Annotated in this window: 42 protein-coding genes and 2 pseudogenes (1 of these 44 running past the window's edge); 12 read left to right on the top strand and 32 right to left on the bottom strand. The window is 69.2% G+C overall.

Going from position 1 to position 57,671, the window contains the following annotated elements; genetic code table 11:
* From AC5P09_RS35425 to AC5P09_RS35415, 3 genes are all read right to left on the bottom strand, one after another.
* Positions 1 to 296 carry the 5' portion of an aminotransferase class V-fold PLP-dependent enzyme gene (locus AC5P09_RS35425; RefSeq protein ID WP_493877815.1) on the bottom strand. The gene continues 757 nt to the left of window position 1, outside the view, so the window shows 296 of its 1,053 coding nt (coding positions 1–296); the start codon lies at positions 294 to 296; its stop codon lies beyond the left edge, outside the window.
* Positions 297 to 395: 99 nt separating this feature from the next.
* Complete coding sequence (locus AC5P09_RS35420) at positions 396 to 1,112, bottom strand: DsbA family oxidoreductase (RefSeq protein ID WP_493877814.1); 717 nt, start codon at positions 1,110 to 1,112, stop codon at positions 396 to 398.
* A 78-nt stretch (positions 1,113 to 1,190) separates the two neighbouring features.
* Positions 1,191 to 2,192, bottom strand: coding sequence for a GlxA family transcriptional regulator (locus tag AC5P09_RS35415; protein ID WP_493877813.1), 1,002 nt, complete (start codon positions 2,190 to 2,192; stop codon positions 1,191 to 1,193).
* A 71-nt stretch (positions 2,193 to 2,263) separates the two neighbouring features.
* On the opposite strand from AC5P09_RS35415, the gene AC5P09_RS35410 reads away from it, so the two are divergent.
* Positions 2,264 to 3,658 carry an MFS transporter gene (locus AC5P09_RS35410; RefSeq protein ID WP_493877812.1) on the top strand — a complete coding sequence of 465 codons (1,395 nt, stop codon included), beginning with the start codon at positions 2,264 to 2,266 and terminating at the stop codon, positions 3,656 to 3,658.
* On the opposite strand, the pseudogene AC5P09_RS35405 reads toward AC5P09_RS35410, so the two are convergent.
* Both AC5P09_RS35405 and AC5P09_RS35400 read right to left on the bottom strand, forming a co-directional pair.
* A pseudogene (locus AC5P09_RS35405) lies at positions 3,624 to 4,095 on the bottom strand (DUF1349 domain-containing protein). The gene AC5P09_RS35410 and the pseudogene AC5P09_RS35405 overlap by 35 nt on opposite strands.
* 362 nt (positions 4,096 to 4,457) lie before the next feature.
* A complete protein-coding gene (locus tag AC5P09_RS35400) occupies positions 4,458 to 5,987 on the bottom strand; it encodes an aldehyde dehydrogenase (NADP(+)) (RefSeq protein ID WP_493877811.1) in 1,530 nt (509 codons plus the stop codon).
* 158 nt (positions 5,988 to 6,145) lie between these two features.
* Between AC5P09_RS35400 and AC5P09_RS35395 the strand changes: the two genes are divergently transcribed.
* The 3 genes from AC5P09_RS35395 (at position 6,146) to AC5P09_RS35385 (ending at position 8,947) form a co-directional block, all read left to right on the top strand.
* On the top strand, positions 6,146 to 6,919 hold the full coding sequence (locus AC5P09_RS35395; protein WP_266441732.1) for an IclR family transcriptional regulator: 774 nt from the start codon (positions 6,146 to 6,148) through the stop codon (positions 6,917 to 6,919).
* Between the two features lie 3 nt (positions 6,920 to 6,922).
* Positions 6,923 to 7,396 carry a GNAT family N-acetyltransferase gene (locus AC5P09_RS35390; protein ID WP_493877810.1) on the top strand — a complete coding sequence of 158 codons (474 nt, stop codon included), beginning with the start codon at positions 6,923 to 6,925 and terminating at the stop codon, positions 7,394 to 7,396.
* A gap of 105 nt (positions 7,397 to 7,501) precedes the next feature.
* Positions 7,502 to 8,947, top strand: a complete 1,446-nt coding sequence (locus tag AC5P09_RS35385; protein WP_493877809.1) for a peptidoglycan D,D-transpeptidase FtsI family protein — start codon at positions 7,502 to 7,504, stop codon at positions 8,945 to 8,947.
* A gap of 67 nt (positions 8,948 to 9,014) precedes the next feature.
* On the opposite strand, the gene AC5P09_RS35380 is transcribed toward AC5P09_RS35385, so the two are convergent.
* Positions 9,015 to 10,472, bottom strand: a complete 1,458-nt coding sequence (locus AC5P09_RS35380) for an NCS2 family permease (protein WP_493877808.1) — start codon at positions 10,470 to 10,472, stop codon at positions 9,015 to 9,017.
* A 263-nt stretch (positions 10,473 to 10,735) separates the two neighbouring features.
* On the opposite strand from AC5P09_RS35380, the gene AC5P09_RS35375 reads away from it, so the two are divergent.
* The 4 genes from AC5P09_RS35375 to AC5P09_RS35360 all read left to right on the top strand — a co-directional run bounded on the left by AC5P09_RS35375 (position 10,736) and on the right by AC5P09_RS35360 (position 14,779).
* The gene (locus tag AC5P09_RS35375; protein WP_493877807.1) at positions 10,736 to 11,302 is read left to right on the top strand and encodes a SigE family RNA polymerase sigma factor; all 567 of its coding nucleotides are present in this window, start codon (positions 10,736 to 10,738) and stop codon (positions 11,300 to 11,302) included.
* Positions 11,299 to 12,141, top strand: coding sequence for a hypothetical protein (locus AC5P09_RS35370; RefSeq protein WP_493877806.1), 843 nt, complete (start codon positions 11,299 to 11,301; stop codon positions 12,139 to 12,141). Before AC5P09_RS35375 ends, AC5P09_RS35370 begins: the two co-directional genes overlap by 4 nt.
* Before the next feature lie 84 nt (positions 12,142 to 12,225).
* The gene (locus tag AC5P09_RS35365) at positions 12,226 to 13,056 is read left to right on the top strand and encodes a pectate lyase (RefSeq protein ID WP_493877805.1); all 831 of its coding nucleotides are present in this window, start codon (positions 12,226 to 12,228) and stop codon (positions 13,054 to 13,056) included.
* A 31-nt stretch (positions 13,057 to 13,087) separates the two neighbouring features.
* On the top strand, positions 13,088 to 14,779 hold the full coding sequence (locus AC5P09_RS35360) for a rhamnogalacturonan lyase B N-terminal domain-containing protein (RefSeq protein WP_493877804.1): 1,692 nt from the start codon (positions 13,088 to 13,090) through the stop codon (positions 14,777 to 14,779).
* Positions 14,780 to 14,904: 125 nt separating this feature from the next.
* Here the strand turns inward: AC5P09_RS35360 and AC5P09_RS35355 are convergent, their stop codons facing one another.
* On the bottom strand, positions 14,905 to 16,059 hold the full coding sequence (locus AC5P09_RS35355; RefSeq protein WP_493877803.1) for a right-handed parallel beta-helix repeat-containing protein: 1,155 nt from the start codon (positions 16,057 to 16,059) through the stop codon (positions 14,905 to 14,907).
* 232 nt (positions 16,060 to 16,291) lie between these two features.
* On the opposite strand from AC5P09_RS35355, the gene AC5P09_RS35350 reads away from it, so the two are divergent.
* A complete protein-coding gene (locus AC5P09_RS35350) occupies positions 16,292 to 18,508 on the top strand; it encodes a glycoside hydrolase family 43 protein (RefSeq protein WP_493877802.1) in 2,217 nt (738 codons plus the stop codon).
* 6 nt (positions 18,509 to 18,514) lie between these two features.
* Here AC5P09_RS35350 and AC5P09_RS35345 read toward each other — a convergent pair whose 3' ends face one another.
* The 23 genes from AC5P09_RS35345 to AC5P09_RS35235 form a co-directional block, all read right to left on the bottom strand.
* The gene (locus AC5P09_RS35345) at positions 18,515 to 19,312 is read right to left on the bottom strand and encodes an HAD family acid phosphatase (RefSeq protein WP_493877801.1); all 798 of its coding nucleotides are present in this window, start codon (positions 19,310 to 19,312) and stop codon (positions 18,515 to 18,517) included.
* Positions 19,313 to 19,412: 100 nt separating this feature from the next.
* Positions 19,413 to 20,528: a right-handed parallel beta-helix repeat-containing protein gene (locus AC5P09_RS35340; RefSeq protein WP_493877800.1), complete on the bottom strand. Its 1,116-nt coding sequence runs from the start codon at positions 20,526 to 20,528 to the stop codon at positions 19,413 to 19,415.
* A gap of 39 nt (positions 20,529 to 20,567) precedes the next feature.
* A complete protein-coding gene (locus tag AC5P09_RS35335) occupies positions 20,568 to 21,722 on the bottom strand; it encodes a dienelactone hydrolase family protein (protein WP_493877799.1) in 1,155 nt (384 codons plus the stop codon).
* Complete coding sequence (locus AC5P09_RS35330) at positions 21,715 to 22,968, bottom strand: pectate lyase family protein (protein WP_493877798.1); 1,254 nt, start codon at positions 22,966 to 22,968, stop codon at positions 21,715 to 21,717. Before AC5P09_RS35330 ends, AC5P09_RS35335 begins: the two co-directional genes overlap by 8 nt.
* A gap of 4 nt (positions 22,969 to 22,972) precedes the next feature.
* Positions 22,973 to 24,004: a pectinesterase family protein gene (locus tag AC5P09_RS35325; protein WP_493877797.1), complete on the bottom strand. Its 1,032-nt coding sequence runs from the start codon at positions 24,002 to 24,004 to the stop codon at positions 22,973 to 22,975.
* Positions 24,004 to 25,188 carry a pectinesterase family protein gene (locus AC5P09_RS35320; RefSeq protein WP_493877796.1) on the bottom strand — a complete coding sequence of 395 codons (1,185 nt, stop codon included), beginning with the start codon at positions 25,186 to 25,188 and terminating at the stop codon, positions 24,004 to 24,006. The genes AC5P09_RS35325 and AC5P09_RS35320 overlap by 1 nt, the downstream gene beginning before the upstream one ends.
* Before the next feature lie 789 nt (positions 25,189 to 25,977).
* Positions 25,978 to 27,291, bottom strand: coding sequence for a pectate lyase family protein (locus AC5P09_RS35315; protein WP_493877795.1), 1,314 nt, complete (start codon positions 27,289 to 27,291; stop codon positions 25,978 to 25,980).
* A gap of 31 nt (positions 27,292 to 27,322) precedes the next feature.
* Positions 27,323 to 28,120 carry a rhamnogalacturonan acetylesterase gene (locus tag AC5P09_RS35310; protein ID WP_493877794.1) on the bottom strand — a complete coding sequence of 266 codons (798 nt, stop codon included), beginning with the start codon at positions 28,118 to 28,120 and terminating at the stop codon, positions 27,323 to 27,325.
* A gap of 173 nt (positions 28,121 to 28,293) precedes the next feature.
* The gene (locus tag AC5P09_RS35305; protein WP_493877793.1) at positions 28,294 to 29,643 is read right to left on the bottom strand and encodes an ABC transporter substrate-binding protein; all 1,350 of its coding nucleotides are present in this window, start codon (positions 29,641 to 29,643) and stop codon (positions 28,294 to 28,296) included.
* A gap of 69 nt (positions 29,644 to 29,712) precedes the next feature.
* Positions 29,713 to 31,698 (bottom strand): pectinesterase family protein, encoded by a 1,986-nt coding sequence (locus AC5P09_RS35300; RefSeq protein WP_493877792.1) that lies wholly within the window; start codon positions 31,696 to 31,698, stop codon positions 29,713 to 29,715.
* A gap of 55 nt (positions 31,699 to 31,753) precedes the next feature.
* Entirely contained in the window at positions 31,754 to 33,352 is a 1,599-nt protein-coding gene (locus AC5P09_RS35295; protein WP_493877791.1) for a glycoside hydrolase family 43 protein, read from the bottom strand.
* On the bottom strand, positions 33,349 to 34,194 hold the full coding sequence (locus AC5P09_RS35290) for a DUF6807 domain-containing protein (RefSeq protein WP_493877790.1): 846 nt from the start codon (positions 34,192 to 34,194) through the stop codon (positions 33,349 to 33,351). Before AC5P09_RS35290 ends, AC5P09_RS35295 begins: the two co-directional genes overlap by 4 nt.
* Positions 34,194 to 35,336: a Gfo/Idh/MocA family protein gene (locus tag AC5P09_RS35285; protein WP_493877789.1), complete on the bottom strand. Its 1,143-nt coding sequence runs from the start codon at positions 35,334 to 35,336 to the stop codon at positions 34,194 to 34,196. The genes AC5P09_RS35290 and AC5P09_RS35285 overlap by 1 nt, the downstream gene beginning before the upstream one ends.
* Positions 35,333 to 36,625 carry a pectate lyase family protein gene (locus AC5P09_RS35280; RefSeq protein WP_493877788.1) on the bottom strand — a complete coding sequence of 431 codons (1,293 nt, stop codon included), beginning with the start codon at positions 36,623 to 36,625 and terminating at the stop codon, positions 35,333 to 35,335. Before AC5P09_RS35280 ends, AC5P09_RS35285 begins: the two co-directional genes overlap by 4 nt.
* On the bottom strand, positions 36,622 to 37,518 hold the full coding sequence (locus AC5P09_RS35275) for a carbohydrate ABC transporter permease (protein WP_493877787.1): 897 nt from the start codon (positions 37,516 to 37,518) through the stop codon (positions 36,622 to 36,624). The genes AC5P09_RS35280 and AC5P09_RS35275 overlap by 4 nt, the downstream gene beginning before the upstream one ends.
* The gene (locus AC5P09_RS35270) at positions 37,515 to 38,450 is read right to left on the bottom strand and encodes a carbohydrate ABC transporter permease (RefSeq protein WP_493877786.1); all 936 of its coding nucleotides are present in this window, start codon (positions 38,448 to 38,450) and stop codon (positions 37,515 to 37,517) included. Before AC5P09_RS35270 ends, AC5P09_RS35275 begins: the two co-directional genes overlap by 4 nt.
* A 93-nt stretch (positions 38,451 to 38,543) precedes the next feature.
* A complete protein-coding gene (araD, locus tag AC5P09_RS35265) occupies positions 38,544 to 40,280 on the bottom strand; it encodes an L-arabinonate dehydratase (RefSeq protein WP_493877785.1) in 1,737 nt (578 codons plus the stop codon).
* A gap of 5 nt (positions 40,281 to 40,285) precedes the next feature.
* Entirely contained in the window at positions 40,286 to 41,194 is a 909-nt protein-coding gene (locus tag AC5P09_RS35260) for a dihydrodipicolinate synthase family protein (RefSeq protein ID WP_493877784.1), read from the bottom strand.
* Positions 41,191 to 41,862, bottom strand: coding sequence for a GntR family transcriptional regulator (locus tag AC5P09_RS35255; RefSeq protein ID WP_493877783.1), 672 nt, complete (start codon positions 41,860 to 41,862; stop codon positions 41,191 to 41,193). Before AC5P09_RS35255 ends, AC5P09_RS35260 begins: the two co-directional genes overlap by 4 nt.
* A 147-nt stretch (positions 41,863 to 42,009) precedes the next feature.
* Positions 42,010 to 42,774 (bottom strand): MBL fold metallo-hydrolase, encoded by a 765-nt coding sequence (locus tag AC5P09_RS35250; protein ID WP_493877782.1) that lies wholly within the window; start codon positions 42,772 to 42,774, stop codon positions 42,010 to 42,012.
* 38 nt (positions 42,775 to 42,812) lie between these two features.
* Positions 42,813 to 43,397: a TIGR03086 family metal-binding protein gene (locus AC5P09_RS35245; protein WP_493877781.1), complete on the bottom strand. Its 585-nt coding sequence runs from the start codon at positions 43,395 to 43,397 to the stop codon at positions 42,813 to 42,815.
* Positions 43,398 to 43,615: 218 nt separating this feature from the next.
* Complete coding sequence (locus AC5P09_RS35240) at positions 43,616 to 44,245, bottom strand: hypothetical protein (protein WP_493877780.1); 630 nt, start codon at positions 44,243 to 44,245, stop codon at positions 43,616 to 43,618.
* A 67-nt stretch (positions 44,246 to 44,312) separates the two neighbouring features.
* Complete coding sequence (locus AC5P09_RS35235; protein WP_493877821.1) at positions 44,313 to 52,061, bottom strand: golvesin C-terminal-like domain-containing protein; 7,749 nt, start codon at positions 52,059 to 52,061, stop codon at positions 44,313 to 44,315.
* Positions 52,062 to 53,393: 1,332 nt separating this feature from the next.
* Here AC5P09_RS35235 and AC5P09_RS35230 point away from each other — a divergent pair.
* Both AC5P09_RS35230 and AC5P09_RS35225 read left to right on the top strand, forming a co-directional pair.
* A complete protein-coding gene (locus tag AC5P09_RS35230; RefSeq protein WP_493877779.1) occupies positions 53,394 to 53,930 on the top strand; it encodes a hypothetical protein in 537 nt (178 codons plus the stop codon).
* Positions 53,931 to 54,135: 205 nt separating this feature from the next.
* Positions 54,136 to 54,466, top strand: a pseudogene (locus AC5P09_RS35225) (MFS transporter); the annotation flags it as partial.
* Here AC5P09_RS35225 and AC5P09_RS35220 read toward each other — a convergent pair.
* Together AC5P09_RS35220 and AC5P09_RS35215 are read right to left on the bottom strand one after the other, a co-directional pair.
* Entirely contained in the window at positions 54,403 to 55,566 is a 1,164-nt protein-coding gene (locus AC5P09_RS35220; RefSeq protein ID WP_493877778.1) for a hypothetical protein, read from the bottom strand. The pseudogene AC5P09_RS35225 and the gene AC5P09_RS35220 sit on opposite strands and share 64 nt — an antisense overlap.
* A gap of 25 nt (positions 55,567 to 55,591) precedes the next feature.
* Positions 55,592 to 56,533, bottom strand: coding sequence for a 5-dehydro-4-deoxyglucarate dehydratase (locus AC5P09_RS35215; RefSeq protein ID WP_493877777.1), 942 nt, complete (start codon positions 56,531 to 56,533; stop codon positions 55,592 to 55,594).
* A 241-nt stretch (positions 56,534 to 56,774) separates the two neighbouring features.
* Here AC5P09_RS35215 and AC5P09_RS35210 point away from each other — a divergent pair, with 241 nt between their 5' ends.
* Positions 56,775 to 57,599 (top strand): NAD-dependent epimerase/dehydratase family protein, encoded by an 825-nt coding sequence (locus tag AC5P09_RS35210; RefSeq protein ID WP_493877776.1) that lies wholly within the window; start codon positions 56,775 to 56,777, stop codon positions 57,597 to 57,599.
* The last annotated feature ends 72 nt before the right edge of the window (positions 57,600 to 57,671 follow it).

Below are 57,671 nucleotides of genomic sequence, written 5' to 3'. Positions count from 1 at the left end.
GCGGTGAGGACTTCGGCGCCCGCGGGCAGCGAGGCGGCGACCAGCCCGGTGTGGGCGGCGACCGAGGAGCCCGCCGCCACCCGTCCGGCCGGGACGCCGGCCAGCCGGGCGAAGGCGGCCCGGGCGGTCTCCACGTCGTCGTACAGCGCGCCCAGCGGCCTGCCGTCGGCCCGCATCAGCGCGGCCTCCTGAAGGGCGGCCACGGTGCGGGCGGGCAGCAGGCCGCTGCTCGCGGTGTTCAGGAAGGTGCGTTTCGGGGCGAACTCGGAACGGATCAGGCTCTCGAAGGTCTCCATGTCTTCACTGTGAGGCCCGGACAACCTGTAGTCCATTGCGAATCTTTACGTGAATCCCCTTAGGGATGCTTATACATCCGTCCCCACCTGCGGGGTTCCTCAGTGCTGCGGCACCGCGCACCCGTCGGGACCGCAGGCGTCCGCGTCCCCCTGGTCGATCAGCTGCAGCGGCGGGCGCTCGCCCCATGCCTGCGTCAGCGCCTGCGCGAAGACCTCGGCGGGCTGGGCGCCGGAGACGCCGTACTTGCGGTCGAGGACGAAGAAGGGCACGCCGCTCGCACCGAGCTCGGCCGCCTCGCGTTCGTCGGCGCGGACCGCGTCGGCGTAGGCGGTGGGGTCGGCGAGCACCCTGCGTACGTCGTCGGCGTCGAGGCCGGCGGCGACGGCCAGCTCGACCAGCCGCTCGTCGCCCTCGGAGTACACGGACCGCTCCTCGGCGAAGTTGGCCTTGTAGAGCCGGGCGAGGAGCTCGTCCTGGCGGCCCTGCTCCTTGGCGAGGTGGAGGAGGCGGTGCATGTCGAAGGTGCTGCCGTGGTCACGGCCGTGGGTGCGGTACTCCAGTCCCTCGGCTGCGGCCTGCGCACCGAGGTTCTCCTCGCCTGCCTGGGCCTGCGCCTCGCTCATGCCGTACTTCTTGGTAAGCATGGTGATCACGGGCTGGATGTCCTGCTTGGCGCGGCCGGGGTCCAGCTCGAAGGACCGGTGCACCACCTCGACCTGCTCACGGTACGGGAAGGCCTCCAGCGCCTTCTCGAAGCGGGCCTTGCCCACGTAGCACCAGGGGCAGGCGATGTCCGACCAGATCTCGACGCGCATGTTCTCGGCTTTCTCCAGGGCGTGCGGGGGCGGAGGTTCCCCTCCTCGGCGAGTGTATGAACGTTCAAGCAGCGCGGTTCATTCCGCGGGCGCGAGGGCGGGTGATACGTACGCGAGTGCTCTCAGGCGGCTGAACTGCGCCCGGTACGCGCTCGGCGTCAGACCGGTGCGCCGGACCAGGTGCGCCCGCAGCGAGTCGGCCGTGCCGAGGCCGCTGGCGTGGGCCACCTGATCCATGGGCAGGCCGGTGGTCTCCAGGAGCTCCTTCGCGCGCTCGATGCGCTGGTGGAGCAGCCACTGGAGGGGGCTGACGCCGCTCTCGGCGTGGAAGCGGCGCGTGAGGGTGCGTACGGAGACTCCCGCATGGCGGGCCAGATCGGTCAGGGTGAGCGGCTTGTCGAGGTTGCGCATGGCCCAGCCGCGGGTGTCGGCGCAGGCGGTACCGCGCTCGGGCGGCAGCGGGGTCTGCGTGAACTGGGTCTGGCCGCCGGGGCGGACGGGGGCGACCAGGGCGAGGCGGGCGACCTGGTTGGCCGCGGCGGCGCCGTAGTCGGTGCGGATGATGTGCAGGCACAGGTCGATACCGGCGGCGTACCCGGAGGACGTCATGATCTGGCCGTCCTGCACGTAGAGGACGTCGCCGGTGACGTCGACCGCCGGGTACCGCTCGCGCAGCTCGTCGGCCTGGTTCCAGTACGTGGTGGCCCGGCGGCCGTCCAGCAGCCCCGCCTCGGCCAGGACGAACGCGCCGCTGCAGATGGACGCGATCCGCTTGCCCGCGGCGGCGGCCTCGCGCACGGCGGCCACCGTGCGCGGGTCGGGCACGTACCGCTGCCCGGTCCCTGCGACGACGGCCATGTCCGCCGCCCGTACCGCCTCCAGCCCGTGCCGTACCTGGAGGTCGAGGCCTCCGGTGGTGGGGACGGGGCCTGGCTCCGGAGCGCAGATGACCACCTCGTAGCCCGGACCGCCGTCGATCTCCACCCGCTCGAAGAGGAGCTCCGGGATGGCCAGGTTGAACATCGAGACGGGCGTCGCCGCGATGACGGCGACACGGCGGGGACCGCGTGGGCGGGCCATGGCCAGAACCTCCGGACGTATGGCGTTCAGGCCACTACTGTAGGCCCCCGGAGATCAGCAGCATGGAGGGCATGTCAACGAATCACCTCACCGGGAGCGACGAACGCACGAGTGACAATGGGGAGTTGATGCCCAAGAAACCCTCCCCTGCCCCTTCTCCCTCTCTCACCCTCGCCGCCGCCCTCCTCGGCTTCGCGCTGATCACCCTGGACGCGTCCGTGGTGAACGTGGCGCTGCCGTCCATCGGCTCCGCCCTCGGCGGCGGGATGTCCGGCCTCCAGTGGGTGGTGGACGCCTACACGCTCGCCTTCGCCGCCCTGATGCTGTCCACCGGCGCCTTCTCGGACCGGGCCGGGGCGAGCCGGGCGTACGCGATCGGCATCACGGTGTTCACGCTGGCCTCCGCGGCCTGCGGTCTCGCGCCGACCCTGCCGACGCTGATCGGTGCGCGCGTGGTGCAGGGCGTGGCGGCGGCCGTGGTGCTGCCGGCCTCGCTGGCGCTGGTGCGGCAGGCGTACGGCGATCCGGCGCGGCGGGCGCGTGCGGTGGCCACGTGGGCGGCGGGCGGTGCCGTGGCGGTGGCGCTGGGCCCGGTGGCGGGCGGTGTGCTGACGACCGCCTGGGACTGGCGGGGCATCTTCTTCATCAACCTGCCGCTGGGCGCGGTGGCCCTCGCCCTGCTGGTGCGCGCACCGCGGTCGGAACGCCGCCCGGCACCCCTCGACCTGCCCGGCCAGCTGACCGCGGTCGTCGCCCTCACGGCACTGACGTTCGCGGTGATCGAGGGCGGGCGGACGGGTCTGGTGGCCCTTGCGGTGGCCGTCGCGGCAGGCGTGGCCTTCGTCCGCGTCGAAGCCCGGCAGCCGCATCCCGTCGTACCGCTCGGCCTGTTCCGCGACCGGGCCGTGTCCGTGGCCGTCGCGGCGGGGGCGGCGTGCAGCGTGGCCTTCTACGGCGTGGTCTTCCTCTTCTCCCTCTTCTTCCAGCAGGTCCAGGGCCGCTCCGCGCTCTACGCCGGCCTGATGTTCCTGCCGATGACCGGACTGATCGCGGTGACGAACGTACTGTCGGGAAAGCTGGCGGACCGGTACGGGCCGCGGGTGCCGATGCTGGCGGGCCAGGGCCTGGCGGCGGCCGGACTGCTCCTTCTCCTGTACGTCGACAGCGCCACGTCTCCCGCCCTGGTGGCCGCGCTGCTCGTCCCCATGGCCCTCGGCTGCGCCCTCACGGTGCCGCCGTTGACGGCCATGATGCTGGACGCGGTGCCGGCCGAGCGGGCCGGCCTGGCGGCGGGGGTGCTCAACGCGGCGCGGCAGGTGGCCGGAGGGCTCGGCATCGCCGTGTTCGGGGCGCTGGTCTCCGGCGGTTTCGAGGCGGGAATGCGGGTGAGCCTCGGCATCGGCGCGGCCCTGCTCGTGGTGACGGGTGCGCTCAGCTTCCGTCTCGCAGGTCGCGCGGCCAGCTAGGCCGGAAATCGATGTGGTCGTACGTCACCACGCAGCCCTCCCCCATCGGCGACTGCGCCATGAACCCGACCAGGGCCGCCCCGGTCTCCTTCTCCTCCCCCAGCGTGAAGAGCCGGACGAATGTCCAGCGCTTCCCGTCCCGCGAGGCGTGAAAGGCGAAGGCGCGGCCGGTCCGGCTCACCCGGAGCCAGAACGGAACTGCCCTCGACCGTCCAGGCATTGGCGTCGTCGGAGTGCCCCCGGGTGACCACCGTGCAGACGGTGGGCACATCCGGGGAGTACTCCAGACACAGCTTGGCCCAGGCCCGCTCACCGACATGGACGTACAACACCGTTCCTGAAGACTGAGCAGGAGTGAGCCCGCTTGGCCGCACGCCCCGAACGGTCTTGGACGCACTGGTCCCCGGCGTACTCAACCCCAGGGCGGCGACACGCATCCTGTGCGTGGTCCGATCCCGGGAGGCCAGTTCCCTGCGCGACCTGGCCAGGTGGGTACGGCCAGTGGCGGCGGGGAGGCCCCGGACCATCACTCTGGTGGAGCGGGGGCCCGCACGCTGGCGCCGTACCCGGCGTCCCAGATCGCACGATCACGTTAACCCGATCGGCCCACAGGGCCGCAAGCCCGCGAGCCGACCATCACACGATCGAGCTAACTCGACCTCGTAGGGAAGTTCAGGAATTTCCACGTCCAGTACCTATTCATCTCAAGGGCAAGTACACGCCCCTCAGGGGCGCGGGGAACTGCGCGACCAGCCCCCACCGGCCCGCAGCCCGCGAACAAACCGCAACCCCTATGGCGCTACCGTTCCAAACGCCCGTTGAACCGACGCGGCAGCCCCAGCGGATTCTCGTCCCGAAGCTCCGCGGGAAGCAGCGCAGCCGGCGCGTTCTGATACGCCACCGGCCGCAGCCACCGCTCGATAGCCGTACCGCCCACAGACGTGGACGTCGACGTCGTGGCCGGGTACGGACCCCCGTGATGCTGGGCCGGAGCCACAGCGACACCCGTGGGCCAGCCATTGACCAGCACACGACCGGCGAGCGGCGTCAGCTCCGCCAGGATCTCCGCGCCACGGCCCTCTCCGGCCGCCTCCTCCGTCGACAGATGAACCGTCGCCGTGAGGTTGCCCGGCAGACGGGACAGCACGGCCTGCGCCTCGGCGTCGTCCTCGTAGCGGGCCACGACCGTGACCGGACCGAAGCACTCCTCCAGCAGAAGGTCGTACGCCCCCTCGCTGGTCAGCTTCTCCGCGGCCACCGTCAGGAAGCCCGCGCTCACCGTGTGCTCACCGCCCGCGCCCGGCGTCACCGGCGTCTCGACGTCGGGGAGTTCGGCCCGCTCGGCGACGCCCGCGACGAAGTTGTCCCGCATGCGGTGGTCGAGGAGCACCCCGGCCTCGGTGTCGCTGACGGCGTCGGTCAGGGACTTCAGCAGACGGTCGCCCGACGCACCGGCCGGCGCCAGCACCAGGCCCGGCTTCACGCAGAACTGGCCGACACCCAGCGTCATGGAACCGGCGAGGCCCGCACCGATCGCCTCGGCCCGTTCGGCCGCGGCCGCCTCCGTGATCACGACGGGGTTCAGCGACCCCAGCTCGCCGTGGAACGGGATCGGCACCGGCCGCGCGGCCGCCGCGTCGAAGAGGGCACGTCCGCCCCGGATGGAACCGGTGAAGCCCGCGGCGGTGACCAGCGGGTGCTTGATCAGCTCGATGCCCGCCTCGAAGCCGTGGACGAGACCGACGACGCCCTCGGGGATGTCGTGCGCTGCCGCCGCCCGGCGAAGGACGGACGCGACCAGCTCGGACAGACCCGGGTGGTCGGGGTGGGCCTTGACGACGACCGGGCAGCCCGCGCCCAGCGCGCTCGCGGTGTCGCCGCCGGCGACCGAGAAGGCGAAGGGGAAGTTGGAGGCCGAGTAGACGGCGACGACACCGAGCGGCACCTTGTACCGGCGCAGGTCCGGGATCGGCGGGGTCGCGGTGTCGTCGGGGTGGTTGATGACGACGTCGAGGAAGGCGCCCTCGTCGACGATGTCCGCGAAGGCCCGCAGCTGGTAGCAGGTGCGGGCGAGTTCGCCGGTCAGCCGGACCGGGCCGAGCGCGGTCTCGGCGTCGGCGGCCTCGACGAGGTGGTCCTTGGACGCCTCGAGGCCGTCGGCGGCGGCGCGCAGGAACGCCGCGCGGACCGCGCGGTCCGCGAGTGCGCTCCGCGCGGCGTGCGCGGCGCGGACGGTGGTGTCCACCTCCTGGGCTGTGGCCTCCACCGCAACCTGCTCACGCTGCTTCCCGGTTCGGGGGTCGACACTCCAGACTGGTGCTGCTGCCACCGCGGGTCCCTCCACATTGATTTGCTGTCGGCCTATTGCCGCTTATTGCCGCAGTATCTAAGGTCATCCACCAGGGTCGTTCGATATGCTGAACGCTGTCTCTGATGATGAATATGCTGTCGGAGACTATTTCCCGTCGAACGAAGGGGTCAAGGGCGATGTCGGCAGCCGAGACAGGCGGCGGGGCACAGGTCAAGTCCGCGGTACGGACCGTTGAGCTGCTGGAGTACTTCGCCGGACGCCCTGGTATGCACTCCCTCGCGGCGGTCCAGGAGGCCGTCGGGTACCCCAAGTCCAGCCTGTACATGCTGCTGCGCACGCTCGTGGAGCTGGGCTGGGTGGAGACGGACGCGACGGGCACGCGGTACGGCATCGGGGTGCGGGCGTTGCTGGTCGGCACCTCGTACATCGACGGCGACGAGGTGGTCGCGGTGGCCCGTCCGACGCTGGACCGGCTGTCGGACGACACGACGGAGACGATCCACCTGGCCCGTCTGGACGGCACGAACGTCGTCTATCTCGCCACCCGCCAGTCGCAGCACTATCTGCGCCCCTTCACCCGGGTCGGCCGCCGGCTGCCCGCGCACTCCACATCGCTGGGCAAGGCGCTGCTGAGCACCTACTCGGACGAGCAGGTCCGCAAGATGCTGCCCGAGACGCTGCCGGCCCTGACCGAGCACACCATCACCGACCGGGAGAAGCTCATCGAGGAGCTGCACCAGGTGCGGGAGCAGGGCTTCGCGGTGGACCGCGAGGAGAACACCCTGGGGCTGCGCTGCTTCGGCGTGGCGATCCCGTACCGCACTCCCGCGCGCGACGCGATCAGCTGCTCGGTGCCGGTGGCGCGGCTGACGCCCGCGCACGAGCAGATGGTGAAGGACGCGCTGTTCGACGCCCGTGACCGGCTCACACTCGCCACCCGGAGGCTCTGAACCATGCAGGTGGCACTCCGCGACGTCCACGACAGCGACCTGCCGGTCTTCTTCCGGCAGTTCAACGACCCCGAGGCCCTGCACATGGCGGCCTTCACCCCGCGGGATCCGGCCGACTGGGACACCTTCGAGGCCCGGTGGAAACAGCAGCGGTCGTCGGCCGACGTGGTGGTGCGGACCGTCCTCGCGGACGGTGACGTGGTGGGCAGCGCGGGGGTCTACGGGGATCCGGGCGAGCGCGAGGTGACGTACTGGATCGACCGCACGTACTGGGGCCGTGGCATCGCCACCGCCGCCCTGAGCGATCTGCTGGCCGAGGTACCGGAGCGCCCGCTGTACGCCCGCGCCGCCGCCGACAACGAGGGGTCCCTGCGGGTCCTCACGAAGTGCGGCTTCCGCCTGACCGCGCACGCCACGGGGTACGCGAACGCCCGCGGCGAGGAGATCGACGAGGTCGTGCTGAAGCTGGAGGGCTGAGGGCGGCCGAGCCGTTCCGCGCGGGGGGCGGGCTTCATGAACTCCCGATGAGAAATCCGGCGGAAGGGAACGTTCCGCTCGCTCCCGCTCGTCCTTCTGAGCGGGATGAACAAAACGATCAGGCGCGCCTCCGTCTTCACGCTGCTCCTGGTGTTCGCTCTGCTGATCAGGGCGACCTGGGTGCAGTTCTACGAGGCCAAGGCGCTCGCAGACGACAAGGACAACCGGCGCAACGCGATCGAGCTGTACAGCGAGCCGCTCGGCGACATCGTCGTGGGCGGAAAGTCGGTCACCGGCTCGGCGCCCACGACCGGCAGCGACCTCAAGTACAAGCGGACATACACGGACGGCAAGCTGTACTCGGCCGTCACGGGCTACAGCTCGCAGGTGTACGGGGCGACGCAGTTGGAGGGCATCTACCAGAACCTGCTCGACGGGACGGACACCCGTCTGAAGACCGTGATGGACACGGTCACCGGCAAGCGGGCCGACCCGGGCAACGTGATCACGACGATCGACCCGGCGGTGCAGAAGGCGGCGTACGACGCGCTCGGTGACAAGAAGGGCGCCGCCGTCGCGATCGACCCGGCCACGGGCAAGATCCTCGCGGTCGTCTCCACGCCGTCGTACGACCCGTCGACGCTCGCCACGGGAACCGGCGACGCGTGGACGCAGCTGACCAAGGACCCCGAGAAGCCGATGACGAACCGGGCGCTGCGCCAGCCGCTGCCGCCGGGCTCGACGTTCAAGCTGGTCGTCGCGGCGGCCGCGCTGGAGGACGGGCTGTACTCCTCGGTGGACGAGAAGACGGACAGCCCTGACCCGTACCAGCTGCCGCTCTCCACGGACGTGCTGTCGAACGAGAACCCGTCGGCGCCCTGTGAGAACGCCTCGATCCGGGTGGCCCTGCAGTACTCCTGCAACAACGTCTTCGCGAAGATGGCCGTCGACCTGGGTCAGGACAAGGTCCGGGCGCAGGCGGACAAGTTCGGGTTCAACGACGCCTCGCAGGACGTGCCCGTGCGGGCGTACGAGAGCGTGTACCCGAAGGACATGGACAAGGCACAGACGGCCCTGACGGGCATCGGCCAGTTCGACGTGACGGCGACGCCGCTGCAGATGGCCATGGTGTCGGCGGCCATCGCCAACGGCGGCAAGCTGGTCACCCCGCACATGGTGTCGCAGATCACCGACAGCGGCGGTGACGTCCTGGAGAACTACGACGACAACACGGACACCAAGGAGATCGTCAGCTCCTCCACCGCCGAGCAGCTGCAGTCGGCGATGCAGACGGTGGTCGAGGACGGTACCGGTACGAACGCCCAGATTTCGGGCGCGACGGTGGGCGGCAAGACCGGTACGGCCCAGCACGGCGAGAACAACAGCCAGACGCCGTACGCCTGGTTCACCTCGTACGCCAAGGCCGACGGCAAGGAGGTCGCCGTGGCGGTGGTCGTGGAGCAGTCGAACGCGGCCCGTTCGGAGGTCAGCGGCAACGGTCTGGCCGCGCCGGTGGCCAAGGCCGTGATGGAAGCGGCACTGAAGAACTAGAAGAACCAGAAGACCGGGGGCAGCCTCGGCGGAGGCTGCCCCGGACCCGGCCGACTTCGCCGCCGCCCTACTTCGCGCCCAGGATCTGCTCGATCGGGTCGATCGCGAAGTAGACCAGGAACAGCGCCGAGGTCGCCCACAGCAGCCAGTGGATCTCCTTGGCCTTGCCGAGGACCGCCTTGATCACCACGTAGGCGAGGAAGCCGGCGCCGATGCCGTTGGTGATGGAGTACGTGAAGGGCATCACGGCGATGGTCAGGAACGCCGGGATGGCGATCTCGTACCTGTCCCAGTCGATGTTCTTGACCTGGGTCATCATCAGGAAGCCGACGGCGACGAGGGCCGGGGCGGCCGCCTGGAGCGGGACGATGGTCAGCAGCGGGGTCAGGAACAGGGCGAGGGTGAACATGCCGCCGGTGACCAGGTTGGAGAAGCCGGTGCGCGAGCCCTCACCGACGCCGGCCGCCGACTCGATGTAGGACGTGGCGGAGGAGGCCGAGGCCGCGCCGCCCGCGACCGCCGCGGCACCGTCGATCAGCAGGACCCGGCCGAGGTTGGGCACCTTGCCCTCCTCGTCGAGCAGGCCGGCCTCGGCGCTGATGCCGACGACCGTGCCCATGGTGTCGAAGAAGTCGGACAGGATCAGCGTGAAGATCAGCAGGACGACGGTGATGACGCCGACGCCGGCCGCGTCGAAGGCGCCGAACAGGCTGAAGTGACCGATCAGCCCGAAGTCGGGGGTGTCGACCAGCTTGTCGGGCCACTCGGGCGTGGTCAGGCCCCAGGACTTGATGTCGGCGGCGGAGTTGATGATCATCGCGACGATCGTCATGGTCACGATGCTGATCAGGATGGCGCCCTTGACCTTGCGGGCGAGCAGTCCGATGGTCAGCAGCACGCCGAGGCAGAAGACGAGAATCGGCCACCCGGTGAGGGTGCCGGTGCCGCCGAGCTGGACCGGGACGGTGGTGTTCGCGATGTCCGGGATGCGGGTGACGAACCCGGCGTCGACGAAGCCGATGAAGGCGATGAACAGGCCGATGCCGACGCTGATCGCCTGCTTGAGGGGTTGCGGGATGGCGTGCATGACCGCCTCGCGCAGCCCGGTCACCACCAGGACGCAGATCAGCAGGCCTTCGAGGACGACGAGGCCCATCGCGTCGTCCCAGCTCATCAGCGGGGCTATCTGGAAGGCGACGACCGCGTTGAGGCCGAGTCCGGCGGCGAGCGCGAGGGGCAGGTTGCCGCCGACGCCCATGATGATCGTCATGACGGCGGCCACCAGGGCGGTGGCGGTGGTGAGTTGGACCGGGTCCAGCTGGTCGCCGAACTTGTCCTTGGCGCTGCCGAGGATGATGGGATTCAGGACAAGGATGTAGGCCATCGTGAAGAACGTGGCGAAGCCGCCGCGTATCTCACGGGCGAAGGTGGAACCCCGCTCGGAGATCTTGAAGAACCGGTCGACGCTGTTCGTCGCCGGTGGCGGGCCGCTCGGCCGGTCGGCCACCTTCTGCGGTCGGGGCATGATTGTTGCTCCTTGTTGCCTGAATGATCTGTGTGCGGATGCTGGCTGGATTGTTCCTGCGTTGAACTGTTTTCAGGTTTTCTCCGTGTTACGGAATCGGAGTCGAGGGACCATACAGCGTTCGAAGGCCCGTACGAACCAGGTAGTCGATCACTGCTACGCTTCCGGATCTCGTCCCGGCGGACGCCGGACGATCACATGTCATTCACATGACACGCACAGGCGCCCGAGGGTGCCCGAGTCGCCGTGAGGAGAGGTCGCCCGTGGGCACAGTCGTCGACGACGCCGCCTCCGTGGAGTTCCACGCCTTCTTCGAGCGTCACTACGCCGAACTGGCCCGCCTCGCCCATCTGCTGACCGGCGAGGCCGACGCCGCCGACGACCTGGCGGCCGACGCGTTGCTGGCGCTGTGGCACCGCTGGGACCGGGTCCGCGCGGCCGACCATCCGGCGGCGTACGCGCGCGGAGTCGTGGCCAACCTGGCCCGCACCCGCATCCGCAGCGCGGTCCGGGAGCGGCGGCGCATCGCGCTGTTCTGGTCGCAGCGCGAGGAGAAGACCGAGAACCCGGACGTCCCCGGTGTGGTGGACGTGCAGGAGGCGCTGCGCAGACTGCCGTTCCGCAAGCGGGCCTGCGTGGTGCTGCGGCACGCCTTCGACCTCTCGGAGAAGGACACGGCGCTCGCCCTCGGGGTCTCGGTCGGTACGGTGAAGAGCCAGACCTCGAAGGGCATGGCGGAGCTGCAGCGGCTGCTCGGCACGCAAGCGGCACCGCTTAGAGTGCATGCGGCGATGGCGCGAACCGGTGACGCCGCGGGAAGGGACCGATGACCATGCAGCGGGACGTGCACGACGAGCTGCGCGCCCGGCTGCACGAGGCGGCCGGAACGCACGAGCCCGACCGCGCGCGCATTCTGGCCAGGGTCGAGCGCGGCATGACCGAGCAGACCCGCTCCGACCACCGGGCGACCCGCCCGCCGGTGTTCGGCTGGGTACGGGTGGTCGCGGCCACGACCGCGGTCGCGGGCGTACTCGGCGTCGGCGGCTACGCGGTGGCGTCCGCGGTGAAGGAGGACACTCCCCCGCAGCGGAACGTCGCGGTCACGGCGACACCGTCCCCGGACGCCACGAGCCGCGCGCCCGCCCCGCCGCCGGACCCGACGCCGAGCGCCCCGAAGGAGACCCGCGAGTCCGGCAAGTCGCCGTCCCGGACCCCGAGTGCGTCCGCCACCGCCGAGGCGCCCACCGCTTCCGGCACCGAGGACGGCCCGCTGTGGTCGGACGGCTCGGTGGACCCGCACAGCAACGAGTTCTGGGGGCAGAGCAACGTCACCCTCAAGACGAGCGAGAAACTCACCGCGCTCACCGTCCGGTTGAAGGTCAGGCAGACCGGCGGGCTCACCTCGGCGGGTGCCTGGCGCTCCGCTCCGGAGGACGACTTCACGACGACGGTCGTCGAGGAGGACGGCTTCCTCGTCTACACCTGGGTGCTCAAGCCCGACCGTTCGGTGTGGCCGGGCGAGTGGGTGTTCGCGGGCCAGTACGACCACGACCGCGGCGGCCGGGACGCGAAGGACGACGACTACGAGATCACCGCCACCACCGGCGGCCAGCAGCGTGCCGTGGCGGGCGACTTCGCCGCCAGTGAAGACGACGAGGGCGACTCGTAGAAAAATTCTGAAGGGGCGGCAACCCTTTCCTCACCCCGTGGCGACCAGGAAGCGCAAAGTTCCTCTCCCACGCAAGGAATGGGCATGACTGCACGAGCCGCACAGCGCGTCCGCCACCGCCGCCGGGTCACCACGAAGCGGGCGGCGATCGCCTCAGCCACCGCGTTAGGCATCACCGGCGCGGCCATCGTCACCACGACGATGCTGTCCTCCGCCGGCGCCGCCTCCGCATGGCCCACCGCCAACGGCAGCAAGGCCGTCTCGTCGACGATCAAGGTGTCCGGCACGTACGACGGCAAGCTCACGAAGTTCTACGGCTCCGGCGCCCTCGGCGGCAGCGGCCAGGAGGAGGGCCAGGACCCGGTCTTCCAGCTCGCCGACGGCGCGGTCCTCAAGAACGTGATCATCGGCACTCCGGCCGCCGACGGCGTGCACTGCCTGGGCAGCTGCACCCTGCAGAACGTGTGGTGGCTGGACGTCGGCGAGGACGCCGCCACCTTCAAGGGCAAGTCGTCCTCGTCCGTGTACACGGTCGACGGCGGCGGCGCGAGGAACGGGTCGGACAAGGTCCTCCAGTTCAACGGCGCCGGCAAGCTCGTCGTCAGCAAGTTCCAGGTCGAGAACTCCGGCAAGCTGGTGCGCTCCTGCGGCAACTGCTCCACGCAGTACAAGCGCACGATCATCATCAACGACGTGGACGTCACCGCGCCGATGAACTCGATCGTCGGCATCAACTCCAACTACGGAGACACCGCCGCCCTGCGCAAGGTGCGCATCCACGGCGACAGCGGCAAGAAGATCAAGACCTGCGTCCGCTTCCAGGGCAACAACACCGGCAAGGAGCCCACCCAGCTCGGTGTCGGCCCGGACGGAACCTCCTGCAAGTTCACGTCATCTGACATCACATATCAGTGAGTGAACATTCACGTATGACGGAGCACACTCCTTGAGCACGCACAAGAAGCACCTCACGCGCAGACGTGTGCTCGGGGCCTCCGCGATCGGCGTCGCCGCCACCGGCGCCGCCGTCGCGGGAGGCACCGGCCTTCTCTCCTCCGCGTCGGCGGCCGCGTTCGGCCACTCGGACGACGGCAAGAACCACGTCGTCGACACCGGCGCCTCCCTGGTCTTCAAGGTCTCCAAGTCGACCGGCGACATCACGTCCCTGGCCTACAAAGGCAAGGAGTACGAGGGCTACGGCGGCAAGCACTCGCACGTCGAGTCGGGGCTCGGCGCCTCCACCGTCACGATCAAGCAGTCCGGGTCGACCATCCTCGTGAAGGTCACGCACGGCGCCGTCACCCAGTGGTACGCGGCCCGCAGGGGCGAGAACAACATCTACCTGTGGACGGACAAGAGGGACGCCTCCTTCACCGCCACCCGGTTCCTCGTCCGCCTCAAGCCCGGGATGTTCCCCAACACCGGCCCGGACACCTGGATCGAGGCCTCCGACCCGACAGACAAGGTCATCGAGGCCGGGGACGTCTGGCAGCGCGCGGACGGCACCACACACTCCAAGCACTACTCGGGCAAGCGGACGATCGACTACGACCACGTCGGCTTCACCACCGGATCGGTCGGCCTGTGGCTGGTCCGCTCCAACCACGAGAAGGCTTCCGGCGGCCCGTTCTACCGCTCCCTGCTGCGCCACTCGAACGACCTCGGCGCCGGGCTCTACGAGATCCTGCACTACAACCAGGCCCAGACGGAGCCGGAGCGCTTCGGCCTCCAGGGCCCGTACGTGCTGGCCTTCACCGACGGCGGCACCCCGGCCTCGTCCCTCTCCCACGCGAACCTCGACTCCTCGTGGGTGGACGGCCTCGGCATCACCGGCTGGGTCGGCAAGGCCGGCCGCGGCCGGGTGGCGGGCGTCGGCCTCAAGGGCATGAACGCCGAGTACGCCTACACCGTTGGCTTCGCCAACGCCGACGCCCAGTACTGGGCCAAGGCCGCGGCCGGCACCGGCGCCTTCTCCTGCAAGGGGATGCTGCCGGGGACGTACACGATGACGGTGTACAAGGGCGAACTCGCCGTGCACACCGGCACGGTGAAGGTGACCGCGGGCGGTACGACCTCCCTGCACACCATCACCGTCACCGGCGACCCGTCCGCCGCCCGGACCCTCTGGCGGCTCGGCGACTGGGACGGCACGCCCGGCGGGTTCAAGAACGCCGAGCTGATGACGTACGCGCATCCGTCCGACGGCCGCGCCGCGAAGTGGACGGGGAACGTCACGATCGGCGGCGGCGGCGAGGCCGCGTCCTTCCCGGCCTACATGTGGAAGGACGTCAACGACGGGATCCTGGTCTACTTCAAGCTGACCGAGGCCCAGGCCGCCGCCGCGCACACGCTGCGGGTCGGGGTGACGGACGCGTTCGCCAACGGGCGGCCGCGGGTGACCGTCAACGACTGGGTCTCGCCGCTTCCCTCGGCCCCCACGCAGCCCTCCACGCGCTCCCTCACCACGGGTTCGTACCGGGGAAACAACCACACCTTCACTTTCAACGTCCCTACCAGTGCGTGGAAGACGGACACCTCGCAGTACAACGTCCTGAAACTCAACATCGTCAGTGGTTCGGGCGGCTCGGCCTACCTCAGCGCCGGCACCTCGTTCGACTGCATGGATCTGCTGGCCTGAGCCCCCCTCGGCCGGCGGTTGCCGACCAGAGCCCCCCTGGGTCGGCACGAGGAACGCCCCGCCGGTGACGACCGGCGGGGCGTTCACGTACCAGGGGCGCGGGCCCGCAGCCCGCGAACCACCGGTCAGTTCATCGACGAACCGATCGCCGTAGACCCCGTGGTCAGAAACGCGGTCGACGGCAACGCCCCGCTCGGCTGCCGGGAGGCATACGCCGTCGTCGCGTCCGTCGACCTGAAGGACGGCGTACTGACCCCACTGTCCCAGTTGTTCGCCGCGGACACCGTCGACGAACCCAGCTTGCACAGCCCGCCCTTGTCGCCCACCGCGAGATTGCGGGCCAGCCGCGCCTTGCCGGTCGCGAAGTAGAACCCGGCCTTGGCATTGGCGTACGCGGTGTTCCGGTTCAACACGATCGCACCGCGGTTGGAGTTCTCCGTGAACCCGTTCGCCGTGTTGTCCCACGCCGCGTTGTTCTTGACGACATGCGCGACCGTGACACCTCCGCCGCCCAGCTTGAACCCGTTGCCGTTGCCCTCGAACACCGAGTCGCCCCAACGGTTCGTGCCGTTGCCGAAGGCCCACGTGCGCTCGATGGTGACGCGCGAGGAGAACTGCCACAGGTCGAGGCCGTCGTCGGAGTTGTTGTACAGCCGCGCGCCCGTGATCCGGTTGCCGGTGCCGGAGCCGAACTTCACGGCGATGCCGTCGGCGTTCTGCCCGTGCCCGGCCGGGTCGAAGTTGCCGTGACTGTCCAGGTTCTGCACGAGGTTGTCGGTCGTGCCGTCGCCGCGCAGGGTGAGGCCGGAGTCACCGTTGTTCGCGGTGACGAGGTTCTTGAAGACACCGCCGACCGAGGAGGTGACGACGAAGCCCTGGGCCGGGGAGTTCTGGAAGGTGAGGTTCTGGACGGTCCAGTAGTCGCCGTGGATCCCGGCGAGCCAGGAGCCGTCGGCCAGCTTGGAACCGTCGATCTTCACCTTCTCACTGCCGTACGCCTGCAGCGTGATCCGCGCCGAACTCGTGCCGTTGGCCGTGGACTTGAGACTGGCCTTCGGAGAGTACGTGCCGGCGCGGACCTGGATGACGGTACCGGCGGACGCGTTCTTGACGGCCGACTCCAGCTGGGCGGTGGTGGAGACGGTGACCGTCGTCGAGGCGGCCTGGGCACCGCCGTTCGAGAGGCCGAGGTAGACGCCGCTCGCGCACGCGGTGACGGCCACCGCCGCGGCGATCGAGAGGGTCCGCGTCCTGCGGTGACGTCCGGTGCCAAGACGCACGGGGCGTTCCTTTCCTAGGCGTTGGGGGACGAAGCGGGCCGGAGGGGCCGCCCCGGCCCGCTTCTGACATCCGGTCGCCGCCCCGGCCGAAAAGGTTGCCGCCCAGCGAAAACGATCGAAACTTTCGCTCCCCTCGGCCCCAACCGCACCGATTGACCAGCTGTCCCCCGCCGGTGACACTCCGAAGGCGAACCGACCCCACAGAAACCCCCACAGTCACACAGGATGTGTCATGCGACCCGCCAGACGCCGCACCGCCCGCACGCTCCTGGTCCCCTTCCTCGCCCTTCTCCTCTCTCTCCTCGCCGCCCCTGCCGGCACCGCGCAATCAGGAGCACCACCCGTGAAGCAGTCCAAGTACGCCGGTTACCTCTTCGCCTACTTCACCGGCGAGGGCACCGCCGACGGCGAGCAGATCCGCTACGCCCTCAGCCGCGGCAACGACCCGCTGCACTGGCGGGAGCTGAACGCGGGCAAGCCGGTCCTGACGTCCACGATCGGCGAGAAGGGGCTGCGGGACCCGTTCGTGATCCGCTCCCCCGAGGGCGACAAGTTCTACATGATCGCCACCGACCTGAGGATGTACCGCAACTCCAGCGGCAGTTGGGACCAGGTCCAGCGGCACGGCAGCAAGTCGATCATGGTGTGGGAGTCCACCGACCTGGTCCACTGGACCGACCAGCGGCTGGTGAAGGTCTCCCCCGACAACGCGGGCAACACCTGGGCGCCGGAGGCCTACTGGGACGACTCGCTGGGCGAGTTCGTCGTCTTCTGGGCGTCGAAGCTGTACGCCGACGACGATCCCGACCACACGGGATCGACGTACAACAAGATGCTCTACGCGACCACCAAGGACTTCCGCACCTTCAGCGAGCCGAAGGTCTGGGACGACCCCGGCTACTCGGTGATCGACTCGACGGTCGTGAAGCACAAGGACACCTACTACCGGTACACCAAGGACGAGCGGGACCCGTCCTCCAGCTCCCCCTGCTCGAAGTTCATCACCGGGGAGAAGTCGACGAGCCTGACGGACACGTCGTACGACTTCGTCTCCGAGTGCATCGGCAGCGGCTCGATCGACCGCGGCGAGGGGCCGACGGTCTTCAAGTCCAACACCGAGAAGAAGTGGTACCTGTTCATCGACGAGTACGGCGGCCGCGGCTACGTCCCCTTCGAGACCACCGACCTCGACTCGGGGAAGTGGACGATGTCCACGAACTACCAGCTGCCCGCGAGCCCGCGGCACGGCACGGTGCTGCCGGTCACGCAAGCCGAGTACGACCGGCTCCTTGCCGCGTACCCGTCGACGCCGACGTCGGTCGTGGACGCGACGGCGACGGGCCAGAAGGGGTACGCGGTCGTGACCGAGGCCGCGTCGAAGGTCGTGCTGCCGATGGAGCCGGGCGCGGATGTGGCACGTCTCGCCCCTCGGATCCACGTGGGTGCGGGCGCGACGCTGAGCCCGAGGTCGGGCACCCGGCGGGACTTCCGCAAGCCGCAGACGTACACCGTGAGAGCCGCCGACGGCACGACCCGCACCTGGACGGTCGAGGCGGTCCGCACCGGCAGCCCGACCCTGCCCGGCCTCAACGCCGACCCCGACGTGCACTATCTGAACGGCGAGTACTGGATCTACCCGACGACGGACGGCTTCCCCGGCTGGGGCGGGACCCGGTTCAAGGCGTACTCGTCGAAGGACCTGGTCCACTGGAAGGACCACGGCGTCATCCTGGACCTCGGCCCCGACGTGGCCTGGGCGGACACGTACGCGTGGGCGCCGGCGATCGCCGAGCGCGACGGGAAGTACTACTTCTACTTCTGCGCCGAGCAGCAGATCGGCGTGGCGGTGGCGGACTCCCCGGCCGGCCCGTTCAAGGACGCGCTCGGCAAACCCCTGGTGGCGAAGGGCGGTTCACTGAGCGGCCAGATGATCGACCCCGCCGTGTTCACGGACGACGACGGTCAGGCGTACCTGTACTGGGGCAACGGGCGCGGGTACGTGGCGCCGCTGAACGACGACATGGTGTCCTTCGACGCCTCGCGGGTGAAGGACATCACCCCGGACAACTTCCGCGAGGGGTCCTTCGTGATCAAGCGGAACGGCACGTACTACTTCATGTGGTCCGAGGACGACACCCGCAGCGAGAACTACCACGTCGCCTACGCGACGGGACCGTCCCCGCTCGGCCCGTGGACCAAGCAGGGGACGATCCTGTCCAAGCGCCCCGAGTACGGCATCCTCGGCACCGGCCACCACTCCGTGGTGAACGTCCCCGGCACCGACGACTGGTACGTCGTCTACCACCGGTTCGCCCTGAACGGCCCCGGCAGGCCGGGCGGCGACGGCATGCACCGCGAGACGACCATCGACCGCATGGAGTTCGCGGCCGACGGGACGATCAAGCCGGTGGTGCCGACGCTGGAGTCGATCAGGCCGGTACGGAAGTAAAGGGCCTCAGCTGACGAAGTACGTCGGGTTCGGCAGCTTGTACGTCCGGTCGGCGTAACCGCCGTCGAGGTCCGAGTACTGGTCGCCGAAGTTGGCGATGATGTCGAACCCGAGGTCCTTCTCGATGTGCGCTCGGGTGCCGGACTTGTACTGCACGGTGGTGCAGGTCCAGGTGCCCGGCGTGGCACAACCGCTCAGGTAGGACGGCGGGTTGGCCGTGTTCTTGAGGAACATGTGGTCGGCGTCGAGGTTGATGTCGGCGCCGACCTTCTTCAGGTTCTCGACGGCGGCCGAGCGCTGGGCCTCACTGAGGCCCGAGTTGTAGAAGACCTCGACGCCCTTCTTCTCGGCGTACCGCACGAGTTCGGGGCTGCCGAAGACGGCCGGACGGTCGGCCTTGCTGACGTAGGCCGCCCAACTGGCCGAGTTGTAGCCGTAGTTGTTGCGCTTCTCGTAGTCGAGGCTGAGCAGCAGGGTGTCGTCGATGTCGAAGACGACCGCGGGCTTCTCGCCCTTGTGCAGCGCCTTGCGGGCCGCCTGGTCGATGTGCTTCCTGGCGGCGGCGTCGATGCGCGCGAGGTCCTTGGCGTACGGGCTGTCCGGGGACGCCTGGTAGACGCCGTTCGCGTCGAGCGTGGTGCCGTAATAGGTGTCGATGTCCTTGACCAGAAGCCCGATGTTGTAGGGCTCGTGCGTCGAGTTGGCCGTGGACTGACCGGCGGTGGCCGCACCGGCGCCGTACAGGACGGCACCGGTGACGGCACAGGCGGCGGCGACGGCAGCGATACGCAGTGGCTTATGCATGACACAGGTTTCTACGCGCGTCACCCCCGTGGGCGCGAGACCCTTTGCCCGATCGAGATCACTTCCACGGGCAAAAATCAGGTCAAGCGCCCCGGGCGGGTCAGTTCATCGTCGCGCCGATGGTGGTCGAGCCCGTCGTCAGGAACGTCGTGGCGGGCAGGGTGCCGCTCGAACTGCGGGCGTTGTACGTGCTGCTCGCGTCCGTCGACCTGAAGGCGGGCGTCGAGATGCCGCTGTCCCAGTTGTTGCCGGAGGAGGCCACCGAGGAGCTCTTGCTCACCGATCCGCCGCCGTTGCTCACGGCGAGGTTCTTGCCGAGCTTGGCCGCGCCGGTGGCGAAGTAGTAGCCCCACTTGGCGTTGGCATAGGCGGTGGTGCGGTTGATGACGATGGCGCCCTTGTTGGAGTTCTCGGTGAAGCCGTTGCCGGCGTTGTCCCAGGCGGCCGAGTTGTTGATGACGTGCGCGACCACCTCGCCGTCGCCGCCCAGCTTGTAGCCGTTGCCGTCACCCGCGAAGGCGGAGTCCGACCAGCGGTTCTTGCCGTTGCCCATGGCCCAGGTGTGCTCGACGGTGACCGGCGAGGAGAAGGACCAGAAGTCCAGGCCGTCGTCGGAGTTGTTGTAGAGGCGGGCGCCGGTGATGAGGTTGCCGGTGCCGGAGCCGAACTTCACGGCGATGCCGTCGGCGTTCTCGCCGTGGGTGGCGGCGTCGTAGTGGCCGTAACTGTCGATGTTCTTCACGGTGTTGTTGACCGTGCCGTCGCCGGTGAGCGTGAAACCGGAGTCGCCGCCGTTGATGGTCTTGATGTTGTTCCAGTTGGTGCCGGTGCACGACTGGCAGACGACCGCGCTGTCCGGGGAGTTCTGGAAGGTCAGGTTGGAGACGTTCCAGTAGTCCGCGGTGAGCTTGAAGATCCAGCCGCCCGCGGGTAGCGAGGACCCGTCGATCTTCACCGTCTCCGAGCCGTACGCGGTGAGCGTGACCGGCGCCGACGAGGTGCCGTTGGCCGTGGACTGGAGCGTGGCCGTCGGGTAGTAGGTGCCGCCGCGGACCTGGATGACGGTGCCGGCGGTGGCGTTCTTGATGGCGTTGGACAGGTCGGTCGAGTTGCTGACCACCACGGTCGCGGCCTGGGCCTGGGTGGGGAGCAGGGCGAGGCCGGCGCCGAGGGCGAGGGCCGTGCCGAGGGTGGTGAGAGCGGTACGACGAGTCATGGAGTGCGGGTCCTTTGACGTCGCTGGGATGGGGAGTGGTTACAGGACGCGGTCCAGCCAGGTGAAGACCTCGTCCTGCATGCGGTCGACGAAGGCATGGCCGAGGTCGGGCCAGGTCTTGAGGTGCAACCGCTCCTCGGCGTGGCGCGAACGCCAGACGGCGCGCAGCTTGTCGTGGGCCGCCCGGACGCCGTCGGCGGGGAAGAGGGTGTCCAGGGCGCCGCTGAAGAAGAGCATCGGCCGGGGTGCGGCGATGCCCGCCACGTCGGGGAAGTCGAGGAACCGGGGAAGCCCGGGGTGGAGCATGTAGTACGACGACTGCCCGCGCAGCGTGTTGTTGCCGGGCACCATCATTTCCCTCAGCCCGGTCATCCAGCACACGCTCGCCGCGGCGGCGATGTCGTCGCTGAGCGCCGCGGTCTGCCAGGCGCGGTAGGCGCCCATGGAGAACCCGACGGCCGCGACCCGGCGTGCGTCCACCCGGTCGAGACCGGCCAGGAAGGCGGCGGCGCGGGCGTCCTCGCGGGCCATGAGTCCGGCGAGGGAGGAGCCGAGGTTGTAGAAGTTGGAGGCGAGGGCCTGCTGCTGCTCGTAGGCGAGAGGGCCGCGGTCGCTCCAGCCGAGCGCGTCCAGGCACAGGACGACGTAGCCGCGCCGGGCCAGTTCGTCGCCGAGGAAGCGTCCGCTGAAGTACTTGTCCGCCCACGCCTGCGCGGAGGCGAGGCGCGTGTCGTCGTACCAGGGCCGGACGAGTTTCTCCTTCCCGATGTCGAACCTGGCTCCGTGGTCGTGGAGGAGGAGAACGGCGGGGAAGGGTCCGGTGCCGTGCGGGGTGAGCAGAGTGCCGCGGACACGCTCGTACGAGGTGAGGGAGAGGTCCACCAACTCTCTTGTGTATCCCTCTCCTTGGGGTCCTTCGGTGAACTCCGGGGCGTACGGCGTCCCGTCCTGCCGGCCGACGAGGAGGTGCTCCTCGACCTTGGCACGGGCGGCGCGGCGCCAGGCCTTGAAGTCGCGGACGGGTGAGGTGCCCCAGGCGAGCGGGAAGCGCAGGTCGTCCTTCAGCGCCGGGTAGAAGTCGGGGAGGTTGCCGCCGACGAGCTCGGCGGCCTGTGCGGGACCGGGTGTACCGCCGAGGAACGCCGCCGCGGTGGCTCCCGCGACGAAGGTCCGGCGACCGAACGGCTCACTCATACTGCCTCCCGGTGCCTGCGTGACGCAGGACGTAGTGCTCGACCGCGGACGGGGACCTGAGGGGCCGGTAGTCGTAGACGTCGGCGGGGTCCCAGCCGACCTCGCCGGTGAGGCCGAGGCCGCTCGCCACGGCGTCGAGGCGGGCCGGGCGGCCGTTGAACCAGGAGCCGGTGTCGCGGAAGTGCTCGCCGCCGTAGTTCGCGACCGCCAGCGCCGGGTTGCCGCGCGGGTACACGAAGACGTTGCGCTCGGAGAAGATCGCGGACTCCAGGCCGGCACCGAGCGCGTACAGGGTGTCGGCGGCCCGGCCCCGGTAGACGTTGTTGACGACGTGCACCTGCCCGAAGCGGACGCGGGGGCCGCGCTGCACGATGTCGGTGAAGAGGTTGCGCACGAAGGTGACCTTGAGATGCCCGCGGTCCCGGTCGCCGCGCCCGTCGCCGGACCCGATGAGGATCGCCTTGTCGTGGTCGATGAACCGGCTGTCGGACACCGTGACGAAGTCGGAGCCGTCCTCGATGTCGAAGAGGCCGTCGTGCCGCTGGACGTGCTCCCCGTGGAAGCCGAGGGGTGCCTTGCGGTCCGGGAAGCGGCCGTCGGTGAAGGTGCAGTGGTCGACCCAGATGTTCTTGCCGGTGATCACGGTCATCGCGTCGAAGCGGGCGTTCCAGCTGCCCTGCGTCCCGTCGCCCGGCGACCAGCTGGTGAAGTGGTCGACGGGCGCTTCCAGGTGCAGGTTCCGGACGATGATGTTCGTGCCGGTGTTGACGGTCAGGAAGACGCCGAGGAGCCGGGCGGTACCGCCCACGCCGACCAGGGTGGTGTTGCTCGGCACGGTCAGCTGGATCTGCGCCTTTTCCCTGTTCGATCCGTTCTGCCTGAGCGTGCGCTGCTGCTTGCAGTAGTCGTATCGGGTGTCGGACCAGACAGCTCCGTCCTCGCCGAAGCAGGACATGTACTTCCCGAGGTCGTACCCGGGCGCGTAGTCCTGCTCGCCGAGCAGCGAACCGTCCGCCGCCTCATGGCCGTCGATGTCCCCGACGACCCGGATCACCTTGGGTGCGGTGGGCTCGCCTTCGTTGGCCAGGGCCTCCTTCAGCTCGGCGCGGGTGTGCACCGTCCAGGTCGTGCCGCCCGCGCCGCCGGTGGTGCCCGTGCCGGTGGAGGCCCAGCCGACAGGTGCGCGGTCGGCGGCGGAGGCCGTCGTCGGCACGAGCAGGAACGCGCAGGCAAGGAGAGCTGTCACGGCCCTACGCACGGGGCCTCCAGTCGCCGAGGTAGGCCGACTTGGTGTGCGTCTCGGCCTCTTCGCCGGTCAGTTGGGGCCGGTTCTCCGGCACCGTGACGGCCGCGCCCGGGCCCGTGTTGCGGTACTCCCGGAACCGCATGGTCTGCCAGGGATAGGCCTCGCGCATGTTGGTGTACGGCGCCACCGCGTCGATCCCCGGACCGATCCGGCTGTCCCTCACGACGAGGGAGGGCCAGGCGGTCGTCTCGTACGACGGCACCCACGGCCGTGCCAGCTTGTACGCCCCGTCCTCGGCGGCTGAGGTGATCCGGGAGCGGACGGCGAGGATGCCGTGCGGGTTGGCGCGGGCGGTGGACGGGGCGAAGACCATGCCCTTCGGGGTGAAGGCCACGTCCCGTCGCAGCGTGCGGAAGTGGCAGTCCTCGAACACCGCGGTCGCCCGGCCGAAGACGAAGTCGACGTCGCCTTCGATGTAGCAGCGGTGGAAGTACTGCCGGTCGAAGACGTCCAGCGCGCTCGTCTCGACGAAGAGGATGTCCTGGTGGGCCAGGAGGCGGACGTTCTCGAAGTGGGTGCGGTCGCCGTACGTGTACGCCGCCACCGCCTGCGTTCCGGTGATCTCGGGGTGGTCGGCGCGCAGCCAGTCGTTGGCGAGGGTGAGGTCGCGGACGGTCAGCCCGGGGGCCGCCGAGGTGAAGGTGGCGGAGCCCGCGGTGCCGTACGTGCCCGAACCGTCCGGCTTCTGCGTGCCGTTCGCGTTGTCGTACACGATGACGACGTCACGCGGATCGCGGGTGGCGCCGCGCAGGGTCAACTCCGCTTTGGTGGCAGGGACGTCGACGACCTCTCGGTAGATGCCCGGGTGCACGACGATCGTCCAGCCCGGGCCGGTCACCGCGTCGACGGCTTCCTGGACGGAGTCGCCGGGGCGGACGTGCAGGACGCGGCGGCCGACGGCGAGGGCGGGACCGGCACCGGCACCGGCCGCCACCAGCCCCCCAGCGATGCCCGTCAGGAGCGTGCGCCTGCGCATCAGCGCTCCCCCTGCCACGGCGTCCAGTCACCGAGGTAGGCCGCACGTGTCGCCGACTCGGCCTGCTCGTCGGTGAGTTGGGGACGATGGGCGGGCACCGTGATCTCCGCGCCCGGTCCTGTGTTGCGGTACTCGGCGAACCGCTGGTTCTGCCAGGGGAAGGCGTCCGACATGTTGGTGTAGGGCGCGACCGCGTCGATGCCCGGGCCGATCCAGGTGTTCCGCACGGTGAGCGACGGGCGGGCGGTCGTGTCCGAGCTGGGCACCCAGGGGCGGGCCAGCTTGTAGTACGCGTCCGGGGCCGCGCTGCTGATCCGGCTGCGGAGCACCAGGTAGCCGAGCGGGTTGGCGCCCGCCGTGGAGGGTGCGAAGACGAAGCCGTACGGGGCGGAGGACAGGTCGGTGCGGTTCAGGGTGCGGAAGTGGCAGTTCTCGTAGACCGCCGTGCCCCGGCCGAAGACGAAGTCGACGTCGCCCTCGACGTAGCAGTGCGCGTAGTACTGGCGGGCGAAGACGGACAAGGCGAAGGAGTCGGCGTACAGGGTGTCCTGGTGGCCGAGGAAACGGCAGTGGTGGAAGGCCGAGCGATCGCCGAGGACCTTGATGGCGACGGCCTGAGTGCCGGTGATCTCGGGGTGGTCGGCGCGCAGCCAGTCGTTGGCGAAGGTGATCCAGCGGGCGGTGAAGCCGTCGGTGCGGATCAGGGTGGTGGCGGAGCCGGTGGTGCCGTAGGTGCCGGAGCCGTCGGGCTTCTTCGTGCCGGCCGCGTTGTCGTAGACGATGACGACGTCGCACGGGTTCTCGCTCGCGCCGATCCAGGTCATCTCGGCGGCAGCCTCGGTGCGCTGCCCGGTGGCGGGGTCGACGACACCGGCGGACACGGTCTCGCGGTACACGCCGGGCGCGATGACCAGGGTGTGTCCGGCGGTGGTGGCGGCCCGCACGGCGGCCTGGACGGTGGTGTGGTCGCCGCGGCCCCGCCGGTCGACGTACAGGGTCTTCGGGGTGAGGCGGGCGGCCGGTGACCCGTACCGGCCGAACGGGCGGGACCGGGCGGTGGCCTCGGCGGGCGCAGGCGCGGCCTCGGCGGGCAGGGCCGCCAGCCCGAGCGCGGCGCCCGCTCCGGCGCTCACCATCAGGAAACCCCTTCTGGACAGGGGGAGTTGGAGGTGGGGCGAGGACATGCGAGGGCTCCTTGGATGTGCGGCTCGGCAGGGTGGTTCGGTGCGGTGCGGTGCGGTGCTTCCTCGCGTGGGGGCGTGCGGGGGCCGGGGCGGGCGCCCCCCTGATCGGGGTGCGGTGCGGTCCCGCCCCGGCCGACCCGGCGGGCGGCCTCGGCGCAGCCGGCCGGCACCAAGACTCCGGCGTACGTCGGCGCACACCGCTACGCCACTCCGCGGTGCGTCGGCGCAGCCGGCCGGCGCCCGCGCGGTGGTCGACCGCGCGGAGGTCGACCGCGCGGAGGTCGACCGCGCGGTGCGGTCCCGGCCCCGCCCGGCGAGTGACCTCGGCCCAGCCGGCCGGCGCTACGACGGTCCGGTGCGCGTCAGCGCAGCCAGCCGGCGCCCCGCGCGGAGGTCGACCGCACGGTGCGGTCCCGCCCCGCCCGGCCCGGCGGGCGGCCTCGTTGCAGCCGGCCGGCGCCAAGACTCCGGCGTACGTCGGCGCAGACCGCTACGCCACTCCGGTGCGCTTCAGCGCAGCCAGCCGACGCCCGCGCGGTGATCGACCACGCGATGCGGTTCCGCCCCGGCCGACCCGGCGGGCGGCCTCGGCGCAGCCGGCCGGCACCAAGACTCCGGCGTACGTCGGCGCAGACCGCTACGCCACTCCGGTGCGCTTCAGCGCAGCCGACCGGCGCCCGCGCGCTGATCGACCGCACGGTGCGGTCCCGGCCCCGCCCGGCCCGGCGGGCGGCCTCGGCGCAGCCGGCCGGCGCTACGACGGTCCGGTGTGCGCCGCTCCGGTGTACGTCAGCGCAGGCGGCCGGCGCCCGCGCGGTGGTCGACGATCCCCGGGACCGCCCTGGGCGAGTCGACCTTGGTGCGCAGGGTCGGCGTCCAGCCGGCGCCGGACCGCAGGGTCTCGGCGGGGATCTCCGCGTTGTGCACGGCGATCAGGTCGGTCAGCTTGCCGTTGACGTGGTTGTTCTCGGCGGTCAGCGGCGAGTCGTTCCACCTCTTCAGGACCTTGCCGACGCCGGCGCCGGCCGGCAGCGAGATCGCGTTGTGGGTGGCGTGGAGCTGTGAGGAGAGGCCGACACCGAAGATGTAGTAGTCGGACTTCTGTTCCTCGGACACCACGTAGTGGTTGTTGTAGACGTCGACCTGTCCGAACCGCACACGCGGGGAGCGCTGGAGGATCCCGTCGAAGAGGTTGTGGTGCATGGTGACCTTGAGCTTGCCGGAGTCGAGGGCGGCGGTGCTGTCGCTGTTGCCGATCAGCATGTTCTTGTCGTGGTCCTGGAAGCGGTTCCAGGACACGGTCACGTGGTTGGAGCCGCGCACGATGTCCGTCAGCCCGTCGTGCTGCTGGAAGACCTTGCCGAAGTAGGACGGCCGCTCGCTGTCGGGGTAGCGCCCGTCGGTGAACGTGTTGTGGTCGATCCACACGTGGTCGGTGCCGTAGACGACCACGGCGTCGTACTCGGAGTTCCAGTTGCCGGTGTTGTTGTCGTCGGTCGGGTCCCACTTCGGGAAGCAGTCGAGCGGGGCCTCGATGGTGAGGTTGCGCAGGATGACGTTGGAGACACCCTTGATCTGGAGGCTGCCGCCGAGGATGCCGGAGTTCCTGCCGACGCCGACGATGGTGGTGTTGCTGGGGATGTTGGCCTTGATGGCCGTGTCCTGGTTGGCGGCGGACGCGACCCGCGCGTCCTCCTGCGGACCGCTGGCCACCTCGTCGTTGCCCCAGACGGCCGGGTCGTAGTCCTTCAGGTACTGCTGGAGGTCGTAGCCGCCGGTGGCGAAGGCCTCGCAGCCCTCCGCGACGGCGTCGATCATCCCCTTCACCTTGATGATCTTGGGTGCGGTGCCGCCGGCCTTCAGGGCGGCCTTGAACTCCGCCCAACTGCTGACGGTGTAGACGTGCTCGGCGTCCGCGGCCGAACCGCCGGTCGTCCCCGCCCCCTCGGAGCCCCAGCCGTCGTTCGCCCCGAGGACCTGGCGGCCGAGGTCACGGGACCCGGCCTGGGCGGTGGTGCCGGTGACACCGAGGACGAGCGCGGTGCAGCCGATCAGTACGACGGCCTTCGTGGTGACATGCCCATGCCATACACGTGTGTTCATGGTGCGGCTCTCTTCTCTGAGGTCGGGGTGGTTACGCGGTGGCCGTCGGCCAGGTGATCCAGGACTCCGGGATCTCCGCGTCGAGCCGACGCACGTCCTGGGGCGCCAGCACCCGGTGGTGCAGCAGCTCGGCGGCGACCAGCCGGGCCACCGCGATCGCGCCCGGCGGGTTGAAGTGCGTGTTGTCCTGCTCGGTCGCGGTCCAGTTGAAGTACTTCTTCGTCTCCTCGACACCGAGCTTCTGCCACAGCGCGAGCGACAGGGCCTGGAGATCGAGCAGCGCCACGCGCTCCTCCTCCGCGAGCGCACGCATCGCCGCCGGATAGTCGCCGTGACTCGGCACGGCGTTGCCGCCCGCGTCGAACCTGCGACGCTCGACGGCCGTGGCGAGCACGGGCCGGGCACCACGGGCCCGGGCACCCTCGATGTACAGGCGCAGATAGTCCTGGTACGTCGTCCAGGGCTCGGTGTAACGCGTGGGGTCCGTGGTCTTCTCGTCGTTGTGCGCGAACTGGACGAGCAGGAAGTCCCCGGGCCGGATCGCGGAGAGAATGACGTCGAGCCGTCCCTCGTCGACGAAGCTCTTCGAACTGCGCCCGTTCACCGCGTGATTGGCGACGGGCCGATCCCTGTGCAGGAAGAACGGAATCGCCATGCCCCACCCGGTCTCCGGGGCGGCGTCCGAGTATTTCTGGGCGGCGGTGGAGTCACCGGCGATATAGAGGGTCCGAGTACGGCGGCCCGAGGCCTGCGCGGTACCGGTCGCGGCAAGAGCGAGAGGAGCGGCGGCCAGGGCCGCGGTGGTGACCTGTCTGCGGGTGAGCGACACGACGATGTGCCTTTCTCGACGGTCTTACGAGATAGCGGTGCCTTCCAAAGTGGGGGGTAACCCCGCGCCCCCGAAGGGGCGCGGGGCTGTGCCCTATATGCGGCAACCGCCGCGTGGGCGCGACCAGCCACAACAAACCCGCAGCCGGCCGTAAAACCGAACCAGCCGAGCTCTTAGCCCTTCTGCTCCGTCCACTCCGCCTGAGCCGTGTTCAACTGCTCCGCCAGCGTGTCCAGGAAGTCCTTCTCACTCATCTTCCCGAGCAGCACCTTCTGGAAGTTCGGCTCGTTGTCCGACTTCGAGATCGTGCCCCAGTCAGGCAGGTAGTACGGCAGCTGAACAATGGTCGTGGAACCGTCACTCAGCGCCTCGGCCGCCAGCTTCGTGGGCTCCGCCTTCGAAACCCACGCATCCTTCGCGGCGTCGTTGTTCGCCGGCACCTGACCGGCCGACTCGTTGAACTTCGAGTTCTCCTCGTGCGAGGTGGCGAACTCGATGAACTTCCAGGCTGCTTCCTTGTTCTTGGAGGTCTTGAACAGTCCGAGCCCGTCAACGGGGTTGGACACCTGGACCCGCTTGCCGGAGGGCCCGATCGGCTGCGGAATACCGCGGAACTTGTCGATGCCGAACGCCTTCACGTGATCCTGGTAGGAGCCCAGGTTGTGGTTCAGCATTCCGATCGTGCCGGAATCCCACTGGGCGACCATCTTGGTGAAGTCGTTGTTGAGGTCGGCGGCCGGAGTGGTCTTCTTGAAGAGGGCCGTGTACTTCTCCAGCGCCGCCACGTTCTTCGGGTCGTTGACCGTGGTCTTCGCCCCGCTCGCGTCCCAGAAGGACGTGATGCCGGACTGCCCGTACATCGCGTCCAGCGCCTGGGCGATGGAACCGGCGCCACCGCGGATGGTGTAGCCGAACTCGTTCTTGCTCGCGGCCGTGAGCTTGTCCGCGGCCTCGTAGAACTTGTCCCAGGTGGTCGGCGCGTCCAGCCCCGCCTGCTCGAACAGGTCGGTGCGGTAGTAGAGGACACCGTTGTTGGCGGAGGTCGGGATCGAGTACAGGGTGCCGTCACCGCCGCCGGCCGCCTTCAGCGACTTGACCATGTCCTCGTTGAGCTTGCCGTTGAGGGAGGACTTGGCGAGACGGTCGTCCAGCGGGTCCAGCGCGTTCTGCGCGGAGATCGCCGCGATCATGGCCGCGCCGACACCGCCGACGTCCGGCAGGCCGCCGCCCTGGATGGCGGTGTCGACCTTGGACTGGTACTCGGTGGAGGCGATCCCGACGTACTCGACGTCGATGTCCGGGTTCGCCTTCTCGAAGTCGGCGATGATCTCCTTCCAGATGTCGGTGCGGACACCGCCGTTGTTGTCCCAGAAGAGGACCTTGCCCTTGCCGCTGCCCTCGGCGCCCTTGTCACCGCCGGCGCCGCCGCCGTCGTCACCACAGGCGGTGGCGGTCAGCGCGAGCACGGAGCCCAGGGCGACGGCCATGGCCGCGCGCCTGCTTCTACGGATGCTGATCTTCATTGGTCGGCTCTCTTCTTCTGGATCCAGCGGAGATGTGAAGTTGTGGGGGTCAGTGGTCACCGTGTGAGGTCAGCGGCGGGCGTGCGGAGCCCAGTTGTCCGTGCCCTTGAGGTAGTTCGCGACGGTGTGCGTCTTCGCGTCGGCGTCGCTCATCTGCGGCCGGTCCGCGGTGACACCCGCTCCCGGCCCGTAGGTCCGGTACTCGGCGAACCGGGCGTCCTTCCACGAGAACCCGCTCATGTCGGTCCACGGCGAGGCCTTGATCGCGGCGGGCAACTCGGTGTCACGGAACAGCACTTGGGCGATGGCGTTCGGTTCCCCGCCCGGGTGCCAGGGCCGGCCGAGGTGGAAGCTGCCGGCGGGGGCGTCACTCACGACCTTCGACTTCGTGATCAGGAACCCGTACGGGTTGCCCGTCCATGTCGAAGCCGCCGTGATGTAGCCGTTGTTGGTGGCGGAACCCCGGCTGAGCGCCTTGATGACGGACCGCTCGATGACGGTGGTCGCGCGTCCGTAGACGAAGTCGACATCGCCCTCGATGTACGAGTCGCGGATGTAGACGCGGCTGATCACGTCCAGCTTGGGGCTGTCGGTCATCAGGGTGTCCTGGTTGCCCAGGAAGGCGGTGTCCTCGAAGACGATCCGGTCGCCGGTCGTCTTCATGGCGAGGGCCTGCTCGCCGCTGAGCTCGTGCGCGGCCTCGTCGAAGTCGTTGCTGAAGGTGAGGTTGCGGGCCGTGACGTCGTTCGCGGCGATCCGTACGGTCGCGCTCCCGGTGGAGCCGCCGTACGCGGCGGGCGTGTCGTAGACGATGACGGCGTCGGACCGGTCCTGTCCAGTCCCCTGCAACACGATGTTCGGCTTCGTCGCGGGGACGAAGACCTTCGCCCGGTACGTGCCCGGCGCGATGGCGATCGTCACCGGCACGGCGTTGCCGTCGGGCACGGCGTCGACGGCGGCCTGCACGGTCGGGTGGTCGGCCGGGACCTGGAGCGTGACGCCGATCTGCTTCTGCGGGCCGGAGAACCTCTTCACCAGCGCGGGCACGGCGGCCGCCGGGTCCAGCCGGTAGTCGTAGAAGTCACGGGGATCGAAGGCGGTGCCCCACTCGTCGTGCCGGCCGGTCGTGTTCTTCAGGATCGACCCGCGCTCCACCAACTCCGCGGTGGCATCGGCCTGGTGGGGGTGCTGGACGCCGTCGAAGTAGCTGTTCTCGAGGACCATCCTGGTCCTGCCGCGCGCCCAGTTGCCGTACGTCCACACCGGGTCGCCGTCGGCCACCTGCGCCGACAGGTAGTTGTTGTAGAGGTGGGCGTAGGCGCAGTTGTCGGCAGACGGGTTGCGCTGCTTCGTGCCCGTGAACCAGTTGTGGTCGATGGTGATCTGCGTCAGCGCGTTCGAGGTCCAGCCGATCCCTAGCGCCTTGTTGTGGTTGCTGAACTGGTTGTAGGAGACGGTGATGTACTGGCTGTCCTTGCGGATGTCGAGCAGCCCGTCGCCCATGTGCGCGAAGCGGTTGTGGTCGATCCACACGTGGTCGACGGTGTCCATCTGGATCGCGTCGAAGTCGGTCGTCTTGCCGTCCCAGTCGCCCTCGACGTAGGAGTCACGGATCGTCAGGTTCCGGATGATGACGTTGCTCGTGCCGGGGTTCAGATGGAGCTCGCCGTGGACGATCTCGCCGGTGTCGCCGACGCCGATGATCGTCTTGTTCGAGGTCACGACGATGTCCGAGCCGAACGGCTCGACGGCTATCGCCCCCGAGACCCTGATGACGTACGGCTCTTCGGCCGCCGCGTACTTCTCCAGCGAGGCCTGGTCGGTGACGGTCACCACCTTGCCGCCCGCCCCGCCGGTCGTGCCGCCGGCGAGGGAGGCGAAACCGTGGGCCCGGTCGGTCCAGCGGTCGGCTGGCACCGAAGCGGCCGAGGACGGGGCTGCGGCCTTCGCCTCGCCGACCGCCCCGAGAGACAGGGCGGCCACCAGACCGATCACGGCGGCCACGACTCTGCCGTGACCCGGTCTCGGCAAGCGCTTGCTATGGAGGTGCGTCATTGCGGCTCCCAACAGGCGTTCTACGTGCGATCAACAGACGTACGCGAGCAGTGCTTTACAGCGGGCTGATCCTGAACTGCGTGAAACTCGCCGCACCGGCCTGTCCCGGGCCGGCGGGTGCGAGGGCGAACAGGCCGAGCAGGGCGCCGACCCAACGCCAGGGGGTGGCGGCGAAGACCTGGCCGGAGGGACGCGGGCCGTCGCCGACGTCGTAGAAGAAGCGGCAGCGTGCTCCCGTGCCGATCTCGATCCGCAGCCTGGCCCGCCCCTCGGGCGCGAGCCGCGGGTGGTCGGCGTCGCGTTCCTTCTCCGCGACGGCCTCGGCGAACCGGTGCACCAGGTGGACCGTCCCGTCGGCCCCCCGCTGCAGTCCGATCCAGCTGAAGGCGTCCCCGAGTACCGCGAGCCCGGCCCGCGCCCCCGGTTCCTCGCCGTGCAGGGTCAGTTCGACCTCGACGGCGGACGGGACGCCCGGCAGCCGCTGGGTGAGGACGCTCGGCACTTTGCGCAGGTCGTGCGCGTCGGCCGAGCGGACACAGGCGAGGCGGAGGCCGTCCCCGGAGTGCTGGGTGGCCCAGCCGTCCTGCGGGTTGGCCGTCCACTGCCACTGACGGCCGAAGCGTCCGCCGGGGAAGTCGTCGTCGGTGGCGGGTGCGGCGGCCTGCTGCGGTGGCAGGTCGGGCTTCTTGTATACGGCTACGGGGGCGCCGTCGTCCCCGAGCACCGGCCAGCCGTCCGCGGTCCAGCGCATCGGCTGGAGGTGGACGACCCGGCCGTAGGCACCGCGCTGCTGGAAGTGCAGGAACCAGTCCTCGCCGGACGTGGTGCGCACCCAGCCGCCCTGGTGGGGGCCGTTGACGTCGGTGTCCTTCTGTTCCAGGACGATCTTCTCCTCGTACGGCCCGAAGAAGCCGCGCGAGCGGAAGGCGCCCTGCCAGCCGGTCTCCACGCTCCCGGCGGGAGCGAAGATCCAGAACCAGCCGTCCTGCCGGTAGAGCTTGGGACCCTCGAGGGTGAACCAGCCGGGGATACGATCCCCGTCGACGATCACCTTGCCCTCGTCGAGAAGTGAGGTGCCGTCAGGGTGCATGCGGTGGCCGGTGAGGCGGTTCTTGATGCCCGAGCGGGACTTGGCCCAGGCGTGCACCAGGTAGGCCTCGCCGGTCTCGTCGTCCCACAGGGGGCAGGCGTCGATGAGCCCCTTGCCCTCCTTCAGCAGATGGGGGCGGGTCCAAGGGCCGCGTATCTCGGGGGCGTTGATCTGGAAGATGCCCTGGTCGGGATCGCCCCAGAAGATCCAGAAGCGGTCGTCGTGATGCCTGAGTGCCGGGGCCCAGACTCCGCAGTCGTGCCGCGGTGCCCTGAACTCGCCCGCCGGTTCCAGGCGTTCGAGGGCGTGGCCGACGAGCGTCCAGTTGACCAGATCGCGGGAGTGCAGCAGCGGCAGACCGGGGGCGCGGCTGAAGCTGGACGCCGTGAGGTAGAAATCGTCGCCGACGCGGACGACGTCCGGGTCGGACCAGTCGGCGTTCAGGACGGGGTTCGTATACGTCTCGGCGGCCGGGACAGGGTGCGGGTTCGTCTCGGCGGCCGGAACAGGGTGCGGGTTCGTCTCGGCGGCCGGAACAGGGGTCGGGTTCGTCTCGGCGGTCACAGGCTCACCGCCTTGCGGATGAGGGCGGCGGCGCCGTCCCGGTCGAGGCGGCCGTCGGCGACCACGGTGACGATCCGGCGCACGACGGTGTCGCCCGGCTCGATCGGCAGCCGCTCGTCGTACGCCAGGGACGAGCCGACGCCCGGGTACTCGGCGGTGCGCACGAACCATGGGTCCCGGCGGGTCTGTTCGGTGGCGCCCGCGAAGACCAGGGTCCAGTCGGCGCCGGCCAGGGCGAGCCAGTCGGCGCGGGTGCCGTGGATCTCGGCCTCGCCCTCGGTGCCGGCGGTGAAGACCCGCGGGTTCTCCTGTTCCTTGCGGGCCCGCCAGAAGAAGCCGCCGTAGGCCGCGCCGGGGCGCCCGTTGGTCGCCGGGCTGCCGATCGACAGCGGGTCCGGCGTGACGTTGGTGAGGGAGAAGGTGAAGTCCAACGCCCAGGCACTGTCGGTGAGTTCGGTGGCGGCGACGGTACGGCGCTCGCGCAGCAGCTCACCGCCCGCGGCCACCCAGCGCAGTTCCTCCACGAGCCCGTCGGGGTCGCGCAACTGGAACGCGGTGTGCCGCTGGGCGCCGTGGTTGTCGAGCTCGGTCGGGCCCTGGTCGCGGACGTAGGTGCGGCCGCCCCAGAAGTTGAACCCCTCGACGTCGGGAACGGCGACACCGACGCCGAGGTGGTGGATGTGGTCGGCGGGGCTGAGCTCGGTGACAGCCGTGCCGGCCAGGGTGGTGACGGGGTGCAGGTACGGGCGCGGGGAGAGCCGGGGCGGCAGCTCGGGCCGGGTGACGTACCGGCCGACCGGTCGGCCCCCGACACGCAGCACCGGCGAGTCGTTGGTCGTCATCAGGTGCTCACCTCGTTTCGTGGCGCCCACGAGGCGCCCAGCTCTGAGTAGAGGGCGAGAGTGTCGGCGGCGGCCGCGACCAGTCCGTCGATGCCGGGGACGACCCTGCGCCGCTCGCCCGGGAGCAGATGCCAGGCGCTGTCGGGCAGCGGGGCCGGGTCGGGCGCTTGCCGGATCGCCTCGACGACCTTCATGAAGGCGCCGGTGGCATCCGGAGTGACCAGCAGTTCCGCACCGTCGGTGAGGTGCTCGACGAGGTTCTCCAGCAGGTCGGTGCGGCCGTACTCGTACTCCTCGGGGCCGTGGTCGGCCCGCTGGAGCAGCACGCGGTCCTGCTTGTACCAGAAGGTGATCCGGCCGCTGCTGCCGTGCGCGACGACGTACGGCTCGTCGGGGTCCTCGGCGCACAGGGTCGCGGCGACGGTGACCGGGAGGCCCCGCGTGGTGGTCACGCGGACGCAGGAGGTGTCGTCGGACTCGATGTCGTTGGCGCGCAGCAGCTCGGTCTCGATCCCGGCGACGTCCTCGGCACGCGAGGCGCCGGCCAGCGCGAGGGCGGTGGCGACGGCGTGCGCCAGCGGGTTGGTCAGCACCCCGTCGATCACGTCGACACCGTTCAGCCGCCGCTTGCCGGCCCAGGGCGCCCGCCGGTAGTACGCCTCGGGGCGCGCCCAGGCGCCGGCCCCGCCGACGCCGACCAGGTCGCCGATGGCACCCTCGCCGATCAGCTCGCGGATCGCGGGCACGGCGTGCGAGCCCAGCGACTGGAAGCCGATCTGGCAGACCACCCCGGCCTCGGCGACCCCGTCCGCCATGCGGCGGAACTCGGCGTACGAGGGGGCGGGCGGCTTCTCCAGCAGGAGGTGCACGCCCCTGCGCGCGGCCGTCAGCGCCAGGTCCGTGTGGGTCGGGATCGGCGTGCAGATCACCGCGATCCGGGCGCCGGTCGAGTCGAGGAGGGCGCCGAAGTCGGCGGACTGCTCCGGCGTGCCGAGGCCCTCGGGGAGCTCGTCCGCGGTCAGCGGGGTCAGCTCGCAGATGCCGGCGAGCCGGACGATGCCCTTGTCCTGGAGCCTGCGGATGTTCTCCAGGTGCCAGTGGCCGTGGCCACGCGCTCCCGCCAGGACGATGTCTACGGTCATGGGGTCCTCCCTGCGCCCGCGCCGCGTGCCACCTCTCGGTCGGCCGTGGCGGCGCTGTCGATCTCTGTGTGCAGGGTGGGTACCCAGCCGACGTCGGCCGTGAGGTCACGCTCGCTGCCCGAGTTGTAGGCGTTGTGGATCGTGAGCAGGTCCACCGGATAGCCGTTGAAGAGGCTGCCGCGCTGGTGGAGGGCGGTGCCGTTCCAGCTCTTGACCAGGTCGGCGGCCTCGATGTGGCCGGGGGTGGTGAAGGCGTTGTTCTCGGCGTGGATCGCCGATTCGGTGGACACTCCGATGGAGTAGCGGTAGTCGTGGGCGTCCTTTGGGACGACGTACCGGTTGTTGTAGAGGTGCACCTGGCCGAAGCGGACGCGGGGGGCGCGCTGGACGACGGACTCGAACTCGTTGTGGTGCAGGGTCACCCGGAGCTTGCCGCGGTCGCCGGTGGCCGTGTCGCCGTTGCCGATGAGCATCGCCTTGTCGTGGTCGGCGAACCGGCTCCAGGAGACGGTGACCAGGTCGGAGCCGTTGGTGATGTCGAGCAGGCCGTCGTGGCGGAGGTAGTTGCGGGCGAAGTAGGTGGGCTCCTTCTCGTCCGGGTGGCCCTTGTCGCTCGCCGTGACGTGGTCGATCCAGACATGGGTGGCGCCGGTCAGCCACAGGGTGTCGTACGCCGTCTTCCAGTCGCCGAGGCCGCCGGTGTTGGGCTGCCAGACGGGGAAGCAGTCGTAGGCGTCGCGCAGTTCGAGGTTGCGGACGATGACGTTGTCCGCGTTCTTCACCTGGAGGCTGGCGCCCTTGAGGACCGCTGAGGAGCCGAGCCCGACGATCGTGGTGTTCGAGCCGACCGGCAGGACGATCCGCTCCGCCTGCTTCGCCGCCGAGGCCTGGCGGGCCTCCTCCTGCGGGCCGCTGGGCTTGGCCGCACCCCACGTACGGGGGTCGTAGGCCGCCAGGTACTTCTTCAGGCCGTAGCCGTCGGTGGCGTAGTCGGCGCAGTCCAGGCGGTCGCCGTCGTCGTCGGTGTTGGCGTCGATGGTCCCGGCGATCTTGATGATCTTCGGGGTGGCGCTGCCGCCGTCCAGGGCACGGACCAGTCCGGCGCGGTCGGTGACCGTGTACACATGGGCGTCATCGGCCGCCGCGCCCCCGGTGGTGCCGCCGGCGGCGGCCGCCCAGCCGTCGTTCGGGGCCAGGGTCTCGCGGCTGATGTCACGGGCCTCGGCGTGGGCGGGGACGCAGAGCATCCCCAACAGGCCTAGGGCGACGGCGAGGTGACGCTTCCTCATCCCTTCACCGCCCCCGCGCTGAAGCCCGTGATCAGCCACTTCTGGATGAAGGCGAACACGATCACGACGGGTACGGCCGCGATGATGCCGCCCGCGGCGAGCGCGCCGAGGTCGACGCTGTCCGCGCTCATCAGGGTGTTGAGGCCGACCGGGATCGTCTGCTTGCTCTGGTTGTTCAGGAACATCAGGGCGAACAGGAAGTGGTTCCAGGAGTGCACGAAGGCGAAGGAGCCGACGGCGATCAGACCGGGCCGCAGCAGCGGCAGGACGACGATCCGGAACGCGGTGAACCGGTTGCAGCCGTCGACCCAGGCCGCCTCCTCCAGCGAGTACGGCACGTTCTTGATGAAGTTGCTGATCAGGATCATCGACAGTGGCAGCTGGAACACGGTTTCCGCGATGATGACGCTGCCCAGCGAGTTGATCATCTGGAGCTCGGCGAAGATCTCGAACAGCGGCACCAGGAGCAGCGCGCCCGGCACGAACTGCGAGCACAGCAGGGCCAGCATGAAGGCCTGCTTGATCTTGAAGTTGAAGCGGGCGAGCGCGTAGCCGCCGGCCAGCGCGACGAGGGTCGTCATCACCAGGGTGGCGAGACCGACGAGCACGCTGTTCTCGAAGTAGGTGGCGAAGGCGCGCTCCGTCCACACCTTCTCGAAGTGGTCGAAGGTGATCGGCCAGGGCACGAGCGAGGTCGAGCCGGCCGGGCGCAGCGCGAACAGCAGGATCCAGTAGAAGGGGATGAGCGTGAAGACGAGGTAGATCGACAGCGGCAGGTAGATCTGCCAGCGGGGTGCCTCGTCCCAGGCGGGACGCTTCTTGACCGGGCGCTGCGGTTCGGGAACCGTGCGCCGGGGGGCCGGTGCGACCGCGGTGGCCTCCTTGGTGCTCACTTGTCCCCACCTCCGAACTTGCTCAGGCGCAGATAGACCATCGAGCAGAAGAGCAGGATGACGAACGCGACCGTGGTCAGGGCGGACGCGTAGCCGAAGTTGTGCGCGTCGACGCTGGTGTTGGCGATGTAGAGCGGGAGCGTCGTCGTCTCGCCCGCGGGTCCGCCGCCGGTGAGGGTGTAGAGGAGGTCGACGTTGTTGAACTCCCACACCGCGCGCAGCAGCGTGGACAGGATGATCGCGTCCTTCAGGTGCGGCAGCGTGATGTGCCAGAACTGCTTGATGCGGCTCGCCCCGTCGACCTCTGCGGCCTCGTACAGGTCCTTCGAGACGGACTGCAGGTCGGCGAGGATGAGGATCGCGAAGAAGGGGACACCGCGCCACAGGTCGGCGACGATCGCCGCCGGGAACACGGTCGAGGTGTCCGACAGCCAGCTGGTGCCGTAGCTGCCGATGCCCATGTCCGCGAGGTAACGGGTGATGCCCGTCTGGGAGTTGTAGAGCAGCACCCAGATCGCGGAGGTGAGCACGCCGGAGACGGCCCAGGGGGAGAAGACCATGGCGCGTCCCAGGCCCCGGCCCACGAAGGTCTGGTTGACGATCAGTGCCAGCGCCAGACCGAACAGCAGCTGGAGCCCGACCTCGACGACGACCCACTTGGCGCTGAAGACCAGCGTGTCCCAGAAGATCGGGTCCTCGGTGAAGGCGTGGACGAAGTTGTCGAAGCCCGCGTAGCCGTTCCGCCACGGTTTGGTGGGGTTGTAGTTCTGCAGGCTGTAGTAGAAGACGCTGATGACCGGATAGGCGATGAAGCCCAGCATGAGCAGGGCCGCCGGCGCGATCAGCAGGTAAGGGAGCCTGCGCGGCGTGGCGGAGGCACGGCGTCGCCGGGGTGGCGCGGGCGGTTTCGCCACGGCTGCGGCTTGGGCCACGACTGTTCTCCGTTTCTGGGTACGTCGTGCGTTCTGGTGCGGGTGAAGCGCTTTCTGTATGTGCATGGGTGTGCGGGTGGGTACTGCTGTGGTTCAGCCCGCGTACGGGTCCTGCACCTTGCCGGGGCGGGCCAGGAACTCGAAGTCGCAGCCCGTGTCGGCCTGGGTGATCTGTTCGTTGTAGAGCGCGCCGTAGCCACGCTCGTACCGCACCGGCGGCGGCGTCCACTCGGCCCGGCGACGCTCCAACTCCTCGTCGTCCACGTTGAGTTGAAGAGCACGGGCCTCGACGTCGAGGGTGATGCTGTCGCCGGTCCGTACCAGGGCCAGCGGTCCGCCGATGTACGACTCGGGCGCCACGTGCAGCACACAGGCGCCGTAACTCGTGCCGCTCATCCGGGCGTCGGAGATGCGGACCATGTCCCGCACACCCTGCTTGAGCAGGTGGTCGGGGATGGGCAGCATGCCGTACTCGGGCATGCCCGGTCCGCCCTTGGGCCCGGCGTTGCGCAGCACCAGCACGCTGTCGGCGGTGATGTTCAGCGCCGGGTCGTTGATGGTGCGCTGCATCGTCCGGTAGTCGTCGAAGACGACGGCGGTACCGGTGTGCTTGAGCAGGTGCGGCTCGGCCGAGATGTGCTTGATGACCGCGCCGTCCGGGCAGAGGTTGCCGCGCAGGACGGCGACCCCGCCCTCGTTCGCGACCGGGTTGTCCCGGGGCCGGATGACGTCGTCGTTGTGCACCTGCGCGCCGGAGATCTGCTCGCGCATCGTGTCGTACGAGACGGTGGGCCGCTCCAGGTGGAGCAGGTCCGGGATCCGGGAGAGGAAGGCGGGCAGACCGCCGGCGAAGTGGAAGTCCTCCATCAGGTACGTCTGTCCGCCGGGCCGTACGTTGGCGAGCACCGGGACCGTGCGGGCGATGCGGTCGAAGTCGTCGAGGGTGAGCTTGACGCCCGCCCGGCCCGCCATGGCGATCAGGTGGATCACGGCGTTGGTGGAGCCGCCGAGGCCGAGGACGGTGGTGACGGCGTCCTCGAAGGCGTCGCGGGTGAGGATCTCGCTCAGTTTCCGGTCCTTGTGGACCAGCTCGACGATCCTGAGGCCCGCGGCCGCGGCCATCCGGTCGTGCCCGGAGTCCACGGCCGGGATGCTGGAGGCACCCGGGACCGTGACACCGAGGGCCTCGGCGGCGGCGGTCAGCGTGGACGCCGTACCCATCGTCATGCAGTGCCCGGGCGAGCGGGCGAGGCCGGACTCCAGCTCGGTCATCTCGCAGTCGCCGATGAGGCCGGCCCGCTTGTCGTCCCAGTACTTCCACATGTCGGTGCCGGAACCGAGGATCTCGTTGCGCCAGTGGCCCGGCAGCATGGGCCCGGCCGGCACGAAGACCGCGGGCAGGTCGGCGGTCGCGGCGCCCATCAGCAGGGCGGGCGTGGACTTGTCGCAGCCGCCCATCAGTACGGCCCCGTCGACCGGGTAGGACCGCAGCAGCTCCTCGGTCTCCATCGCGAGCATGTTGCGGTAGAGCATCGGGGTCGGCTTCTGGAAGGTCTCCGAGAGGGTGGAGACCGGGAATTCGAGCGGGAAGCCCCCGGCCTGCCACACCCCCCGCTTCACCGCCTGCGCGCGGTCGCGCAGATGGACGTGGCACGGGTTGATGTCGGACCAGGTGTTGAGGATCGCGATGACCGGCTTGCCCAGGTGCTCCTCGGGCAGGTAGCCGAGCTGGCGGGTGCGGGCGCGGTGGCTGAAGGAGCGCAGGCCGTCTGTGCCGTACCACTGGTGGCTTCTGAGGTCTTCGGGGCGCCTTCTGATCGGCTCGTTCATCCCGTTCACATGGACCACCCCGCGGCTATGGCGGCGACTTCCGCCCGCTCTTCCTCGGGCAGCTGCCGGCTCGGCGGCCGGACGTCACGGCGGCACAGGCCGAGGGAGGCGAGGGCCTCCTTGACGACGGTGACGTTGTTGGCGGAGCCGTTGGCGGCACGCAGTTCCTCGAAGCGGCGGATCTGCTCCCAGACCTTCATGGCGGCCGGGAAGTCGCCGGATCGAAGCGCTTCGATCATGTTCAGCGAAACGGCCGGGGCGACGTTCACGAGTCCCGAGGTGAAGCCGGTGGCGCCCGCGGAGAAGTACGAGGGGGCGTACGGCTCGGCGAGACCGGCGACCCACACGAAGCGGTCGAGGCCGGCGTCGCGGGCGAACGCGGCGAACCTGGCCGCGTCCGGGACGGCGTACTTCACGCCGATGACGTTCGGGCAGGCGTCGGCGAGTTCGGCGAGCCGGAAGCCGTGCAGCTGGGCGTTGCGGATGTACGGGACGACACCCAGCTCGGGCACCGCCTCGGCGATCGCGCGGTGGTAGTCGACCCAGCCGCTCTGCGAGACGTACGGGTGGACGGGCTGGTGGACCATCACCATCTGGGCGCCCTGCTCACGGGCGTGCCGGGCGGAGGCGACGGCGGTCGGCACGTCGTGCCCGACCCCGACGAGGATCACGGCACGGTCGCCGGTCTCGTCGATGGTCCACTCGGTGACGAGCTGCCGCTCCCGGGGGGTGAGGGCGTAGAACTCCCCGGTGTTGCCGTTCGGGGTGAGGGTCCTGACCCCTCCGTCGAGGAGACGACGCAGCAGGGCCCGGTGGGTGGCCTGGTCGATGGTGCCGTCCTCGGCGAACGGCGTCACCGGGATCGCCACCACGTCGGCCAGGGCCGTCCGCTGGGTCTCGAACGTCGTTGTCATGCCTGACCGTCCTCTCCCTGGGCCGCCCCGGGCTCCGCCTGCGGGAAGGCCCGTTGCACGAACGACCCGATGTGCGCGTGCAGGGCGCGGGCCGCGCCGTCGGCGTCACCGGCGAGGGCGAGCCGCAGGATCTCGCGGTGCTCGCCGGCCTCCCGGTCCCAGGACGGCGAGGCCGCCCAGGCGACGGCGGAGACCAGGGCCGCCTGGTCGCGGACCTCGTCGAGCATCCGGCCGAGCAGCGGGTTGCCGCAGGGCAGGTACAGGGCGCGGTGGAACTCACGGTTGGCGAGCGACCGTTCGGCGGTGTCCGTGGCCCCGTCGGCACGGGTCAGCGCGTCCCGCGCGGCGTCGAGGGACGCCCCGCGCTGCACGGCACGCTTCAGCGCCTCGGGCTCCAGGAGCAGTCGGACGTCGTACACCTCGCGCGCCATGTCCGCGTCCACCATGCGCACCGTGACGCCCTTGTACTGGTTCATCACGACGAGCCCGGTGCCGGCCAGGGTCTTGAGCGCCTCGCGCACCGGGGTCTTGGACACCCCGAACTGTGCGGCGAGCTCGGTCTCGACCAGAGCCTGCCCCGGGGTCAACTGCCCGGTGAGGATGCGGTGTTTGATCCCTTCCAGCACGTACTGCGTGCGGGAGGGGATCGGCGTGGGCACAGAGGTCATGCGCGCCTCTCGGATCTCGCGTATCGGATCTCACGTATCGCGTCTCATATATGACGTACGAAGTACGACGGCTTGAAGGTAGGAGGGGGCGCGTGTTTCGTCAATGCTTCTGACAAAGGAAGGTGAGGTTGCGGTAAAGACCGCCGGTCAGACGGCCCGGGTCTCCCCGACGCGGGCGGCGGCTGTCGGCCCGCCGAAGACGGAGGCTGCGCGGGCGGTCGCCGCCTCGGGGGTGAGCGTGGGCCCGACATGCGTGACGAGCAGCTGCCGTACGCCGGCCGCGCGGGCCGTGGCGCCGGCGTCCTCGGGGGTCAGATGTACCTGTTCGCCTTCGCGATGTGCGTCGATGTCGGCCTCGCAGAGGAACAAGTCGGCGCGCTCGGCGAGTTCGGTGAGGGCGGCGCAGGGCCCGGTGTCGCCGGAGTAGGCGAGGGTGCGGCCGCCGGTCTCGGCGCGCAGGCCGTAGGCCTCCACGTCGTGCTTGACCTCGTGTGCGGTGAGGAGCAGTTCGCCGTGCCGGGCGCTGTGGCCGTCGTACAGGGTCCGGAAGTCGAAGACGCCGCTCAGGAACCCGGCGTCCGGCCGCCCGAAGAACCCGGCGAGGCGCTGGGCGCAGCCTGCCGGGGCATAGACGGGAATGGGGGTCGACGGGGTCAGTCCGCCGTAGGCCAACCCGTATACGGCGGAGAGCAGATCGGCGTTGTGGTCTGCGTGCAGATGCGAGATCCAGATCGCGCTGAGCCATGCCGGATCGGTGTGCCGCTGCAACTCCGCGAAGCTCCCGGGCCCGGCGTCCACCCACACCTCGGCACCGCCACCGCGCACCAGATAGCCGGAGCAGGGCCGGTCCGGCCGCGGGTGCGGGGAGGCCGTGCCGAGGACGGTGAGGGTGAGGGTGAGAGAGCCGGGCATGCAGGGAGCGTACGTGCCCGGTGATCGCACCCCGGGATTTACCGCGTCCAGCCCGGATCCCGCCCGCTCAGCCCCAGCGCCCGGTCGAGCAGCGGAGCGTCGGCCGGGACGGGGACGATGGGGCCGAAGATGCTGTCGCGGGTCGGGTCGTCGGCTGCTGCGAGGAGGAAGTCGTGAACGGCCTGCAGTGCGGCGGGGTCGGCGTCGTACGGCTGGCCGGTTGCCCGGGCCAGGTCCCAGCCGTGGATCATGATCTCGTCGACCGCGACGAGGCCGGCGACGGGACCGGGCAGGTCCACGCCGCCCGCGCGGGTCATGCCGGTCCAGGCGGCCGGGTCGCGCCACGCGTCGGCGAGCTCGTCGAGCACCTTGGGCAGCTCCTGACGCCAGCCCGGCCCGATGTCGGGCAGCGCGGACGTCGGGCTGGTGTCCGTCGTGGCACCCAGATCCTTGCGCCCGGCGTCACGGAAGGCGACGGCCAGGCCGGCCAGGTGCCCCAGCAGGTTGCGCACCGCGTAGTCCGGGCAGGGCGTCGGGGCCGAGAGCTGCTCGTCGGTCACGCCCTCCGCCAGGCGCGCCACGATCCGGGCCTGGGGTCCGAGGTCGAGGGTGGTGTCGGTCATTGCCGCTCCTCACACAGGTGGTCTTGAGAGGTAGACCGACGGCGGACCCGAAACTCATCGGCCGGCCGTGTTCGGGCCGGTGGTGTCCGACCCGCCGGCAGAGGACGACGTCGAGGTCGCCGGAAGGCGTACACCTACCGCGACCTCCCGCCCACCGAGCCGACCGGGCCCCCGGCCATCGTTCCGCTGTTGCTCCGGCGTCGGCTGCCAGGCGTGATTCAGGACATGAGACCGCGTCTCATATCGGCCCACCGGGTGAAGAGTTCAATGAATGGATCGTTTTCGCCCATCTTGGAGAGCAGATCCTCAATCCTCTCCCGAGAGTAGTCGTCAATCATGAGCAGCAACTCCGACTTGAGCGCCCCGCGACGACGAATCGACGGCGTTTCCGGCGACTGGATCGCCGTGAGAAGGTTCTCTCGGACGAGCAGGTGGCGGATTCTTGGAACCTCGGCCACCAGCGCTTCGCCGAGTACCTCCCCCACCTCGGCGCGGTTCCTGTCGCCAAAGGCCCATCTCGTACGGGCGACACCCGACGAAGCAGGGTCATGAGCCACCGAATCCGGCGGCATCAAAGAGTAGGACGCCAGGGCTCCCGACTCGTTCGCCTCGGGAACGCCGGCAACCATGTACTGCCGGTTCACGAACTGCCAATAGGGCTCAGGAACGAACAAACACGAGACATGAAAAACCACTGCATCGGGATCAATGCGCATGGGCGCGAAGCTCATGAAGGCAACATCTCCGGAGTCACCGTCGAGTCTGTACAACCGCCCTTTCTTTCTGAAGCCAAGAGGCTTCAGCTCGGGCGTTACAAAATCCCTCAAGAAGTCGGACAGTTCCTTCACGGCCACCACCAGCTATTTCGATTACACGGAACCCCCGCGAATATACTATTCGCGGGGGTTCCGAACATCAAGCGGCCAATCCATACCCGGTGAGAGCGGCCGCACCTGCACCTACGGCTGCTTCGGGGCCCATCACGACCGCTCCCCCGACCACTGCCATGCCGGCTAGCGTGAACAGCGGAATGACCAAGGGGTCCCACCCGCCGTTGTTGGACAGCGGCCTCGTTCCAACTCCTTCCTGCCAAGCCGTACCTGGGTATGCACCAGGTCCGGGGCCCGCCGATGGATTCGGCGTCCGACTGGCGGCAGCTTCTCGGGCCACTGCCATGGAGCTGTTGTTGAAGATCTTCTTGAACTTCTTTTCGCTGCCCCTTCCGTAAATGACCGCACCTTCCTCCGGCCCCATGACCTTGTCGCCGTTTCCGACCGCATAGGGCCCGCCGATCATCCAACCGAGGACTGCGTTCTCCCCATTGGCCTTGAGACGGTTCACGTACCACTCGGCCTCAGGTACCGCCTTGCTCGCCTCCCCGACCGACTTGACCTCCCAGACGTAGTAGACGTCGGCCTTGGCGTCGTAGCCGAGGATGTCGGGCGTGCCGAAGCTGCAGTTGGGAACCGCGAGTCCTCGGTTCCTCCGCGGCGTCCCTCGATTGCCGTTGCGGGGGGACATGCACTCCTTGTTCGCCCCGGGAATGGCGCTTTGGTCCGGAGTCAGCACTGAGAATTCAGTCGCCCCGATGCTCGCGGCTTGCGCCTCGATTTCCTGGATTGCACGGGCCTGGGCCAGATTGTGCCGCGTGGTCTTGTTCCCTGTCTTTCCGGGAAGTGCCGCATTCCGGCCGACCGTGACGGCATTGCACCCACTGACGCCCGAACACAGGGCATCGACCGACGTATGACCATCGACTTCGATCTGCGAAATGGGATTTCCGCCTGTGAAGGCGTAGCGGTTCCCCGTGAAGGGATCAGAGCCAAGGCCCATGTCGGCGAGAGCGCCGGTGTACATGTCCCGGGTGGTGAAGCGGTTCAGGCCCGGGTCGTAGTCGCGGAAGCCCATGTCGTAGGTGCCGGAGCGGGCGTCCCAGCGTTTCGCGTTGTAGCGGTAGGGGTTGTAGGCCTCCTTGGTCGGATCCGTGGTGCTCGGTTTGTCGATGCCGGTGAACTCGGACTTGTCGTCGGAGCCGTACGCGGTGTAGCCGTAGGTGGCCTTCGTGTCACCGTGGTTGTCCGTGACGGTTTCGACGTCGGTGTGGCTGTTGTAGCCGTAGTAGCCGTCCTCGGTCGTGCCGTCGCTGTTGTGCGTGACCTGCGACAGGCGCTCGCCCCACGGGCTGTACTGGTACGACTTGGTCAGCTCGCCCGCGACCTTCTCGTCCAGGACCTCGTTCGACAGACCCAGGTACTCGTAGTCCGTCGTCTTGCCGTCCGCCGTCTTGGACGTGGTGCGGTCGAGCGGGTCGAAGGCGTACGTGGTGGACTTCATCGCCCCCGTGTCGTCCTTCTTCTGGGACTCCACGACGTGGTCGAAGCCGTCGTACACGCTTCGGGAGATGATCTGCCCGCCCGAGGTGACGGACTCCTGGCGGCCGAACGGGTCGTAGTTGTAGTTCGACGTCGCACCGCCGACAGCGGTGGCGCTCAGCAGGCGGTTGCGGTCGTAGTCGTAGTTGGTTGTGAGGTTGCTGACGGTCTGGCTGATGACATTGGCGTTGTCGTCGTAGACGTAGCTCTCGGTCTCCGCGCCGTTGCCCGTCTTGACCGCCTGGGTGAGCCGGTCGGCCGGGTCGTAGGTGTAGTCCGTCGTCGATGACAGGTACGCCGCGTGGTCGTCGGCGTTCATCTTCTTCGCGACATCCTGCGCCTTGTTACCGTTGGGGTCGTAGGCGTAGGTGTGCGAGGAGACGAGGGTGCCGTTGGGCTTCTTCTCCGTCGACGACTTCAGCGCCGCGTCCAGGTAGTAGCTGTAGTCAACGGTGTTGCCGTTGGCCTTGGTCTCCTGGAGTGGCTGACCACGATCGGTGTAGGTGTACGACGTCACCTTCGGCGAGTTGTCCGTGGCCGACTTGCCGACCGAGACCGTCTTCACCAGGTTGCGCAGGTCGTACGTGTACTTGGAGAACTGGTCAGGGTGCGTGACCGTGTCCGGCTGGCCGTTCGCGTCGTACGCGTACGAGGTGGACTTCTTCTCCTGCCCGGACAGCGACTCGGTCACCTTCTGGACCTGGTTGAGGCCCGTGTAGGTGATCGCGTACCCGTCGATCTTCGCGGTCGACGAGGTGTCGTCGATCGACGTGAGGTTGCCGTTGAGGTCGTAGGAGTAGACGAAGTTGCTCTTCTCCGTGTCGGCCGGGTCGCCACTGGTGTCACGGACGAGCTTCACGCCGTCCGCGACGACGACACCACCGCTGTTCTGGAACAGTTGCAGCTTGGCCGCGTTGCCCTGATTGAAGGAGTAGGAGCCCAGGGAGACCCAGGTGCCCTGGTTCGCGGTCGCGTTCTGGTCGATCGTCTTGTCGACCGTGCCGGTCCCGTGGGTGAGCGTGTACTTCGCCGTCGTCGCGGCGCCCGTCACCTTCGGGAACTTCACGTACGCGGTGTACGTGCCGTCCTTGGGAATGTTGAGCGTCCACGTGAAGGCGTCCGTACCGGTGCCCGCCGCGTGGGTCTCGTGGTTGTAGCCCTGCTGGCCGGCGATGTCTGCCTTCGTCCAGGTGCCGGTCTTCGAAGTGTTCTGGGTGTCGGAGTTGTCCACCAGGACGACCGACCTGCCCACCGGGACGCCATCGTCCGCACGGGACTTCAGCGAGCCGTCGGGATGGAACGACCACGTCATCGTGCGGTCCGAGGAGCCGCCCGCCGAGGTCAGGGTCCGCTTGGTCTGCTGGCCCAGGTCGTTGTAGTCGTAGGTCGTGGCGATGTCCCACGGGTCCGTGGCCGATCGCACCCAGCCGTTGTCGAAGTAGGCGTAGGCGGTGTCGTTGCGGACCGTCTCACCGTCCGACGGCGGCAGCGAGGTCTTCGCCACCTGGCCCACCTTGTCGTAGGTGGTCTCCGTGTAGACGCTGGCGTCGTTGTAGCGGCTGTCCGCCGGGTCGTAGGGCTGGTACTGCTTGACCGGGCGGTTCAGCGTGTCGTACTCGACACGGGCGGTGAACGCGCTGGTCGTACCGGCCGCCGTCGCCCGCGGTGTGAGCACCTTGGTGTTGTTGCCGGCCTGGTCGTACTCGTACTTCGTCGTGCGGTACGTGATGGTCGAGGTGCCGTCGTGCGGGACCTTGAGCTCGGTCGGCTTGCCGCGCTCGTCGTAGGTGATGAGCGAGGTGTTGTTGTCGGCGTCCGTGGTCGAGGTGACCAGCGAGTCCTTGTCGTAGCCCTTCTTGGTGGTCTTGCCGACCGCGTCCGTGACGGCCGTGACCCGGTGGTTCAGGTCGTAGACGGTCTTGATCGTGTAGTCGGTGGTGTCGGCGGTGGCGTTCTTCTTGGGGTCGATGACCTTGGTGACGTTGCCGACGTTGTCGTACTCGTACGAGACCTTGTCGCCCTGGGCGTTGACCACGGAGGTGAGCTGGTAGATCTCGTCGTAGTAGTTGGTTGTGACGTAGTCGGTCGTGTCCGTCGTCGTCGCCGTGCCCTTGGGCTCCGTCGTCGCCTTCAGGTTGCCGACGTTGTCGTAGGTGTAGGTCGTGGTGCGCGGGTCGGTCTGGTTATTCGCCGGCGCCGTCGCCGAGCTGACCTGGTCCGCGTCGTCGTAAACGGCCGTGGACACCGCGCCGTTCGGCGCCGTCGCCCTGGTGACGTTGTCGTTGACGTCGTACACCGGTGCGGGCGTGGTGATCAGGGTGCCCGCCGCCTGGTCCTTCGGCACCGTGTTGACCATCGGACGCCCGAACGTGTCGTAGGTCTGCGTGGTCACCTTCTGGTTGGCGTCGGTGACCTGGGTGACCTGGCCCCGCTCGTCGTAGACGTACTTGGTCGGGTTGGACTTGGCGTCGGTGATCGTCTTCGGGTAGCCGACCGCATGGAAGTCGCTGTACGTCGTCGGGTTGCCGTTGGCGTCGGTCGCCTTGGTCAGCTCACCGTAGGAGTCGTAGTCGTACTTCGTGATGTAGTCGTCCGGCACCGATGTCGTCGCGACACCCTTCGGGTCCGTGACCGTCTTCAGGTTGCCGAAGGAGTCGTAGCCGAACCGCCAGGCGCGGCCCTCGGGCGACTTCTTCTCGTAGAGGTCGGCGGTGTAGCCGTTCAGGCCGGTCTGGTAGGTGAGGGTTGCGGGGGCCGTGCCGTTCTTGTTGGCCTCGGCGTCCTTCTGCTCCAGCGGATAACCGGTCTTGGGGTCGTAGACGTAAGTCGAGACCGCGCCGTCGATCGCCTCGAGACGCGTCACGTTGTTGTCGGCGTCCCAGTTCAGCTTGGTCGGCTCTGACTTGGCGTTGGTGATCTGCGTGGGGCGGCCGTAGCCGTCGGTGTCATAGGTGGTGGCGTGGGTCTGGGCGTCCGTGACCTTCGTCCGGATCGTCGATCCGGACGTGCCGTCGGGGTCGGTGTACTCGAAGAGCGTGGGGTTGTCGAGCCGGTCCTCGATCGTCTTGGCCCGCCAGTGGAACTTGGGGTCGTCGCCGGCCTGCGGGTAGTAGTAGTCGAGGGACGTGGCGTGGCCGCGCGGGTCGGTGACCGTCACCAGCTTGACGTTCTTGTTGCCCTGGGTGGCGTCGTAGGTGAACTTGAAGACCTTCGGCTGGTTGGAGCCGTCACCGTCGGTCATCTCGCTCAGCAGGCCCTTGTCGCTGTAGACGATGGAGACCTTGCGGGTCGAGACGTCGGTCATCGACTTGACATGGTCGATGATGTCGGGATCGGTGAGGTTGCTCCCCGTCAGCTTCGCACCGGTGTCGTCGATGTACGAGTAGGTCTCACCCTTCGCGTAGTACTCGACCGTGAGGGTCCTGCGTCCCGCCGGGTCGGTGATGTACCGCAGCAGCTTCGCCCGTTTGTTGCCGGACGTGAGCTTCTGGTAGGTGAACGTCTGCGTGTTGCCGTTGTTGTCCACGACCGACGTGAGGTAACCGTCGCAGTCGTACCAGAACTGGGTGCGGTCCGGACGGGTCATCTTCCACGCACGCTGGGCGGCATCCTTGCCCGGGGTGCAGTCGACGCCTGCCACCTGCTCCAGCAGGTAGTGCACACCGGCGGGCGCCTTCCAGGTGCTGGTCGCCGAGTCCCAGCGGAAGATGTGCGAGGTGCCGTCACCGTCCGGGAGCGTCACCTCTGTCGGATTCGGGTTCGGGTGGAAGTCGAGTGCGGCGCCCATCCGCAGCGGAGCCGCCGCCTGGCCCGACCAGCCCTGGCCCAGACCCGTGTCGGAGGTGTCCAGCGAGTTGTAGTTCAGCCGGGCGAAGGTCGACAGACCACGGCCCGGGTTGTTGAAGATGTTGTAGGACCAGACGTTGTTGCCTGCGTGGACGTTGTTCATCACCGTCGAACCGGCGCCGGTGTTCTTGCCGGTGTAGGTGTAGAACTTCTCCAGGCCGAGCTGGTCCGAGGTCGGGTCCTCCACCGCCACGCGCTGGGGCAGACCGGTGATGCCCGCCGACTGCGAGAGCCACTGGCCGGTCGTCTTGTTGTAGACGTCCCAGGTCAGGTCGTACTCGGTGCGCTTGTTGCCGCTGTCCGAGTTGATCGGGGCCTTCACCTGGGCGTCCACGCCCACCGTCTCACCCGCGGAGACGGAGCTCTCCTCCATACCGCCGGGGAGCGGCGTCTGGATCTGGTTCCCACCGGTGGTGACGTCCGTGCCGTCGGGCAGCGACCAGTGGTACGACAGCACGTAGTCGGAGATGTTCCAGCGCGACGTGGTGGTGTTGGAGACGTTCACCCGCGTGGTGATGGTGTCACCGGGGATCATCCGGGCCGGCGTCTGCGGCGCGGAGTACGTCGCGCTGGTGTCGAGGTAGGTCAGCACCAGCTGGGGCCGCAGTTGGGTCTCGGGTGCTTCCGAGGACAGGAACATGGTCTGTTCCTGCGGTCCGGCGGTTCCTTCGTCGCTGAGCTTCAGCAGGACGCCTTTGTTGGTCGCCGAATCGTTCAGCCAGTTCTGGGCGAGGGAGGTGACATACCACTCGTGCCAGCCGGACTCATTGAACGTGAAGTTGGACTGCTGCCCCTGCAACGAGCCGAAGTCGCCGCCCGCAGTCGTCCAGTTGGTGGTGGAGTTCGCCTTGGTCCAGGTGGCGGTCGCCTCGTCGAAGTCCTTGGTGAGACCGTGGACGTTGAAGACCGCGCCGGTCGTCCGGCTGGTGGTGGAAGCGCTCCAGAGTCTGGCCTGGGCGTTGAGCAGCCTGGCGGTCGACGGCAGGGTGGGCATCTGGAACTTCACCAGGGCGCGCGTGTCACCGAGCGTCGTCGAGTTGTTCCCGACGGAAAGCCACTTCTGTGCCGCGCCGTTGCTGCTGACCGTGTCGTGCGCCGTAGTCGACTCGGTCGAGGACAGAGTGGTGTCCGTGGTGCCGGACTGGACGATCTTCGTGGTCCGGTTGGGGAACGGCGCTATGACCCGCTGGGTCGGAGCGGTGACCAGTTGCCCGTCCTGGGTCTTCACGGCGACCATGTAGTAGTACGTCTTGACCCCGTCCTCCGCGTTGGGGTTGCTGGGCTCCGCGGAGGTGTCGACGTAGGTCGTGGACGTGACGGGCGCGACGAGCGTCGCCGCCGAGGGCGTGAAGTCAGGCGTCGTGCCGCGGTGCACCTGGTACTCGACCAGGTCGTCGCCGGTGGCGGTGGACGGGTCGGCGTACGTGGACCAGGACAGTTCCGCACCGGTGTCGTGGATCGTGGTGGGCGCGGCGAGCGTGACGCCGGGACGGCCGTAGATGACCGTCAGCTTCGGGAAGACCGTGGGCTCGGCACTCGGCCAGCTGGACGCGCCGGCATCGAGCTCGGACGAGACATAGCTCGGCCCGCCCTTGCCCAGCACGGACTCGTCCGCCGCCTTCAGCACGAAGCCGTTGTTGGTGTACGTGCCGTTGATCCAGGACTGGACCGTGTCGGTGACCGAGAAGGTGTGCCGCACACTGTTCGCGGCGTTGGCACCCTTGGTCACCGTCGCGGCCTTGGTCAGCCGGACGGCGTCGGCGATGGTGCGCTTGGTGGAGTCGCCCGTGTCGCCCAGTACCACCTTGCCCGCCGTACCTGCGGCGAAGGACTGCGAGCCGAGCGTCGTCCACACACCGGAGGTGCCCGTGGTCTGGTTGACCGTGTAGGACGCCGTCCCGCCGTTGTACGTCACCGTGAACGGGGCCGCGGTCGTCGCGTCCGTGGTGCCGGCGTGGTGCACCTCGACCTTGTAGGTGCCGGACTCGGGCAGCTTGGGCTGCCAGGTGTACGACTCCCCTGTGGCGGTGTTCTTGTTGTACGCGTAGTCGTTGCCGACGTTGATACCGCCGGTGGTGCCCACGACCGGCCACACCCCCACCGCGGCCGTGGTCCCGGCGTCGCCGTCGTCCACGGTGACCGAGGTGCCCGACAGCTCACCGGTGATGCCCTGCGCCTTCTCCCACGTGGCCGTGGTCTCGTCCCAGGACCCGGTGGCCCGGTGGGCCTCGATGGCCACGCTGTTGGCGTTGGTGGTGTGCGTCTTGTCGTAGTACAGGCTGAGCTGCGCGTCGTCGATCTTGGTGCCCGCCGGGACGGCGCCGAGCGGGAACTTCACCAGGGACCGGATGCTGCCGTAGGCGTTGGTACCGACGTTCAGCGGATAGCGCGTACCGCTGCCGTCGCCGTCGTTGTAGTTGAACGTCGGCGCCTGCGAGGCGATCATGGTGTCCTGCATGCCGGGCACCTGGGTGGCGATCACGACCGTGGGGTCGATGGCGACCGGATACCGGCGCTCGGGAGCGGCCAGCCACTTCGCGTCGGGCACGACGCTGAGCCGCCAGCCCGCACCGTCCTTCACCAGCTTCTGGCTGACTGCTTCGCTGCGCTCCTTGGCGGCGTCCGTCATGAAGGGCGCCGGGATGGTCAGCACCGGACTGCTGGAGAGCTGCCCGTAAAGATCGATGGCGCCGCTCTTGCGCAGCTTCGGGGTGAGCCCGTCCGTGGTGATCCGGAAGGTGAACTGCTGGGGGGTGGTGGGCCGCTCGTTGAGGACGATGTCCTCCTTGACCTCCCCCACCCGGACGTCGTAGACGAGATCGGCTCCACCGAGGGCATCGGGGTAGCTGACCGTCGTGCCCTTCGCCTTGGGCTTCAGTTTCCCGGCCTTCCGGCCGTCGTCCACCAGTCCGAAGGTGACCGATTCGCCGGACTCCGTCTCGTACCGCATCAGCCGCTGCGGATCGGAACCGAAGTAACTCCGCCCCGCGTTGGGGGTGTTCGCGTAGACGAAGCCCTTGCGGTCGGTCTCCGACACCGTGGTGTCGATGGGCTTCCACTCCTTGCCGGCGCGATACGACGTCGCGCGCGACGAGATCTCGGCCTCGATGCGGCCGTCCGAGAGCTGCCAGTAGCGCGCGTTGGCGGTGCGCTTGCCGGTCAGCTCCTTCACCCGCTTGGCCTTGGGCGCCCTCTTGCCCTTGGGGAGGTGCTGACGCTGCGGAACGTCGGGGTCCTTGGAGTGCGCGGGCTTGTGGTCTGCCTTGTCGTCGTCGGAGAACCAGCCCGCGATCGTGTCGAAGATCCCTGGCCCGTCGTCTCCCGATTCTTTCTCCGCAGCGGCGAATGCCGGTGTCTGCAACAGCGGTACGCAGAGCGCTCCCGCCACCGCGACGGCCAGCAACCGTCTGGATTTCGATACCACGAAGGAATCTCCTGTCGTTATCCGCTACGCCCGGATGAACGCAGCGAAATAAGCCCTCTCGCCGAGCAAGACGGCTTGCCATGCCCGGCCCGGAGGGCCAGCAACACGCATGCCGGCCCTGCGTGTTGAGGAATGGCCAGGGCAAGCGGTCGGATCTTTGAGAACTGAATGAATCCATGTCAAGCGTTTGCCCATAGATGGATTTATCTCGGTATGCACCATCCGGCCGACTGATTTCCAGTTGAATCCAATAGCAGAGGAAATAGGACCGAATTGCCGAGCCGTGGATTTCCACCTGGCGATCCGCTATGGTCAGCCGACTTTTCGCCAGGACCCTTGGGAGAGAAGAAAGCCATGACCTCCACCGAGTCGCCGACGACGACATCCACGGAAGGGGACGGCCAATGCTCTGACGAGCACCCCGAAGTCGGCACCCCGGCCGGCTTGTGGCACCGGATACCCAGGCCCCTCCTCATCGGCGGGATCATCCTGCTCGCCGTCGCGGCGGCCGTCCTCGCTGTGGCGATCGCACTCTCCGGGCAGGACGAGGAGCCGACGAAGACGGCGAAGATCCCGACCTACGACGTCACCTACACCGTCACCGGCACGGCGGACGTCAGCGTCTCGGTCAGCAAGGGCAACGGTCCCGCCCTTCGCGGCGGCACGCTCACACCGACGAAACTGCCCTGGACCAAGCACATCTCCATGCCGGCTGACGGCACTCCCCCCACCATGGAAATCCTCCTCGGCGAGAAGGGCGGCCACGCCGAGTGCACCCTCAGTGTCTACGGCAAGCTGGCTTCCCGCTCCGTCGCAGAGGGCACCTTCGGCCGCGCGACCTGCAGCGCCCCGGCCCCGACCTCAGCACCGCCGGTCTCTCCCTCATCCTGACGGAGGGCGGTCCGCGCAGACTGCGGCCTGAACTGCACGGGCCGCTGCTCCACCACCCGGCGACTCACCAAATGAGCTGGCCCCTGAGGCACCTGCCCGATCCCCACCCCCGGCCCTCAGCACCACCATCACCACGCATGACAACGACCTGGACAGTGACGCGCGTTCTGTGTGACCGCAACGCCGGCCTGTACTGCATGCTGGCGTCGGCTCCTTCGCGGTGGGCCTCGCCTCGATGCGCAGCGCGGCGATCAGCGCCGGTCTGCCGTGTGTGCTGATCGCTGCGCTCACGGCCGTGCAGCGCGCGACGCGGGGTCCGCTGCTGGGCCGGGTGTTCGCCACGGCCAGAGCCTGCTTTTCGCGCCGAACGTGCTCGGGCCGGCCGCGGGCGCCGCCCTGGTCGAACCGGTCGACCACCGGCTCCTGTCGGCGTCCTCGGTGTGGTGTGGCCGCCGGCCGCGGTGCCGCTGCTTCAGAGCCCGGCGAGCGCCTCCCGGACCGCATCCAGGTCCCCGTCCGACGCCAACCCGGCGTGATAAAGCCGCAGTTCCGTGGCCCCCAGTTCCCGGGCCCGTGCCGCGTCCGCCCGGACCGTGCCCGGGCTGCCGCCCATGCCCGAGACCACACCGAGGTTGGCGGCGACGACCGCGCCCTCCCGCCGCTGCTGCGCGAAGGGCGTCAGCAGACCGGGACCGCCCGCGCACGGCACGACCACCCCGTCCGCGACGGACAGGATGTGCGCGGGGTCGACGCCGGGGTTGGCGCCGACGTGGTACGTCACGGGGTCGGCGTGCAGCAGTACCTGGAAGCCCTCGGGAGCGGCGGCGCGGACCGCGGCGACGGCCGTCTCCTGGAGCGTGCGGGCGGTGTCGTCGCGCCACGCGCGCGTGGCGGCCGCCGTCTCCTCCCCGAGGAGTTTCTCGACCCCCGCCCAGCCTCCGTCGTCGGGCGCCCCCTGCCACACCGGCTCCAGCGCCGTGCGTACGGCGGCCGCCAACTCGTCGGCGTCCAGGCCCTGTCGGCCGTAGCCCTCCCGGCAGGCCGGGCAGAAGCAGAGCGCCATCAGGTACTGTCCGGCGTCCCCGAGGCCGACCCCGCCGGTCTTGTCGTGGGCGTGCAGGTGCTGGAGGCCGTACCAGCCGAGGGACTCCAGTTCGGTGCCGCGCGCGCCGGGCCGTACCGCGGCCTCGGCGGCCAGGTCGACGAGGTACGCGCGCGTGGCGGGCTGTGCGATGCAGGGGGCCCACGGGTAGCGGTCGCCGTAGGCGTTGACGACCGAGGTGTCCGGGTGGTCGGCGCCCAGGCGGGAGTTGTGCGCGAGGACGACCCAGGTGTGCACCTCGAGCCCGGCGTCCGCGAGAGCGGCGGCGGCCTCGCCGAAGGCGTCGCCCAGGGCCCAGTCGCCGGCCGCGTACGGGCGCAGGGCCCGCCCCTCCCAGCGGTCGTCCGTGGGGTACAGCACGGCCGCGTGCTCGGCGGTGACGATGCGGTGGCGCGGGTGGCGGGGGGTCAGGGCGCGGGTGGAGTGGTAGGCGGCGGCGAGGGTCGCCTGCTGTACGCCGAGGGCGGCGATGCGCTCGGCGGCCTCGGGGTCCCCGTTGACATCCCAGGGGTAGACGAACGTAGACGCCTTCACTTGTCCTCCGCCGTGTTCTCCGCGATCACTGGTTCTCGTCGAGCAGTGCGTACCCACGCTCGATCACCTGAGCGAGCTGCTTGACATGATCCTCGCTCGGCTCGTGCAGCGGCGGCCGCACCTCCCCCACGTCGAGCCCGCGCATCCGTACGCCGGCCTTGACGAGGGCGACGGCGTAGCCACGGCCCTGGGCGCGCAGTTCGACGAAGGGCCGGTAGAAGCCGTCGAGGAGGCGGTGGGCGGTGGTGTCGTCGCCGGTCTTGTGGGCCTCGTAGAAGGCGAGGGCGATCTCCGGGGCGAAGCAGAAGACGGCGGAGGAGTAGAGGGTGATGCCGAGGCCGCGATAGGCGAGCTGGGTCTGCTCGGCGGTCGGCAGGCCGTTGAAGTAGAGGAAGTCGCCGGGGATCTCGGTCCGTACGGCGCTCACGATCCGCTGCATCAGGTCCAGGTCGCCGAGGCCGTCCTTGAAGCCGATGATCCCGTCCGTGCGGGCCAGCTCGACGACGGTCTCCGGGGTGAACACGGCGTTGTCGCGCTGGTAGACGATCACCGGCAGCCCGGTCGCCGCGGCCACCTCCCGGTAGTGCCGCAGCAGGCCTTCCTGTCCGGCGACCACGAGGTACGGCGGCATGGCGAGCAGCCCGTCCGCCCCGGCCGCCTCGGCCAGGCGCGCGTACCGCACGGCGAGCGCGGTGCCGTATCCGGCGCCCGCGACCACCGGCACCCGGCCCGCCGTCTCCTCCACGGCCGCCCGCACGCACGCCTCGAACTCCTCGGGCGCGAGCGCGTGGAACTCCCCGGTGCCGCAGCAGGCGAAGACGGCGGCGGCGCCGGCCTCCACCCCGCGGCGCACATGGGCGCGGAAGACGTCGAGGTCGACGGAGCCGTCCGGGCCGTAGGCGGTGACGGGGAAGAACAGGGGCCCGCCGGGGATGCCGAGTCGAGCGGCGAGGGGGGCTGACGTCACGGGCTCTCCCTAGAACAGGCGCTCATGCTTATGATTCGCATCCATATCTATGAACGCCTCCACCCTAAGGAGCCCCTTCAGGGCCGGTCAAGCGCGCAAACCGCCATCCCAGAAGCGAATTTCCCAGGTCCGCGCGATACTTGACGGGATATGCCGGGGCTCCTTAGCGTGTCCACGCATGTGAATGCAGTCCACACATACGCCCACCTGTCACAGGCGGCGGACCCAAGGAGACCCGAGGATGCCCGCTCCCCGCATCGTTCTGCTCACCGGCGCGGCCGGCGGGCTCGGCTCCCTGATGCAGAACCTGCTCCCGGCCTTCGGCTACGAACTGCGCCTGCTCGACCTGCGTCCCATCGACGGCGAGCCGGACGCGATCGTCGCGGACCTCGCGGACAAGGACGCCGTGCGCGAGGCCGTGCGGGGCGTCGACGCGATCATCCACCTCGCGGGCATCTCCCTGGAAGCCTCCTTCGAGAAGATCCTCAGCGCGAACATCGTGGGCACGTACAACCTGTACGAGGCCGCCCGCGAGGAGGGCATCGAGCGGATCGTCTTCGCCTCCTCCAACCACGCGGTCGGCTTCACCCCGCGCCCCCAGGACGACACGCCTCTCGATCCGGACGCCCTCATCCCCATCGACACCCCGCACCGCCCGGACACCTTCTACGGCCTGTCGAAGTCCTTCGGCGAGGACCTCGCGCAGTTCTACTGGGACAAGCACGGCATGGAGACGGTCTCCGTGCGCATCGGCTCGTGCTTCCCCGAGCCGACCAGCGTGCGCATGCTCTCGGTGTGGATGAGCCCCGCCGACGGCGCCCGCCTCTTCCACGCGGCCCTGACCGCCGAGAACGTGGGCCACACCGTCGTCTACGGCTCCTCCGCCAACACCCGCCTGTGGTGGGACCTGACCACCGCACGCTCCCTCGGCTACGAGCCGCAGGACGACTCCGAGCCGTACGCGGAGAAGCTGATCGCCGAACAGGGCGAGCTGGACCCGGAGAACGTGGCGCACGCCTACCTCGGCGGCCACTTCGTGAGCGACCCGCCGATCTGGCCGTACTAGGGGGTGTTTCGAAAGTCCCGCACAGCACCCACGGCGCCCGGCACGCACTCTCGCCGCACCGGCCGAAACCCC

Source organism: Streptomyces sp. a15 (assembly GCF_059026085.1).
Note: the sequence above shows the minus strand (reverse complement) of the source record. Positions and strands in the feature narration are given on the sequence as shown.

Coding starts and splice junctions, on each gene's coding strand:
- AC5P09_RS35420 (WP_493877814.1), bottom strand. CDS start 1,112: ATGCGCGTCGAGATCTGGTCGGACATCGCCTGCCCCTGGTGCTACGTG.
- AC5P09_RS35415 (WP_493877813.1), bottom strand. CDS start 2,192: ATGGCCCGCCCACGCGGTCCCCGCCGTGTCGCCGTCATCGCGGCGACG.
- AC5P09_RS35410 (WP_493877812.1), top strand. CDS start 2,264: ATGTCAACGAATCACCTCACCGGGAGCGACGAACGCACGAGTGACAAT.
- AC5P09_RS35395 (WP_266441732.1), top strand. CDS start 6,146: ATGTCGGCAGCCGAGACAGGCGGCGGGGCACAGGTCAAGTCCGCGGTA.
- AC5P09_RS35390 (WP_493877810.1), top strand. CDS start 6,923: ATGCAGGTGGCACTCCGCGACGTCCACGACAGCGACCTGCCGGTCTTC.
- AC5P09_RS35385 (WP_493877809.1), top strand. CDS start 7,502: ATGAACAAAACGATCAGGCGCGCCTCCGTCTTCACGCTGCTCCTGGTG.
- AC5P09_RS35380 (WP_493877808.1), bottom strand. CDS start 10,472: ATGCCCCGACCGCAGAAGGTGGCCGACCGGCCGAGCGGCCCGCCACCG.
- AC5P09_RS35370 (WP_493877806.1), top strand. CDS start 11,299: ATGACCATGCAGCGGGACGTGCACGACGAGCTGCGCGCCCGGCTGCAC.
- AC5P09_RS35365 (WP_493877805.1), top strand. CDS start 12,226: ATGACTGCACGAGCCGCACAGCGCGTCCGCCACCGCCGCCGGGTCACC.
- AC5P09_RS35350 (WP_493877802.1), top strand. CDS start 16,292: ATGCGACCCGCCAGACGCCGCACCGCCCGCACGCTCCTGGTCCCCTTC.
- AC5P09_RS35345 (WP_493877801.1), bottom strand. CDS start 19,312: ATGCATAAGCCACTGCGTATCGCTGCCGTCGCCGCCGCCTGTGCCGTC.
- AC5P09_RS35340 (WP_493877800.1), bottom strand. CDS start 20,528: ATGACTCGTCGTACCGCTCTCACCACCCTCGGCACGGCCCTCGCCCTC.
- AC5P09_RS35335 (WP_493877799.1), bottom strand. CDS start 21,722: ATGAGTGAGCCGTTCGGTCGCCGGACCTTCGTCGCGGGAGCCACCGCG.
- AC5P09_RS35325 (WP_493877797.1), bottom strand. CDS start 24,004: ATGCGCAGGCGCACGCTCCTGACGGGCATCGCTGGGGGGCTGGTGGCG.
- AC5P09_RS35320 (WP_493877796.1), bottom strand. CDS start 25,188: ATGTCCTCGCCCCACCTCCAACTCCCCCTGTCCAGAAGGGGTTTCCTG.
- AC5P09_RS35315 (WP_493877795.1), bottom strand. CDS start 27,291: ATGAACACACGTGTATGGCATGGGCATGTCACCACGAAGGCCGTCGTA.
- AC5P09_RS35305 (WP_493877793.1), bottom strand. CDS start 29,643: ATGAAGATCAGCATCCGTAGAAGCAGGCGCGCGGCCATGGCCGTCGCC.
- AC5P09_RS35300 (WP_493877792.1), bottom strand. CDS start 31,698: ATGACGCACCTCCATAGCAAGCGCTTGCCGAGACCGGGTCACGGCAGA.
- AC5P09_RS35290 (WP_493877790.1), bottom strand. CDS start 34,194: ATGACGACCAACGACTCGCCGGTGCTGCGTGTCGGGGGCCGACCGGTC.
- AC5P09_RS35285 (WP_493877789.1), bottom strand. CDS start 35,336: ATGACCGTAGACATCGTCCTGGCGGGAGCGCGTGGCCACGGCCACTGG.
- AC5P09_RS35280 (WP_493877788.1), bottom strand. CDS start 36,625: ATGAGGAAGCGTCACCTCGCCGTCGCCCTAGGCCTGTTGGGGATGCTC.
- araD (WP_493877785.1), bottom strand. CDS start 40,280: ATGAACGAGCCGATCAGAAGGCGCCCCGAAGACCTCAGAAGCCACCAG.
- AC5P09_RS35260 (WP_493877784.1), bottom strand. CDS start 41,194: ATGACAACGACGTTCGAGACCCAGCGGACGGCCCTGGCCGACGTGGTG.
- AC5P09_RS35255 (WP_493877783.1), bottom strand. CDS start 41,862: ATGACCTCTGTGCCCACGCCGATCCCCTCCCGCACGCAGTACGTGCTG.
- AC5P09_RS35250 (WP_493877782.1), bottom strand. CDS start 42,774: ATGCCCGGCTCTCTCACCCTCACCCTCACCGTCCTCGGCACGGCCTCC.
- AC5P09_RS35245 (WP_493877781.1), bottom strand. CDS start 43,397: ATGACCGACACCACCCTCGACCTCGGACCCCAGGCCCGGATCGTGGCG.
- AC5P09_RS35235 (WP_493877821.1), bottom strand. CDS start 52,061: ATGATCGCCTCGCAGGCGCCGACGTTCAACTACAACGACGGCGACGGC.
- AC5P09_RS35230 (WP_493877779.1), top strand. CDS start 53,394: ATGACCTCCACCGAGTCGCCGACGACGACATCCACGGAAGGGGACGGC.
- AC5P09_RS35210 (WP_493877776.1), top strand. CDS start 56,775: ATGCCCGCTCCCCGCATCGTTCTGCTCACCGGCGCGGCCGGCGGGCTC.